Source organism: Micromonospora sp. R311, assembly GCF_056780015.1.
The window spans coordinates 1-57,671 of record NZ_JBSWCE010000020.1; the positions used below are offsets into that span (position 1 = coordinate 1).

Below are 57,671 nucleotides of genomic sequence, written 5' to 3' on the forward strand. Positions count from 1 at the left end.
GAGCTGACCGCGGTGATCGAGCGGATCCACGCGGAGAACTACGGCGTCTACGGGGCCCGCAAGATCTGGCACGAGCTGCACCGCCAGGATATCGAGGCGGCCCGGTGCACCGTCGAGCGGCTGATGCGCGAGTCCGGGCTACGCGGGCTGCTGCGCGACAAGTCGCCGCGCACGACTCGGCCAGCGGCCGAGACCAACCGGCCCGCTGACCTGGTGAAACGGGACTTCACCGCGGAACATCCGAACCAGCTGTGGGTCGCCGACCTGACCTACGTGCGCACGAGTGTGGGCTGGGTGTACGCCGCCTTCGTCCTCGACGTGTACTCCCGCATGATCGTCGGCTGGCAGGTGTCCACGAGTCTCTACACCGATCTGGCTCTCGACGCGCTGAAGATGGCGATCTGGCGTCGCGAAAATCAAGGCGCTGACCTGGGCGGACTGGTCCACCACTCCGACCGTGGAGTCCAATATCGAGCAATCCGCTACACCCAGCGGCTCGCCGAGGCCGGCGCCGTCGCCTCCGTCGGCTCCAAGGGCGACTCCTTCGACAACGCGATGGCCGAGGCGTTCAACTCCCTGTACAAGGCCGAACTCGTCCGGAACAAGGGCCCGTGGCGCGGGCTCGACGACCTGGAGATGGCCACCGTCGAGTACATCGACTGGTACAACAACCGCAGGCTGCACGGCGAACTCGGCCACGTCCCACCCGCCGAGTACGAGGCGCTACACGCGATGACCCACCCGGTCACCGCACCCCTGAAAACCAGCTAACCAACTCTCCATCAAACCCGGGGCTTGACAGCCCCGGCGCGTACGTCCGGCCTGGTCCTGCCGGGATCGCCCGCCCGGCTCACGCCCGAGGCGGCGGCCTTCGTGGATGCGACCTACCTGCCCGGGCTGGAGCAGGCGTGGGGTCGTGAGGCGCACGCCCTGCAGCGAGCACTCGGGCAGGAGCGGACGACGTTCGACCTGAGCCCGAACGGGCGGCGCGACGCGGTGGCGGCGGTGTTCAACACACCGCTCTCGACCGCCGAGATCGCCTTCTACCGGCACCACCTGGTCGAGGGCGGCCCACACGACCCGACCGGCGGCCGACAGCGTCGACTCGCCACTCTGATCGAGGCCCGGCCACCGGAGTCCAGCTGGCCTTCCCGGCCGTTCCTGACCCAGCTCGCCGAGGACGCCGGCGCGCGAGGCTGGGACGACATGGCCGACATGCTCTACCGCATCATCGCCTGCGAGTCGGCGCTCGCGCCGGCGTCGGCGCTCTTCGCCTGGCTGCTCGGACGCGACGGCGACCCTCTCGGCGACGTCGTGGCGGACCTGCGCGTCCGCTGGGGCGACCGGCTCGACTCGGTGCACCCGCAGGCGCCGTCCGTCCTGACCGACCCGGAGTGGCGGGAGATCGCCGGCACCCTTCGCGAGGGGGACTATCCACGGCTGGTCAGATCGTTGGCCCAGCGGAACGCGACCGTGATGCGGGAGCGCGGCGGCGCGCTCCCGTGGCTGGAGGTGACTGAGCAGGATCGGCTGCGGGTGCGGTTCCGGGACGAGCCCGTCGGTCTGCCTGACGCGGACGAGATCCGCGGCCTGTGGTGGTACCCGTACTTCCTTCCGTCCCTGGTGTCGGTGCTGTGGGCGGTCGGGGAGGGCGTGTCGTGAGCGAGCAGATTCCGAAGGCCGTCCTCACCGAGGCGCTGCGCCGACAAATCAACGGACGGCGGGTCCTGGCGGCGGTCTTCTGCACGTTCCGGTTCGAGCCCGGCTTCTTCGAGCAGGAGATCCTGCCAGTCCTGTTCGACCTGCAACTGCACCAGGACCCGACGATCCGGCGGCTGCAACTGGAAGACGGGCTGCGTTCGCTCGCCGGTAAGGTCGCTATCTACTACGACCCGCGTGCCCTCGCCGTCAGGGACGGCACGGTGGGGCTGGACGTTCGACGCATCCCCGTCCGGCCGCGCACCGGCTACTTCCACCCGAAGAACGCCCTCCTCCTCGTCCAGAACGACACGACGCTGGAGCGGGCGCTGGTGGTGCTCACCGCCTCGGCGAACCTCACCCAGGCGGGCTGGTGGGAGAACGTCGAGTGCTCGCATATCGAGGAGATCACTGAGGGTGACCGCTCACGGACCGCGCCGGACATGCGGCGATTCCTGCGCCACCTACGCACGCTGGCACAGACCTTCGGCCCGCAGGAGGCGTTGGAGGACGTCGACCAGTTCCTCAAGACGGTCCAGCCGATCGCTCACCGTACAGCCAACCACGTCCTGCACCCGCACTTCCTGTTCAACGGCCGCCGTGGCACCCGGTCCCTGGTCGACCATCTCGACGACATCGCCGGTGAGTGGCTGCGCGGCGCGAACCTCGAGGTGATCTCGCCGTACCTTGATGATGCGGACACGTCACCACCGCTCGCCGACCTGATCGACCGGTTCCAGCCGCGGCGTTGGCGAGTGCTGCTTCCCGAGGACCGCGGCGTGGCACGGTGTCGGAAGTCGCTCTACGACTGGGTACGCCAACGGAACGGCGAATGGGGCCGGTTGCCGAAGGCGGTCACCGCGCGCGGCGGACGGCAGGCGGCCGGAGCCTCGCCGTCCCAGCGGACCGTGCACGCAAAGGTCTACCGCTTCTTCACCAAGGACTGGGAACTCTCCCTCGTCGGGTCATTCAACCTGACCAAGCCCGCCCATCAGTCCGGTGGCAACGTGGAGTCCGGCGTGCTCGTGGAGACGACCGGCCAACACCAGCCCCGGTTCTGGCTGGACCTGGTCGAGGACCCGCCGCCATTCGCCCCGCCCGCCACCGAGCACGAAGACGTCGACCAGGACTACGTGGCGCTGCTGGTGCGCTACGACTGGGCCACCGGAGGTGCCGAGGTCCTGTGGGACGGCGCCGCCACCAGCCCTCGCCTGCAGGTGTACGCCCACGGTGTGCCGATCTTCACGACCGGCCCTCTCCCACCGGGCACCTGGACGATGGTGCCCGCCGATGACGCGGAGGCCCTACGAAAGCACCTACGCTCGACCGGCTTCCTGACCGTGGTCGACGGTGATCGACGCGGAATCGTCCTGGTTCACGAGACGGGTTTCGCTCATCGTCCGTCGGTGCTGCTCGATCTCACTCCGGCCGACATCCTGCGCTACTGGTCGATGCTCAATGCAGATCAGCGGGCCGCCTACCTGGCCCAGCGCGGAGAAGAGCTGCGTGGTCTCGAGGGTGTTGAGGCGCTGACCGCCACGGCCGCTGGCGGCACGACGGCGGAGACGATCTTCGACCGCTTCGCCGGAATGTTCCATGGCTTCGCGTCCCTGACCCGTACTGTGCGCGAGGCGCTGGAGGAGGATCGGGTAGAGGCGGCGCGTTTCCTGATGTTTGGGGCCAAGTACGACTCCGTGCCCGTACTCGTCGAGCGGGTCGTCAACGACACCGACGGTGACCCGGTGGACCGGTATCTCATGGTGCTCTGCGCCCAGCAACTCGCCGATCTGGTGCATCGAGAACACCCGGAATTCTGGGACAGCGATCCGGTCGGGGCCGTCCGACTGGAAGCGGCGCTCGCTGTCCGCCCCACCCTGCGGGCGGAGATCGCCGCCCGCAACGACGCGAATATGACGGATTTCCTCGACTGGTACGAGCCCCGGTTCCTGGGGACGGCGGCGGAGGTCCCCGCATGATGCTCACCGTTGAGACCGCTGCCCGGCTGCTGGACTTCGACCGGGTGATCGGCAACCCGCAGCGCGCCCACGATCAGCTGGAGGGCGCGGTCGGCGTCCACAACATCCTGCAGCGGTACGGGGTCGCCTACCTCGCGGACGAGGTCGGCATGGGCAAGACGTACGTAGCGCTCGGTGTGGTAGCCCTGCTGCGCCACTTCACGCCGGATCTGCGGGTGCTGGTGGTGGCGCCACGCGAGAACATCCAGCGCAAGTGGCAGCGGGAGCTGGGAGTCTTCACCGAGAACAACGTCCGGCTGGACGACCTGCGGGTACGCATGCCGGGAGGCCGGCCCGCCCGCCCACTCGTGCACTGCACGGACCTCATCGAGCTGTTGGAGGAGACGGCAGTCGGACCGGATCGCGACTTCTTCGTCCGCTTGCCGAGCTTCAGCCTGCCGATGCGGCAGGGCGATCAGCAGCGGAGCAGGTTCAGGGGCCGGCTCTGGGCGCAGGTCCCGTGGCTTCCGGCCGATCTGGTTGATCTACGGGCGAACGCAGACGTCATCAAGGACCGGCTCGCGCAGGCCATCAACGCCGCACTGCCGCACTTCGACCTGGTGATCGTGGACGAGGCGCACAACCTCAAGCACGGCTGTGGACCGCAGGCGTCGGCCCGCAACCGGGTGCTGGCGGCCGTCCTGGGCCGCGAACGCGAGGATGTCCAGCCGAGCTTGCGGAAGGCGTACCACCGTCGGGCCGGCAAGGTGCTCCTGCTCTCCGCGACGCCGGTCGACGACGACTACCGGCAACTCTGGAACCAACTCGACGTGTTCGGCATGGCCGCACCCTTCGACGTGTTGCGCGACCCGGACGTCAGCGAGGAGCAGAAGCGGGCGGCAGCCGGTCGATTCCTGATCCGTCGGGTGACCTCGTTGCAGGTCAGCGGTGAGCAGCTGACCAAGAACCTCTACCGACGGGAGTGGCGTCAGGGCGGCGTCGAGATCCACGACGAGCCGATCCGGATCACCGACGACCGGCAGCGCCTCACCGTGGCGCTGGTGCAGAAGAAGGTCAGCGAGCTGCTCGACCACGAGCGGTTCGGCAGCCGCTTCCAGGTCGGCATGCTTGCCTCCTTCGAGTCGTTCCTGCAGACCAGCGGGGTCAAGAAGGATATGCCAGAAGAGGTCACCGACGAGACGGTCGAGGCGAACTTCGACGGCGCCGAGCAGGCTACCGATACCGCCGAACGACAGGGCATCGACGTCCCGATGCTCGACGACCTGGCGCGTGAGCATGTCGAGCGGTTCGGCCGTGAGCTGCCGCATCCGAAGATGGACGCTTTGGTGCGTACCCTGGCGACCTCCTGGCGCGACGGCCGCAAGGGACTCGTCTTCGTCCGCCGCGTGGCCTCGGTTGCTGAGCTCAAGCGCAAGCTCGACGACGAATACAACGACTGGCTGGTGGGACGACTGCGTGAGCGGCTCGACGCCCGGCACCGGGAGCTGTTGGGCAGAGCAATCGCGGAGTTCACCGCTCAGCGGTCCCGGCACGGGGCGCCCTCGCCGCTGTCGGCCGAGCAGGTCAGGGAGGATGAGGACGCCGGCGGCGAGGACACCTTCTTCGCCTGGTTCTTCCGCGGCAAGGGACCCAGTGGCATCGTCAGTGGGGCCACCATCCAGGAGCGCTTCCGCAACCTGAGCAGCCCACTCGGTGTCTTCTTTGACGACAACCACGTCATGGCGCTGCTTGATACGACTCCTGGGCAGGTGATGGATGCGCTGTCGAACGTGCTGGGCGAGGAGCGGGACAAGGTCGATCGGCTGATCCGGGAGTATTCGCGCCACTACCTGACCGAGGCGAAGCAGACGACCCGCGGCGCCCGCTTCGACGCCGCCCAGGGTGCGGCCCTGGAACTGCTGACCGAGACCGCCGGGCCACTCCGGGATCATGCCGAGGTCATCTGGCGTGAGCTGTACCGCCCGGAGAAGCGGGGGGTTGCCGTCTCGGCGGAGGCCGAACCAGATCTACTGGAAACCCGCACCTTCTTCACCGAGCTTCGCCGCCGGCAGGGGCTCCGAGACGTCCTCTGGCCACGACGCGCCGGCGGCCTGGATGTTGTCCGGTCTTTCCGCGAGCAGTACGTCCGGGCGCAGCTGCTCTCGGCGGCGGCTCGGCTTGGGCATCCCTTCCTCGATCTGTACGCCGTGGTCACCGACCACCTGCCGTCGCTGAACCCCTCGGCGGCGATCGACCCCTCCGGTGACCTCATCACTGCGTACCTCGACGAACTCCAACGCCAAGCCGACGCCTCACCAGGCAGCCGCGGCTGGTCGGCGTACGACGAACTGGCGACCCTGGCGGAGCACTACGACCTCGTGCTCGACACGAACCTGCCCGAGGTGCGACGGGCCGAGTTGCGTGAGGTGCCTGCACGGGTCGGCCGGCTCTTCACCGCACAACAACCCATGGTCGGGATGGCCGGGCGGGTCAACCCCCGTCACGTGCAGCAGTTCCGCCTGCCCGGATATCCGCTGGTGCTGATCTGCACCGACCTGCTGCAGGAGGGCGAGGACCTGCACAGCTTCTGCTCGCGTGTCTACCACTACGGCCTCGCCTGGACGCCCTCCGCCATGGAGCAGCGGATCGGACGGATCGACCGCGTGCGGTCGGAGAGCGAACGCCGGTTGACGACGATCAGCGGCACCGCCAGAGGCGAAGACCTGCTCCAAGTCCACTATCCGCACCTGGCAGACACGGTGGAACGGCTACAGGTACGCCGGGTCGTACGAAGGATGGACGACTTCCTGCGGTTGATGCACGAGGGGTTGAGCGTGCCCCCTAATGGGGACGGCCACCTCGACGTCCGCCGGGAGGCGTTGGTCAACGAGGACATGCCGGTGGCGCCGGGCGAGCCGCTGCGTACCTCGTTTCCGGTACGTGAGGAACACCTGGTTGGCCAGAGCCGACCGCTGGCGGTGGACGAATCGCTCGCTCGGCAGCAGATCGACCGATTCAACGAACTGAAGGCGACTGGTCTCACCGGTGTCGCCATCGATTGGGAACGAAACCAGCCAGGCAACGGCACGCTTCTCGGCACCGCGGTGCTGACAAGCGGACGGCAACAGCCGTTCAGCCTGCAGCTTGATCGGGAGTCGGAACATCTAATCGTCCGCTGCGTCAGCCCGATTGGCCGGATAGACCGTGAGGAAAAGTGGAGCGAGTTCAAGGAGTGGACCGCCGGGAACCCGGTGCGGGTCGGGGTGGTTGAAACGCGGGGCGGTAGCTACGACGTCACCGTCGAAGAGGATGTCCTGCTCACCGATCCACAGCAGGACCAGACACGGGTCGGCGCCCTGGTCCGTCGGGTAACCGGTCTGGCCGACGACATCGAGCGGCTGCACCTGAAAGGCGACCGGCCGCTGAAGGAGTTCAGAGCGGAGTTGGAGCGGGATGTTCGGCACACGCGATGATTGGCAGCGCCTCTGCGAAGCTGCCGACATGCGTACCACGAGGCAACAGATTGTTGTCCGGTTCGCCAACGGTCGCTCGCACACTGTAGGAGTGAAGGATGAGGGGGACAGTTACCTCCTGACAGCGGTAGTCGCCGACGCCGATGTGGTCGGGCAGTGGGACGACATCGAGTTTGAGGCGTGGCAGAAGAACCGGCACAGCAGGTTGGTCGGCTTCCGCGTTGACGACGAAGGACGAATGCTCGCGCAGGGATGGACGCCGAAGGTGGGACTCGGCCCTGCGGCCTTCCAAGCTGTCGTTCGGTCCGTTGCTAGAGAGGCGGATCGCTACGAGTTCCACCTCACAGGGGCGGATAGGCAGTAAGCGCCGCCGACCCGGTGCGGCACTGCGGCGTCGAGCCTGCTGGGTCCGCACACACGCGCTGGCCGATCAACATCGGCGACCTGCTTATCGATGGGATCGCGGCCGGCAGCACCGCGGCCGAGCGGCAGTCGCGCGGACGATCATGGTGGTGGACCGCGGTCGACAAGCTCAGCCGAGGCAGGCAAGCCGGGCAGCTGAGCGCTGCGCTCATAATCACCCAGAACGGGAACAGCACGGACAGGCCGCTGTGCCTGGTCGCTGCCTACGACCTTCCCGTGCTGACCGCAGCCTTCGCCATCACCTGAGTCCTCCGGTTCCTTCGGACTCCAACGGCTGCGCCGCCGAACCAGCGACGCCGCCGGTGAAGGAGCAGACTGTCAGCCGAGCGGGCTGAAGCTGCGGCCGTCGAGCACGTTGATGAGTTCGTCGTCGCGGGTGACCTCGTAGCCGCGCTCGCGCAGCTCCGCCACCAGCTCGCCCTCGCGGTCGACCGGAATTTCCAGGTAGTCCCCGTTGAGCGCGGTGAACCGGCGCTCGCCGAACTGGTCCTGCAGGTCCTCGGGGAGCAGCTCGAAGGCCCGCTCCGTGACCATCGGAGGCCAGTCCCCCTCGGCGACCGAGTTCAGCTCGTTGATCTCGAAGGGCTCGTTGTCGGCGGGATCCTCGTCCGGGAAATCTTCATCCGCGGCGGCAGGATTCGACAAGTGGGTCATCCGGACCTGGCGGGCCTCTCCCCAGGTACGGGCGGCGACGAGCGCCTTGATCTCCTCAGCCTCCTCGGCAGCGGTGTTCGCGTCGGCGAAGGCGAGGCAGTCGTGCAGCTGCGCGTGGCCATAGACCAGGCGGCGGGTGGTCGGGTGGTGCGTCGTCATGGCGCACATCGTGCCGTGCAGGTACGACATCCAAGATCAGGTGTTGATGTGCAGACCGGAAGCGGGATTGGCCATTTCCTCAGACCGGACGGGCCAAAGTTGATCACGAAGGGCTGACGCTGACCTGCGGAAGGGGCAAGCGATCTTGTCGGTCGGGTTAGCCCGCTCGGCGTGGTGCCACCATCCGGCTGGCGCGGAACAGGCGCCAGTGGCTCCGCTACGACCCGGTGGTCTACCTCAGCGACCTGTCCGACGCGCAACGCGCAAACACGGCCACCATTACCGGCCGTCGGACGCTGCGCACCGCGTTGGCCGACGCCGGGGTGCTGCTAAGGGAAGGCGCCGAAGGACTCCTGCCGTCGACTTGGATGCCCGGGCCACGGACGAGAGGTTCCCGGCCGGCGGCAGCGCTGCCGGGCCGGCGGCGCTGCTGCTCGACACCGTCCTCGCCGCCCGCCGTGACCCGGTCGACGACGAGCAGCTCGTCGGGCAGCTCGCCACCCGGTTCGCGGCCGTGCCGCAGTGGGCGCGGAACTGTCGTACCTGGGTGGACTCGCCTGCGAAGGTGTCGAGCTCGCGGAGCTCCCGCACAGCGCACTGCCCGATGTACTCGGACCCGCCAGCGATGTGGTCACAGATCTCCGACCTCCTCGTCTGGGTGGGCAGCCTCGTTGAGTCGGGACTCGTACCTCCATCCTCGAGTTGATCCCGCCGCTGGGCTGCCGTCGGGTGACGACCTTGCATCCGCGGCATAGTCTCCAGCAGTGGACACACCAGGCCTGACACCCCGCGTGCTCGTGATCGGGCTCGATCCGTACCGGGTGCCCGGGCCTTGGGACCCCAAGCCGGTAGCCGACGGCATCGACGCCGGGCGGACCCGCTTCGCCGAACACGGCGTGAGGGCCGAGTTCTGCTTGTTCGGTCTCGACGGCAGCGACGACATAGCGGCGGTCGTCACCGCCGCTCTTTGCGCGCAGGCTTGGGAGTGCGTCGTCATTGGTGGCGGTGTCCGCAATCAGCTGGAGCTGTTCGAACGCGTGGTCAACCTGGTGCGTCGGCATGCTCCCGACGCGGCGATTGCCTTCAGCACCTCCCCGGCGGACACCTTCGAGGCAGCCGCCCGCTGGGTGGAGATTCCCGAATGACCGCCCTGCCGGCCGGGCGGCCGCCCTGAACCGCCGTCTTCGCTGACGCAGAAAGAAGGGGCGTGGCCGGTTTAGCCGGATGAGTCTCGCGGTGAAGTCGCGGACCTTGCCACGACCCGCAATCACGGCGCCGGTCGCGCCCTTTGACGTCGGGACGCGCGCGGAGCACCAGGAGCCACCGGTTGATCGCCACGGCGACAGGCCGGACCTCCTTGTATCCCTCGCAAGACGCGTGCCAGGTCAGAGCGGGCCGGGCGGCCATGCCCGCATCGCCTCGTCAACGACGTCGAGCAGCTGCGCGCGTGGGGCGCCGGCGTTCGACATGGCCGAGAGGCCGTGCCAGACGCACTGGACGTACGCGGTCAGGGCCGCGACGGACGTCGACCGGGGCAACTCGCCCGCCCGGACCGCCTGCTCGATCCGCTCGCGCAGCGCGTCGGCGTCGGCCTGTTGGAGCCTGGCGACCGTCTGGCGTACGTCGATGGTGTCCCGTCCGCCGATCATCGCGGCGCTGGTCGTCAGGCACCCGGCCGGTTCGTCTTCAGCGGTGAAGGCCTCGGCGGACCTGCGCAGAATTCGCTCCACCGCAGCCCGCGCGGTCTGCTCCTCGGCGATCGCCGAGAGGTAGATGTCGCGGTAGCGGCGCGCGTAGGTCATCACCGCCTCCTCGAACAGCTGCCGCTTGCTGCCGAAGGCGGCGTACAGGCTCGAGGGCGAGATCCGCATGGCCTCGGTGAGTTCCGTGAGGGAGGTCGCGTCGTAGCCCTGAGTCCAGAAGAGCCGGGTGGCCTCCTCCAGTGCGGTGTCGCGGTCGAACCCGCGCGGGCGGCCCAGGGGCGGAGTCACCCCCTCATTCTAGAGCGACCACTCCAGAACTGCTACAGTCCCCATTACTGGAACGCTCACTACAGAAAGGGTGACCGTCGTGACATGGAGCGTGGCGGTTGACGGCGGGCAGGTCGCGGTCCTCGGGGAGGCGTCACCGCACGGAACCCTGGTCGTCGTCCCGGGTGTCATGAGCGATGCACAGGACTGGAATGCCTTCGTACAGGCACTTTCTGGCCGCCCCGCGGTGGTGGTCAATCGCCGGGGGCGCGCACCGAGCACCCCGCAGGGCGAGAGATACACCGTCGAGGTGGAGGTCGCGGATCTTCACGCCGTGCTCGACGCGATCCCCGGCCCGAAGGACCTTCTCGGCTGGAGCTACGGCGGGCTCATCGCCTCGGAGGCCGCCACCCAACGCAAGGACGTGCGGTCGCTCGTGCTCTACGAGCCCGTCTCGGGCCCCTTCGCCGAGCACGTCAGCCCGGCTGTCCGCGATGCCGCGCAGGACGCCGACCTCGACCGGCTGGTCGAGATCGTCAACATCCAGATCGCCGGCTACGACCACGACCGTGTCCGTTCACTGCGCGAGTCCCCGGTCTGGGCCCACCTGCGGCTCCTGGCGCGGGCGCTGCCCGCCGAGCATGCCGCTCTGAACGCGTTCACGCCCCAATACGAGCGCTACCGGGCGCTGCGGATCCCCGTCGACATCCTCGCCGGCACACTCAGCGCGGCCGCCGGTGGTCCCTACGCCGAAGCCGTCGACCGGTTCGTCTCCGCCATGCCCCAGGCGCACCTGACCTGGATGGAGGGGCTCAGCCACCTCGCCCATGTCGAGGCACCCGCCGTTCTCGCGGCACACCTGCGCGAGATATACGAACGCGGCGGGCGGTGAACCCGGGCTCGATGGACTCGAAAGGATCCAGGCCGTACCAGGCAAGCATGAGGTACGCGGTCGCGCGCACCGCCGACGACACGCTCCTGCTCTCAGCAGGTGAGTGTCGCCGGCGATGCGTTCCGGCTCGCGCCAGGGCGCGCCTTCCCCTATGGAACTAATAGGGCCCCGTGAGCGGCGGTGACCGGACTGCTGATGTTCGTGCTGCCACAGCGGTCACGCGCCGGCGGTGCGGGCGGTGAGCCGTCGGGCGGCGTCGGTGAGGCGGTTCCGCCGGGGATCGGCGGCGAGCGCGGCTACGCCCGGCAGGTCGACCGGACGGTCGCCCGGTGCGGCGTCGGCAGCGAGGGTGACCAGGTCGGCCAGGCCCGGCCGAGCCCCGGCGGGCAGCAGCATCGGCAGCGCCGCCGACGTCACCTGCCAGACCGCCTCACGGGCACCGGCCCTGAGCACCTCGGTCAGCGGCTGGACGACCCGCTGCAGCACGATCCGACCGGCGGCGGCGAGGGCACCGATCTCCGCCCCGATCCCGGCGCTGTCCCAGTCCGGCCGGGCGGCGAGGGCGATGAGCGCGTCTCCGGCCGCCAGCCGTACGGGTTGCCGGTGGTTGGCGAGCGCGTACGCCATGGTCGACCACATCGCCGGGCCGGGCGGGCCGTCGGCGGCCGCGAGACCGGTGAGCAGCCCGGTGCCGATGGTGCCCCGCTCCACCGCCGCGGCCACGAACGGCTGGAGGTGCGCGGCCATGACCTCCCGGTGCGACGGCGCGATCATCGGCCACAGCGCCAGGCCCCCGGTCCACCGGCTGTAGTTGATCCGCTGGACCGCGTCGAGCGGCTCGGCGAGTTCCGGCGGCAGCCCGGCCGGGTCCAGCATCGCGATCCGCCGGCCGGACCGGTACGGCTGGTGGCCGACCTCCTCCACCCAGGTGCGCGGCTCGACCCGGGCGGTCAGCGCCGCGGCGAACCGGCGCCCGCCGGGGGAGAGGAGACGCCTCGCGCCGGCGTGGACGACCTCGTCCACCTCGCGCGGCAGCCGCAGGATGGCCTGCGTCAGGTCGGCGTGGCCCGGCTGCCAGCCGTCGTCTTCGGCCTTGCGCAGCAGGTTGAGCAACCGAGCGGGATCGACGTGCCCGGCGACGGTGGCCGGCGTGGCCAACAGCGCCGGCGGCGGCTCCTTGAGTAGCCGTTCGGCGAGTTCGGTGACCCGGCTTTCCAGGAATCGCGTCACCGGATGCGGCTGCGCCACCCGGTACGGCGTCTCAACCGACACGTAGCTGCCGGCGGCGGCGGCGACCACGGCCGGCCACGGTCCGGTCCACTGCGGGACCATCGGCTTCAGCACCCGCTCGGCGGCGGCGCGGTCGCCCCGCGCCACCCGCACCAGCCCGTCGAGCAGCAGCTCGTACCGGACGGGATCGTCGTTGCCCTTGCGGAACACGATCGCCAACTCGCCGGCGAGCCCGCCGAGATCCAACGGCGGTGGCATCGCCGCCGGCGGCTCCGCGACGCGTGCGGGAACGGCGACGGGTGCGGGCGGCGCGGCGCCGAGCAGCCCGGCCAGCCGGTGCGCGACCGCGCCGTCGAGCGCCGGCAGCTCGTCGCGCAGCCGGTTCCGGGAGTCCGCCGACAGCGCCGGCAGCCCTCGCTCGATCAGGTCGAGGGTGCCCTCGGCGAGTTCGGGCACAGGATGGAACAGCCCGACCACCAGCCCGTCCAGCAACTGCTCGACCGGAAGCGTCCGTAACCATTTCAAATGTGCCCGCACCAGCGTCTTCTCCTGGCGGGCCAGCATGCTCTGGGTGATCTCCAGGAGGGCGGCCGGATCCAGCGCGGACACCCGGTGCAGGCCGCGCAGCCCGGCGTACGCGAGGTTCGCGACCGTCGACATCGGTGCGGTCAGCAGGCCGATCAGCTCCTGCCGGTGCCCGGCCAACTCGTCGAGGGTCGGTGCCAGCTGCCTGAGCAGGTCGAGGTACGGCTGGAGCAGCCCCTTCCGCCCGCCGGCCCGCAACCGACGCAGGCACCCCGCGATGAGCACCCGCCGGTCGATCCGGCCGCTGGCGGCCAGCTCGAGCAGGGCCGGAGGCCAGTCCCGGCCGGCGACGCCGGTTACGAAGGCGGCGGCCACCCGGTTGTCGTCGAAGAGGTACGGCACCACGTGGTCGAGCCACGGATCGGCGGCCAGGACAGCGGCCAGGGAGGAGCTGCCACGCCACATCGCCACGTACTGCGCCACGGCCGCGGGCGGGTCCGGCGGCCCGGCACCCACGGCCCGCATGAGCGCCTCGGTGAACGGCCAGTGAGCGGCCGCTTGGATTCGCGAGCCGGACCGGCGCAGCAGGTGCCGGGCCAGGCTGGCACCCCAGTCGGCGCCGCGCACGCGGAGCAGGCCGGGCACCATCTCGGCTGACACCCGCAGCGACGGGCCCGCGGACCACGGCCGGTGCAACCGCTTCACGGCGTCAGCGACGGTGGGAGTGCACGCGAGCACGGCCATGGCGAGGACCGCGTGGCGGCGCTCGTTCAGCTCTCTGGCCTCGTGCGTGGCCCGCCACTCCAGTCGCTGCTTCTCGAAGCCGAGCTGGCGTTCCTGCCGCTGCGACCGCTGGCGCGCCATGAGCGCCCGGATCCCGGCGAGGTCGCGGGGAATCTCCTCCCCGGGAGCGGTCATGAACACGAAACCGAAGGAGCCCGACGTGGGCAACTCCGGCTCCGGCTCGGGCTCGGGCGGGGGCAGCACGACCGGCTTCGGCTCGGCACGGGTCGGCGTGTGCGCCTCCAGCGCCGGCAGCAGGGTGGCCCGCCCTCCGGCGTCCAGCCCCGCGAGCGTCTCCCCGAGCGCGTCGACGTCGGCCTCGTCGATCCGCGCGCACACCTCGGGCCATACGTCACGCACCGCGCGTCACCCCCTTCTCCTCGTTGAACATCGCTGCCACGACGTGCTTGCACGGCCCGCGCAAGCCCTGATGCTCGGCCCACCAGGTGCAGGTGCAGGCGTACCCGGCGCCGCGTCGGTGCACGAGATAGGTCGAACCGCCGGAGGTGACCTCCACGCCTGCGGCGGTCGGCACCACCCCGCCCGCCGCCCCCAGCGCCCGCGCCGCCGCCAGTCGCGGATGCAGCGCGGCCACCAGATCGGCCCGGTAGGGCAGCGGACGGTGGAACGACGACGCCGCCGCGATGTCGTAGCCTGGCCCGCCGTAGCGAGCGCGGCGAGGGCGGAGGTGGCCCGCGTACCGTCCCAGCCCATCCGTTCGGCGACCGACGACCGGTCGACGACCGGGTCGGTGACCAGCAGCGCGCTCAACGCGTCGGCGTCGGTGTCGGCGGACCCGGCTCCGAGATCGGCCAGCAGTTGACCGTCCCCGGCGAAGCCGTGCTGCACGGCGGTCGACAGCAGCAGCGTGAACCGGGCCGTGCCGAAGTCGAGCACCCAGCCGCTCACCTGGGCCGGCGCGCCGCTGACCGGCGGGGCGTAGAGGGTGACGGCGCGCGCGAGGGGAAGCAGCGGACGGAGCACCGACAGGCGGTATCCGTCCGCCACGCAGATCGCGCCGCGATCCGGCCGGCTCGTGGAGCGCCACCCGGTCGCGGCCGGCATCAACCAACGCGTCCGCCGGCCGGCACGCGCCGAAACCTCGGCCAGCAGCGCGACCGCGCGTCCCGGACGGAGCTCCAACCGCGGGTCCATCGGCAGCGCGTGCGCCGACACCTCGGCCAACCCGCGCAGCCACCGTTCCGGCAGGGGCACCCGCTTCTCGACGACGCGCCCGTCGAGCGTCGACACGGCGAGCTCGTCCTCGCCGACCGCCAGGCGCAACGGGTCCCCGGCCCCGACGCGGGTCAGGGCGGTGTACAGCTCGGGGTTGATGTCCACGTTGGTCACACCCTGACCCACCGGTGCGCCGTCCAGTTCGCCGGCGGCCAGGTCCAGGCGCCCGTACACTCCGCCGCAGGCCGACAGCGCCTCGAACCGCAGCCGTTCGCCGTCGCCGGTGACCACCGGATCTCGCCCTCCCGGACTACGCACCGGCCGGAAGTCGGCAGCCGCGATATCGGCCAGTGTCAGCAGCCCGCCAGCCACCACCCGGGGCGTACGCACGAAACCGGCGAAGAAGGTCTGCTCGTCGACCCGGTCCGGCGCCGACGTCGCAAGGGCGACGGTGTCACCGACCACGCCCGACGCGTGCCGGTAGATCCTGGTGTCCACCACGGACGGGTTCGCGTTCAATGCTCGGTCCTTCCTGGGATCCCGCTGCGCGGTGTCCGGGAATGGTGCCTGCGCCACGCAGGCTGCGCTGTCCTCGACGTCCATCCACAACGGATCGCCGGTGACCCTGGCTCCCGACGTGAGCGATACGCGGCAGCTAACCCGACCCGTACGACACTTCCTCGGCTTCCACGCCGCTCCGGTTCGATCCACCCGTCCGGGCTGGAGCGCGTTGGCGCGTCCGCTTCTGATGCTGGTCGCTGCCGACACAGCGTGCCCGGATCGGGTGAGGAAGGCGGGATCAGAGGTGGCGATCACCGCGAGACTTCGAAGTTAGGCGATTCGGCTCCTGTCGAGACCATGGCGGATGACCGAGACTGACGCGATGTCGGAAGATAGCGGAGAAGCGCCACGCACCCAGGTAGCAGTCGCCACTCTGCTCATCGTCGCCGGCACGCTCGTCCTCTTCGTTCCCGCCGGCCACGAGGGCCGAGTCCTCGTGGCGGTCAGCGAAGGCCACGGACTGTCCGCCGTGGACGGGGCCGGCGCGGCACTGTTGGCGTTGGGCGGCACCTGGCTGGAAGTGCTCGTGGTGCGTCTGATGCGCCACGCTCGATGGTGACCACAGCCACGGTCGCGATTGGACCGCAGATGGCCGATGCCGATGGGGTGGCCAGCTCGTTGGGTGGCGTATTAGCGACGAATTGGCCGCCCAGATGAGGCCCGATTCCGGTCGCTGGACCGGAACCGACGTCCCAGCTGCAGCGAAAACGAGGACTGCGGATGCGGCCGCCGGCAGGAGCCCGTGGTATCGGTCGGCGGACGGAGTGGGTTAACGATTTCCCGCTGGTACCACACCCCGGCAGCCGTGGAGGTGGGTGTTGCGGGCGTACCGCCAGCGCGATGCGGTGCTGCCCAGGGCTAGAAGATGCGTCTTCCGCCTGGACCGCTCCACTGCTTGACGGCCTCTCCTAGGGCGTTGGGGCGATGTGACGACGGGTTCGGGGCGGATGTCGGCGATGTCAGCGACGGCGGAGCAAGGCTTACGCGGATCGCTCTTGATTCGGAAATCGATTGCTGGAACAGTGGCGCCATGAAGGTTGCGGCCGTCCTCGGCGTCGATATCGGCACATCGAGCAGCAAGGGTGTCCTGGTCGACGCCGACGGCCGCGTCATCCGCTCGGCCGTCCGGGCACACGGGGTAAGCCGACCGCGGCCCGGTTGGGTCGAGATGGACGGTGACGTCTGGTGGCAGGAGTTCGTCTCCCTTAGCCGGGAATTGCTGGCGTCCGGCGACGTCGAGGTCACCGCCGTGGGGGTGAGCGGCATGGGTCCCTGCGTGCTGCTCACCGACGATGCGGGCACCCCGCTGCGTCCGGCCATCCTGTATGGCGTTGACACCCGCTCGACCCGCCAGATCGCCCGTCTCACCGAGCGATTCGGCGAGGACGAGATCCTGCGCCGGTGCGGCTCGGCCCTGTCCAGCCAGGCCGCTGGCGCGAAGGTGGCCTGGGTGGCCGACAACGAACCGGAACTCTTTCAACGGGCCCGCCGGCTGTTCATGCCCAGCTCGTGGCTGGCCTTCAAGCTCACCGACCGGTACGTGCTCGACCAGCACTCGGCGAGCCAGTGCACGCCGCTCTACGACACCGACACCCAGGACTGGTACCTGCCCTGGGCCGCCGAGATCGCGCCGGATCTGGTGCTGCCTCCACTGCGCTGGCCCGGTGACCTGGCCGGGCACGTCACCCCGGCGGCGGCCGCGGTCACCGGTCTGCCGCCGGGCACTCCGGTGATCACGGGAACCATCGACGCGTGGTCGGAGGCGGTCAGCGTCGGCGCCCAGGGCGTGGGCGATCTCATGCTGATGTACGGCACCACCATGTTCCTGGTCCACACGGTCTCGGCGCGCCTCACCAACCCGTCGCTGTGGGGGACGGTCGGTGCCCTGCCGGGCACCCGCAACCTCGCCGGTGGCCTGGCGACGTCCGGGGCGATCACGGCGTGGCTGCGCGAGCTGTTCGGCTCACCGGAGTATCCCGAGTTGCTCCGGCTGGCCGAGGCGGCCGGCCCCGGCGCCAGAGGGCTGCTCATGCTGCCGTACTTCGCCGGCGAGCGCACCCCCATCCTGGACCCGGAGGCCCGGGGCATCATCGCCGGCCTCACCGTCTCGCACACCCGCGGCGACCTGTACCGCGCCGCGCTTGAGGCGACCGGACTCGGGGTACGGCACAACCTCGAGGCCATCGAGGCGAGCGGCGGTGACATCCGGCGCGTCGTCGCGGTCGGCGGTGGCACGCAGGGCGGACTCTGGACGCAGATCGTCTCCGACATCACCGGGCGGGCCCAGGTGATCCCGTCGCAGGCCATCGGCGCCAGCTACGGCGCCGCCTTCCTGGCCGCGCAGACGGGGTGGAGCGTCTCGATCGACGTCTGGAATCCCGTCAAGGAGATCCGAGAGCCCCGCGTCGAGCTCGCCGCCGACTACGACGAGCTCTACGGGCTGTACCGCGAGCTGTACACGAGTTCCAAGCGGGTCGCTCACGCGCTCGCTGCACGTCAGGTCCGTTCCCTGGCCGCCACCCACCCGGCTGCCAGTGCAGAGCCACGTACCGAAGGAGTCGCCCCATGACCAGTTATGCGCTGCCCGTGCTGGCTGACCCGCCGTCGGCGGCACCCGGCACCGTCTACACGGTTGCCAGCGGCGATCTCCGTCTCAGCGCGAACGTCACCTGCTGGCCCACTCAGCAGCAGCTGGAGGTCGACCTCGCTACGGCGGTCAACGCGCTCGGCTGGAAGGTGGAGCGCGGTCACGCGCTCGACCCGGACAAGGGCCACGGCTTCATCGACAGCCAGCGAGCCGGCATCGAGGTCTTCAAGACGATCCCCCTGGACGCCCCGCTCATCGTGGTCGAGGCCGTCTGGCAGTACAGCCACCACGTACTGGCCGGGTTGCGCAGCCACCGCGGCCCGATCCTCATCGTGGCGAACTGGAGCGGCGAGTTCCCCGGCTTGGTTGGCCTGCTCAACCTCACCGCGAGCCTCACCAAGGCCGGCGTGAGGCACTCCGCGCTGTGGAGTAGGGACTTCACCGACGAGTGGGCCGTCAACGGGCTCAGGACATGGCTCGAGACGGGCGAACTGCGTCACGACACCAGCCACGTCCGCGACCTGCCCACCTTGCCGGACGACCCGGAGGTCGAACTCGGCCGGACGCTCGCCGCCCAACTCGCGTCGGAGAAGGCCATCATCGGCGTCTTCGACGAGGGTTGCATGGGCATGTACAACGCGATCTTCGACGACGAGCTGATCAACCCACTCGGAATCTACAAGGAGCGGCTGTCCCAGAGCGCTCTCGTCGCGGAGATGGCCCGGGTACCCGACGAGGAAGCCCATGCCGTCCGCCGCTGGCTGGACGACGCCGGCTTGACTTTCCACACCGGCACCGACGACGCCACCGAACTCACCGAGGCGCAACTGCTCAGCCAGTTCAAGATGTACATCGCCGCCCTGCGCATCGCCGACGACTACGGCCTGGACGCGGTCGGCATCCAGTACCAGCAGGGCCTCAAGGACACCGTTCCCGCCAGTGACCTCGCCGAGGGGCTGCTGAACAACGTCGAACGGCCACCGGTGCGCAGCCGCGACGGCAGCCGGGAACTGTACGCGGGAACGCCGCTGCCGCATTTCAATGAGGTCGACGAGGGGGTGGCGGTCGACTCGCTCGTCACCAACCGCATCTGGACCGCCATGGGCCTCGACCCCGCCACCACCCTGCACGACATCCGGTGGGGAGAACAGTACGGAGACGACTTCGTCTGGGTGTTCGAAATTTCCGGATCTGTGCCGGCGTCCCACAACGGCGGCTACGACAAGTCGTACAGCATGCGCCAACCGCCGATGTTCTTCCCGCTGGGTGGCGGCACCTTGAGCGGGGTGTCCAAGCCGGGGGAGATTGTCTGGTCACGGGTGTTCATCATGCAGGGCGGGCTGCACGTGGACCTGGGCCGCGCCACCGTCGTCGAGCTACCCGCCGAGGAAACCCAGCGCCGGTTGAACGCCACGAATCCGCAGTGGCCGATCATGCACGCCGTGCTGCACGGGGTCGACCGTAACCAGCTGATGGCGCGTCACAAGGCCAACCACGTGAACGTCGCCTACGCCCCGGATACCGCGACCGCCGACAGGGCGCTGCGGGTGAAGGCCGCGATGTTCGCCGAACTGGGCGTCCGGGTGCACCTCTGCGGAGAGGTCAACCTGTAGTCGCGCCGCGCCCCCGGCGCGGGACGACGTGCTCCCGGGGGGATGGCCGGGGAGCCCCGACAGGTGGCGGGCTCCCCGGCCGCCAACGGCCCCGGCCGCGGGCTACCTGACCGGGTGGCGGCGACCCCCGGACACCGCCCGGTTCAGGTAGGGCGGGTGGAGCTCTCGCGCACCTGGAGACCGGTGCTGAGCGTGACCGTCGACGGGGGCCTGGCCGGATTGGCGATCCGCTCCGTGAGCAGCACCGCGGCCGCCCGCCCCAGGTCGTACGTCGGTTGGGAGACGGTGCTCAGGGACGGCCTGACCAGGTGGGCCCAGGGAATGTCGTCGAACCCGACGACCCCGAACTCGACCGGCACCTTGATACCGCGGTCGACCAGGCACTCGACGGCGCCGACGGTCATCAGGTTGTTCGTGGCGAAGACGCTGTCCGGTGGGTTGTCGGAATCAAGCAGCGAGGCCATCGCCCGATAGCCACCCTCCTCGCGGAAGTCCGCGTAGCGCACCAGATTGTCCGTCGCCTCCCTCCCGTGCGCGCGCAACGCGCGCTGGTAGCCCCGTAGCCGCTGCGCGGCGGTCGAGATCCGGCGGGGGCCGGTGATGCAGGCAACCCGTCGGTAGCCGTTCTCTACCAGATGTGTGGTCGCCAGCTCGGCGCCGTGCACATTGTCGACCAGGACGGTGTCGAGGTTGACGCCCCGCAGTTGCCGGTCGATCGCCACGACCGGGATGCGGGCTTCGACGAGCCGGTTGATGACAGACGGTCGGCCGGACGTGGAGATGATGACGCCCGCCATCCGTTGGGCCAGTGCCGCGGCGATGTACCGTGATTCCTTTTCCGGGTCCTCGTCGCTGTTGCACAGGACGACCGAATAGCCGGCGCTTTGCGCGACGTCTTCGACTCCACGCACCATCGACGTGAAGAAGGGATTGCCGATATCGGAGATGATGACCGCCCAGAGACTGGTCTGGCTCAGGCGCAGGTTGCGGGCGACCGCGTTGGGCCGGTAATCGAGGTCCCGCATCGCCTGATGCACCCGCGCGGCCATGGCTGGATCGACCGTGGTCCGTCCGTTCAGCACCCGGGACACCGTCGCGGGCGAGACCTGAGCCTGCCGTGCCACGTCATAGATGGTCGCCATTCGCCTCCATCCGGTCGACTCCAACGATTATGTGCGTCCAGAACTGAGTGCCGGAACCGAGCCCGTATCGGTGTCGGGACCTCGGCATCCTACGGGCACGAAATGACGGAATGCTCACCGGCTATTCCCGGTCGATATCCGACTCGGAAACCCGTCAGAGACGAGCGCCGGCGCGGTCAGGCGTTGGCAGTGACACGGAGGGCATCACCCCGACCTACCAGGACTTCGGTGTCCAAGGTAATGAGAATACGCCCGTCCCGGTACGACCAGTCATGCACCGGCAGCGCCCGATCGCCAAGGCGCACCGTCACCCGGCCGGGGCGCTGCGTCGCTGCCAGCGCTACGCTGCTCACCCGGAGTCGGCCGTACCGCACCTCGATCGTGCCGGCGAGGTGCCGGCCGTGCCGGTCCTGCCGGAACAGGCCCCACCCCTCGGCGGCGGTGAACGCGGCGGCGAACTTCTCCGGGCCGATCCGGGGCGCGAAGCCGATGTGGCCGCGAGGCCCGTGGTACTCGAAGCCGCACGCCGCCAGGTAGACGCCGTGGCTGGCCATCGCGCGGGCGTAGTGGTCACCGCATTCGATCTCGTTGTACGGGTTGCGCTTGCCGGCCGCGTACCGCTCGTGCACCGCCCGGGTGAGCGTCAGCCCGTGCACGACCAGGCCCTCCTGGAGCATGTGCGCCGCGACCTGGTACTCCTGCCCGGTCCACACCTCGTTGAAGTACATCGCCGCCCAACTCGCCGGGTTCCCGGCCGCGGTGTCGGCGCCACCGTGCGGCCAGGTGGTCATCAGCATCCCGTACTCGTGGTCCATGGCGAACCAGCGGCCGCCGGCAATGGCGCTGCCCTCCCGGTAGGCGACCTGGTCGGGCGTGAAGTTGTACCGGTACAGGCTTCGCAAGGCGCTGACCGCCTGTTCCGTCGGCACCACCCGCGGCAGCCCGAGCTGACCGGCGAGGCTCTGGCCGAAGAGCTGGTCGATGTGGCAGCCGCGGTTGCTGTTGATCACGTCGGCGTGCGCCGGGTCGACCTTCTGGATGAAGTACTCGCCGTTGAACAACTCGTTGGACAGGTAGCGGCTGCCGGACTCTGCGAGGGCTCGGCACCGGCCGGCGAACTCGACCTGACCCATCTCGTCGGCCATCGCCGCACCGGCCCGCAACGCCGCGACGTACATCCCGGTGATCCAGGCGATCTCGCCATACCAGGTGGTGTCCAGCGTGTTCGGCTGCGGGCCCTCGAGCGTGCCGTCCGGGCCCGCGTCATGGTCCATGATCCATTCCAGGGCGCGCCGCAGGCGCGACCAGTTCGCCCGCAGGTAGGTGTCGTCCGGGGCGGTCAGGTGTTCCCGGTAGCAGCGCAGGATGGTGCCGCACTGCCCGTCGGTCGCCCAGCCCATGTCGGCCTCGGCGCGGTTGCCGATCTGGCCCGTGTCCGGGTGGAAGCCGATGCCAAGGTCCACCCGGCTGCGGGTGTCCCGCTCGAGGTGCGGGAAGAGCCGGGCGATCGATTGGGCGTAGTTCCACACGTGCTCGCAGGTGCCCGCGCAGCAGTACACGCCCTCCCACCCGTAGAAGCGTCCGTCGTCGAACAGGTAGCAGGTGCTGGTGGCGAGCGTGGAGGCGGGTGCCAGAGTGCGCTCCAGGAACCAGTGCGGCAGGGTTTCGTCGGTGTACCAGGTTTTCACCCAGCTACGGGTGTCCGCCTCCAGCCGGTCGAGGTGCCCGGTGACGTGTTCCACCACGGCACGGGCGTCGGCGAATCGGCTGGCGTAGTGGCGGCGCAGGGTGTCCGAGCCGCGCAGGAACCCGAGCGAGACCCGGTCCGGCACGCCGAAGTGCCAGCCGAGCACGAACCGTACGGTCCGGCTCTGGCCGGGGGACAGCCGGACCCGGACGGCCACCGACCCGGCCTGCCCGCCGAGGGAGCCGTCCACCTGTGCCGGGCCGTCCTCCGTCGCGAACACCTCGTCCACGCTGCTCCACCGGCCCAGCGACGGGCGTACCACCGCCTGCGGGTCCAGCGCGGCCAGCACCAGCGTGCCGTTGTCGGGCACCTGCTCCAGCGGCCGCGTGTCGGTCGGCACGTCGCTGAACACGATGCGGTCGACGTTGACGTGCCCCCAGCCACCGGTGTCGGCGTCCACGATCTCGATGACCGCCGTGCGGCCCTGGTGGGCGGAGACGTTCAGCGTCGCCATGCTCACCGGCTCGGCGTCGCGTCCGGCCACGCTCGCCACCACCGTTCCGTCGACCAGCAGGTTCACGCACGTCCGGCCGCGGTGGCTGCCCCCGCCCACGGCCACGTTGACGTACCGGCGCTCGACGGTGAACGGCCGGCTGGTCAGCGTGCCGGTCGCGGCGTCGGCCCGGCCCGCGTCCCCGCCGGCGGCGCGGAAGTGGTGCGACGTCACGAACCGTTGCCCGGACACCCCGAGATCCCCGAAGCGCTTCATGTAGTCCGGCACCTCGGAGGCCAGGACCGGGCCGGCGCCGAACGCGCTGCCCTCGACGGTCCAGCCGTCGTAGCTGTCCCGCTCCCAGTCCTCGAACACGATCTCCGGCCGGGGCGCGACGTCGGTGAACACGACCCGGTCGCAGTTGACGTGGCCCCAGGCCCCGGTGTGGGCGTCGATGATCTCGATGACCGCGGTCTTCCCCTCGTGCGCGGCCACGTCCAGGAACACCGTGTGCATCGACTCGGCGTCGCGGCCGGTCGCGGTGGCCACCACGGCTCCGTCGACCAGCACGTTCACGCAGGTCTGCCCCGGGTGGTCGCCGCCGCCGACGGACAGCCGGATCGACTTGCGCTCGATGGTGAACGGGGCGCTGGTGAGCTTGCCGGTCGGCCCGTCGGCCCGGCCGATGTCGCCGTTGGCGCCGCGGAAGTCGTGCGAGGTGACGAGCCGTTGTCCGGTCGCGTTGAGCGGCCCACCGCGCTTCATGTAGTCCGGGATCTCGGAGACCGGGACCGGGCCGGCGCCGAACGCGGTGCCCTCGACGGTCCAGCCGTCGTAGCTGTCCCGCTCCCAGTCCTCGAACACGATGTCGGGGCGTTCACCCGCCTCCACCTGCTCGGTGGCCGAGAACTGGACGCCGCGCAGTGACGGGTCGCCGAACGCCGTCGACCGCAGCGTGATCTCGCGCTGCGTCCGGGTGTCCAGGCAGGCCGGGTTCTCCACGTAACCGAGCAGGGTGGCGTCCACCGTACGGTCCGAGGTGTTGCGCAGTGTGTAGACCAGGACGGTGGCCGGCAGGGTCGAGTCCGCCACCGACAGCGGCACGAAGGGGGAGAACGCCTCCAGGGTCACCTCGACCGGCGCGTCTCCGCTGCGGTACCGGACCCGGCCTATCGGGTACTGCCCGGTGAAGCGCACCTGGTCGAAGCCGGTGGCGTCCAGCGCCCGGGTCTCCACCCGTCCGGCCGACCGGGTGCGCAGCGCGAAACCGCTCCGGATCGGCGAGGTGGGCTGCCGCGGGTTCGCGTATCCGGCGTCGGTGGTGCCGGCCGCGGGCCGGTTGAAGATGTCCCAGTACCAGAGCCGCCCGTCACCGCCGAGGTACAGCTGGCCGGCGGCTCCGCCGCCGACCGGCATGCCGAGCCAGCGAAGGTCCGCGCCCTCGTAGCTGGTGGGCTCACCCCGTCGGTACAGCTCGGCGGACCAGTCCGGCGGCAACGCCTTGTCGACGGGCACACCGATCAGCCGTTCCTCGGGTACGCCGAGGGCGGCGGCGGCTTCGGCCCGGGAGCCGGGCAGCACGGTGCCGGCGGCGACCCCGACGGAGAGGGCGAGGAACTGTCGGCGGTTCGGGGCGCAGGCGTTGCCGGGGCAGCACTCTTCGGACGACTGGTCAGCCATGGGTTGCTCCTGTCGTGGTCATGCCGGGGCGGCGGGGAGACGGTGGACCGGCCGGGGATAAGCCGGGGCGAAGGCCCCGGCCGGGCCGGGTCGGGCGGCGGCGCCGGCGGCCAGGTCGGCGTCGTAGGCGGCGGCCCGGACCAGCGACTCGAGGTCTCTCGGTGGGCAGGTGGCGCGGACGTTGACCAGCACGGTGGCGCGGGGCACCGGGGGGTCCCCGGGCCCGGCGGGTTCGTGGCGCGGGGATTCACCCGCGGCCACGACGCTCATGCGGATGAGCCCGGCGGGCGACTGGACGGCGAGCTTGGCGTGGCCGATGACGTGGCCCTGCCGGGCGCACGCGGCGGAGAGGGAGTCGAGCGCGACGTGCGCCCACCGTCGCGCCGGGAACCCGCCGTCCGCGCTGACCTGCCAAACCTGGTTGAGCCAGGTCAGCTGCGCCTCCGCGGCGGCGTACCGGTCGTAGTCCACGTCCAGGTCGACGTCGCGGCTGCGCTGCCACGCGGCGGTCCACCGCGCGACGAGATCGTCGAGGTTCTCGCTCAGGGTCGCGCTGTAGGCGAGCACGCCGGCGTCGGGGTGGCGGAGCCGGAGTTGGTCGAGCAGGGTGTCGAGGTCGGCGCGGGGCATGGTGTCGGTCTTGTTGACCGCGATGACGTCCGCCTCGGCGAGCTGACGGTCGAACAGGTAGCCGAGGTCGCCGTCGAGCGCGCCGACGCGCGCCGGATCGACGACGGTGGTCAGGGGAGCGACGGCGAGGCGGTCGCGGTAGCGGGCGCGCAGCGGTCGGATGACCGTCGCCTGCAGGTCGGTGCAGCTGCCGACGGCCTCGGCCAGGATGGTGTCCGCTCGCCCGTTGTCGATCAGCTGCGTCACCAGGTCGGCGAGATCCTCGAAGCGGCAGCAGAAGCATCCGCCGGTGACCTCGCTGACGTCGGTTAGCGCCTCTCGGGCCAGTCTGGTGTCGACCAGGTCGTTGCCCTGGTCGTTGGTGATGACCGCGACGCGGTGGCCGCGTCGGGTGAGCAGCCGCCCGGCCGCCAGCATGGTCGTGGTCTTGCCGGCGCCGAGGAATCCGGTGAGGACGACGAGTCGGGGCACGGGGGCCTCCCAGCGCGCCGCAACGGTCGCGGCGTGTTCTCGCGAATGGAGAAATCGTTTGCTCGGTTCTGATCGAGGACCATAAGAGCGCTGTGGAGGGCTGTCAACAGTGTGGCTCGGGCGTCCGACTCTTCGACAGTCGAGGATTGACCGTCGCGCGGAGGCTGCCTACCCTGATCGCTATTGCAGCGAGAAATCGATTCCTTACCACTGCATCGCTCACGACCCGCCCCACCCACCGAAGTGGAAGGCGACTGATGACACCCACCACCCGTGCACCACGTACGTCCGCCCGCAAGCTGCTGCGCGCCACGATCGCCGCGACGACACTCCTCGCCGGTATCACCCTCGTCGCTCCGCCCGGACCTGCCTCGGCCAGCCCAACCCTCAACGGTCCCACCGGATGGGACGTCTACCGCAGGCTCGACCGGCTCCCCGAACTGCCCGACGGACCCCGGGCGCACCAGTTCTCCAGTTTCGACCGCAGCGGCGGCAACGACGACGGCTTTTCCGGCCAGTACTCGTGCCCGCGCACCACCGCCGAAGGCTGCGTCATCGCCGAGGCCACCGGCGCCGGCGAGATCGATTCCATCTGGTTCACCCGAGACGGCGGCAACGTCTCCGCCACGGGAACCATCAAGATCGTCCTCGACGGCACGACCGTGCTCGACGCCAAGCTCCAGGACGTCGTGGACGGCAAGCTCGGTGCCCCATTCGTCTATCCGGTCGTCGCCAACGCCGCTCAGAGCTCCGGGGGCGTCTACATCAAGGCCCCCATGACCTACCGCAGCTCCATGCGGGTGACCACCGAGAAGAACCCGCTCTTCTACCACGTCACCTACCGGAAGTTCCCCACTGCCGCCGGGGTGCGCACGTTCGACCCGTCCGACCAGGCGCTGGACGTCATCGAGCAGCTCAAGGCCGCCGGTACCCGAGACCCGAAGCGTGCCGAACCCGGCGCGACGACCACCGACCGGGACTTCGCCGTACCCGCCGGCGGCCGGGTGACCCTCGCCAGCGGGACAGGCCCCGGCGCGATCACCTCGCTGCGGCTGCGGATCCCGCAGCTCGTCGGAGCGCCAGAGCCGATCGCCGACGACGGCCGCGCCTTCGGGGCGGGCGGCAGCAGCGAGTTCACGGTCGCGGTCGACCCGGCCAACACCGGCGTACGGCTGACCCGCCGGCTGGACCCGCACATCGGACACCAGAAGGCGCAGGTCCTGGTGGACGGCGCGCCGGTCGCCGAGTGGCCGGCCAACGACCCGGTGCCGTTCGGCACCTGGCTGGACCAGACCATCGACCTGCCCGCGGCCGCCACCGCCGGCAAGACGAAACTGACCATCAGGAACCAGTTCGTCTCCTCCGACCTGGACATCAACGAGTTCACCTACTGGGTCGACAGCGTCGTCTCCGGCACCGCCCGGCGCACCGACACCCTCGACCTCGGCCCGGCCCATCTCGACGCCGAAGCCGCGCACGGATACCGGATCACCGCACAGACCTGGCAGGGCAGCAACACCCTGTCCTACCCGGCGGACGCCGACCGCAAGGCGGCCGTCGCCGCCTCCGACGCCGTGCTCCGCGACACCCGGCTGCGCATCTCGTTCGACGGCAGGACCACCGTGGACACCCCGCTCGGTGAGTTCTTCGGCACCGGCCTCGGGCTGCACCCGGTACGGTCCCTGATGTTCGGCGTCGACACCGCGACCGCCACGCTGTCGGCCTGGTGGCCGATGCCCTACCGGTCCCGGTACACCGTCGAGCTGCGCAACGCATCCACCGTGCCGATCACGTCGTCCGTGGCCACGGTGACCACCGCGAACTCCGCCCGCTGGACGGCGGCGCTGCGGCCCACCGGCGACGCCGGCTACTTCCGGGCGACCGCGACGAGCGCGGACACCACCCCCGGCGCCGACCACCTGTTCCTCGACGTCGCCGGTCGCGGCAAGTTCGTCGGCGTCACGCACACCATGGAGGGCCACATCCCCTCCGGTAACCAGCGCAACTACCTCGAGGGCGACGAGCGGGTCTACGTGGACGGCGCGCAGACCCCGAGCATCCACGGCACCGGGACGGAGGACTTCTACCAGAGCGGCTGGTACTTCAACCACGGCACGTTCTCCGCGCCCACGAACGGCAACCCGGCCCACGAGAACAGCGACTACGGCTGCCGGTACGACTGCACCGGCGCATACCGGCTCATGCTCGCCGAGGCGGTCTCATTCGCGACCGACCTGCGGTTCGGCATCGAGCACGGCCCCGGTGACCAGGACCCGGCCCGGTACGGGTCGACCGCGTACTGGTACGGGCAGGACACCGTCGCCCAGCGCTGGACCGACACCGTCGACGTCGGCGACCTCGCCAGCGAGTCGGCCCACGGCTACACCTCGGGCGGCGAACGTGAGGTGCTCACCGCGACCTACGAGGGCGACGACGGCGCGCCCCGACCGGTCACCGACGACGCCCGTGCCTCCACCACGCCGATCCAGTTCCGGGTCAGCCTTGCCCCGGACAACACCGGTGCCGTGCTGCGCCGGGTCGGCGACCAGTCCGCCGGATACCAGTCGGTGGCGGTCCAGGTCGACGGCCGCGGCGCCGGCACCTGGTCACAGCCGCTGGCCAACCGGTCGCACCGCTGGCTCGAGGACGAGTACCGACTGCCGGCAGAGCTGACCGCCGGCAAGGAGTCGGTGACGGTCACCCTGACCCCCGACGCCGGCGCCCCGGCCTGGTCGGCGGCCCGGTACGCAGCACTGAGCCTGGTCACCCCCTTCGGCGACCGGTCCAGGCCGAGTCCGGTCGCCGGGCTCACCGCCAGCAGCGGCACCACCAACGCTGTCGCGCTGACCTGGCAGCCGGCCCGCGACGACGTGTACGCGCCCGGGTACGAGGTGTTCGCCTCCCGCCAGGCCGGATTCACGCCCGGCCCGGACAACCGAGTGGGCACCACGACGAGGCCCAGCTTCGAGCACACCGGGCTGGGCCTGGGCGAGCTCTGGTACTACCGGGTGCGCGCGGTGGACGACGCCGGCAACAGCGGCCCGTACTCCGCGCCGGCCTCCGCCACCACCGGCAACACGCTGCGGATCGAAGGCGAATCGCTGCTGCCCGCGGTCACCGCCGACGCACCCGCAGAGGTGCAGGGCGACTGCTGCGGCGTCCACTGGTCGCAGAGCGCGCAGCTGTGGTTCCGGCCGACCGGGCCGAACCAGAGCGTCACCGTCGCCTTCACCGTGCCCACCACCGGCACCTACGCCCTGCGCCTGGTACAGACACTGGCCCGGGACTACGGCATCAACACGGTGGCGATCGACGGAACCCGGATCGGAGACGCGTTCGACGCCTACCACTCGCCAGAGGTGACTATCAGCGATCCACTGGACTACGGCCAGCGGGAACTGACGGCGGGCCAGCACGCCCTCACCCTCACCGTGACCGGCAAGGCCGCCGCGTCGAGCGGATACCTGGCCGGCCTCGACTATCTCGAGGCGCGCCTCACCTCGTGACCGGACCGGAGCCGGAGGCCCGCCCGACGGGCCTCCGGCTCCGGCCAACCCGCAGATCCCGCAGACAAGCCCCGAGGTGCCGCATGACAGATCGGCCGCTGGTCCGGATGACCGGCATCGGCAAGCGGTTCGGCGGCGTGCACGCCTGCCGCGACATCGACCTCACCGTCACCGCCGGTGAGGTGCACGCGCTGCTCGGCGAGAACGGCGCCGGCAAGTCCACACTGATCAACGTGCTCTCCGGGGTGATCACCGAGTACGACGGCGCCATCGAGGTCGACGGTCAACCGGTGAGCTTCGCCGGCCCAGCCGACGCCCAGCGCGCCGGGATCGCCACCATCCACCAGGAACTCGACCTGGTGGCCGGCCTGTCCATCGCGGAGAACATGTTCCTCGGGCGTGAACCGCGTACCCGCCTGGGCACCGTCGACATCCGGGCGATGCGCCAGCAGGCCGCAGCACACCTCCGCACGCTCGGCGCCGACCTGGACCCACGTCGACTGGTGGGGTCGCTGCGCGTCGGCGAGCAGCAACTCGTCGAGATCGGCCGGGCGCTCTCCCTGCGGGCCCGAGTCCTGATCATGGACGAACCGACCGCCGCCCTGGCTGACGCCGAGGTCGAGCGCCTGTTCACGACGATCACCGAGCTGCGCCGGGCCGGCGTCGGCATCGTCTACATCTCCCACCGCATGGCCGAAATCGAGGTCATCGCGGACCGGGTCACCGTGCTGCGCAACGGAAGCGTCGCCGGCACCGTCGACCCGAAGATCGCCTCCCGCGACGACATCATCCAGCTCATGGTCGGCCGGTCCGTCGACGCGCTGTTCGGCGAGGCCCGCAACGAGCCCGGCGATGTGCTGCTCGACATACGCGGACTCGCCGTGACGCCCCGCCGGCCGACCCCCGGGCGAACCGAACCGGCCGGCGTGGACCTCACCGTGCGCTCCGGCGAGATCGTCGGCCTCGCCGGATTGATGGGCGCCGGACGCACCGAACTGCTCGAAACGCTGTTCGGCGCCGGTGGCCCCGGCCGCCACAGCGGCCAGGTGACCCTCGACGACCGCCCGTACCGCCCGCGCGGCCCGCGATCCGCCCTCGCGCACGGAGTGGCGTTCGTCCCCGAGGACCGACGCGGCGCCGGGCTCATGCTGGAGCACTCGGTGACCGACAACATCGTGCTCTCCGCGCTGTCGTCACTCACCACGCTCGGGCTGGTCCGCCGCCCCCTGGTGCGCCAGACGGTGGCCGAGCAGCTCGCCGCCCTCGCGGTGAAGGCGGCCTCACCGGCGGTCGCCGCCGCCACCCTCTCTGGCGGGAACCAGCAGAAGGTCGTGTTCGCCAAGCAGCTGCTGATGCGCCCGCGGCTGCTCCTGCTCGACGAGCCGACCCGGGGCGTGGACATCGGGGCCAAGGCCGAGATCTACCGGCTGCTGCACCGGCTCGCCGACACCGGCATGGCGATCCTGCTCGCCTCGTCGGAGCTGCCGGAGCTGGTAAGCCTCTGCGACCGGGTGGTGGTCCTGCACCGCGGGCGCACCGTGGCCGTACTGCCCCGTGCCTCCGCCACCCAACAAGCCATTCTCGCCGCGGCCAACGGGGACAACGTCAAGGAGCCACGATGAACGCGCCCAATCCCACCACCCTCGCGGAATCACCCCCGGCCACCCCGCCCGGCCGCCGGCCGCTCCGGCTGCCCACCGACCGGCACACGATCGTCGAGACCTTCTTCCGGTTCCAGAGCCTCTTCGGGCTGGTCGCCGTCTTCCTGATCGCGATCATCGTGTCGCCCACCCGCAACGGCGAGAATGTCTTCCTCAGCTCCGGAAACCTGGCCAACATCGTCCGGGCCGTCTCGGAGATCGGCATCATCGCGGTCGGGATGACCTTCGTCATCCTGATCGGCGGCATCGACCTTTCCGTCGGGGCGGTGCTCGGGCTCGCCGCGGTCGGCTCGGCCACGCTGATGGTCGACAGCGGCCTGGGCATCCTGCCCACCGTTCTGATCGTGCTCTTCATCGGCACCGCCTTCGGCGCCACACAGGGTCTCATCGTCGCCCGGCTCGGCATCCAGTCGTTCATCGTCACCCTCGCCGGCCTGCAGGTGGCCCGCGGCATCGCCCGGATGTGGTCCGGCGGACTCGGCATTCCCATCGCCTACGGCGACGGACCGCAGGAGGCACCCGAGGCATTCTCGCTGCTGAGTGGCTCGATCAACGGCGTGCTGCCGGTGCCGGCCCTGCTGTTCCTCGCCATCGGCATTGGCGCGCTTCTGGTACTGCGCAACACCGCCTTCGCCCGGCACGTCTACGCCATCGGCGGCAACGAGAAGGCCGCCCGGCTCTCCGGCGTGCCGGTACGCCGGGTCCGGGTCACCGTCTTCGCCATAGCCGGCCTGCTCGCCGCGCTGGCCGGCATCATCCACGCCGGCCAGCTCAACCAGGGCAGCCCCAACGACGGCGCCGGCTACGAACTCGACGCGATCGCGGCCGTGGTCATCGGCGGCACGAGCCTCGCCGGTGGCAGCGGATCCATGGGCGGCACCATCGCCGGCGCACTGCTGCTCGGGATCCTGAACAACATCCTCGCCCTCAACAACATCGACGCGAACGTGCAGCTGGTCGTCAAGGGACTGGTCATCGTGGCTGCCGCCGCGTTGCAGAAGCTCCGCCCTCGCATCGCCTGACCCCCACCACCAACCGGAGGACACCATGCGTCACACCCGAAGAGCCGTTGCCATCCTGGCGCTGACCGTGCTCGCCACCACCTCGGCGTGCAGCATCGAGAAGGACGGCGCCGGCGGCGGCAGCACCGACGCCTCGGCCACGTGTGGCAGCGGCAAAGACTTCCTGATCGGCATGTCCCAGGCCAACAACGCCGAGCCGTACCGCCAGGTCATGAACGACGACGTGACGAACGCGGCCAAGGCCGTGCCCGGGTTCAAGGTGGTCGTCTCCGACGCCGCCCAGGACAACAGCAAGCAGGTCGCCGACGTGGAGAACTTCCTCTCCCAGGGCATCAACCTGCTGGTCATTTCCCCGAACGAGGCGAAGCCGCTCACCGCGGTGGTCCAGAAGGCGTACGACCAGAAGATCCCGGTGATCGTGCTGGACCGCAAGGTCGAGGGTGACGCCTACACCGCCTTCATCGGCGGCGACAACGTGGCGATCGGTAAGGCGGCGGGGGAGTACTACGCGAAGACGCTGCTGCCGGAGGGTGGCAAGGTCGTCGAGATCTCCGGTCTGCCCGGCTCCACCCCGGCCGCCGAACGCGCCCAGGGCTTCCGGGAGGGCATCGCGAGCAACCCGAAGATCCAGATCGTGGCCACCCAGACCGCCGAGTGGCTGCGGGAGAAGGGGCAGAGCGTCATGGACGCCATGCTCAAGGCCCACCCGGACATCAACGCCGTGTACGCGCACAACGACCCGATGGCAGAGGGCGCCTACCTGGCGGCGAAGGCCGCCGGCAAGGAGACCACGATCAAGTTCACCGGCATCGACGCCCTGCCGGTCCCGTCCGGCGGCATCAAGGCCGTTGAACAGGGCCGCCTGCAGGCCACCTTCCAGTACCCGACCGGTGGGCGCGAGGCGATCGACCTGGCCAAGAAGATCCTCATCGACTGCGCGACGGACGTACCGAAGACGACCACCCTCGGCACCATGCAGATCACCAAGGAGAACGCCGCCCAGGCCTACACCACGCTCGGCGGCAAGCAGTAGCAGCCGGAGCGGTCCGCCGCCGTAACCCGGCGGCGGACCCGCACCGCCAAGCGAACCGCCGGGAACACCACCGCCATCCCGCCCGAAGCCCTGGAGGAACGCGATGCCCCGCCCACCTTCCCGCGCCGGTCTGCTCTCCGCGCTGCTCGCCCTCGCCGTGAGTCTGGTCGCGGCCCCGGCACCGGCCCAGGCCGGTGCCGCCGAACTGGACAACCAGCCGTACGAGAGCCGCTCGATCCAGGTCAGCGCCGGCGAGTTCGCGAACGTCTACGACCCCGGCGTCGGCGAGAACGAGCGCTGGTACTACAACGACCACACCCTGGTGCGTAACCGCGAGACGGGGCAGTGGCACGTCTTCGCGATCACCCACGCCGAGCCGGCCCAGCCGCTGGACGAGCGGTTCTTCGGTCACGCCACCGCGCCCTCACCCCGCGGCCCCTGGACGAAGCAGCCGTTCGCGTTGGAAGCCGATCCGAGCGCCGGTGAAAGCCACATCTGGGCGCCGCACGTCATGTTCCACGCCGGCACCTACTACATGTTCTATGCCGGCGGGACCGCGGACCACGAGGCGTACCGCATGCACCTCGCCACGTCGAAGGACCTCGTGACCTGGACCCGGCATCCGGGCAACCCGCTGTTCACGGACGGCTTCGACGGCCGGGACCCCATGGTGACCCGCATCGGGGACCAGTGGGTGATGTACTACACGGCCACCAGCAGCCCGGCCGGCGGCCACCACATCGTCGCTTACCGAACCAGCCGAGACCTCGTGCACTGGAGCGACCGACAGACGGCCTTCGAGCACCCGGCCTCCGGCACCTTCGGCGGACCGACCGAATCGCCGTTCGTCGTACGCCATGACGGCTTCTGGTACCTCTTTGTCTGTTGTGAGAGCGGATACCAGGACACCCGCGTGTACCGCAGCGCCGACCCCTTCCACTTCACAGTCGACCAGCTAGCCGGACAGATCAACGCGCACGCCGCCGAGGTGGTCAAGGACGACTCCGGCGACGGCCAGTGGTACGTCACCGGCGCCGGCTGGGGTCAGGGCGGGCTCTGGCTGGCCCCGTTGCACTGGCGTACGCCGGTGGTGACTGCGGGCCGCATCGTCACCACCCCCTACTACCAGGCGGTCGTGCAGACAACACCCCAGGCGCGGCTGGTCTCCTACACCGCCGATCCCGCCGGACGCGGCGAGTACACACCCGTCACGGATTCGTCCTTCCGCTCCACGGCGCCCTACCTGGCAGTCGGAGCCTTCGGACCGACGGACGTGGCGGGTGCCGCCAGCAACGTCAGCGTCTCCGCCGATGGCACCGACATGAGCCTCACCGGCATCCCCCTCGGCGACGAGCCCGTGACCGTCGACTGGCGGTTCCGGTTCGATACAACCACCACGGACCTCAGCTTCGTCTGGCACGTGGCCGGCCCGACCAACGCGCCGGTGTGGGAAGCCGCCTGGAACTTGGACTCCGCCCTGCCGCGGCTCGGTGACCCCCACCAGCAGGGCCGTGACGGTGACGCCGCAGGCTTCTCCCGCTGGACGCTCGCCACCGACGACACGACCACGTTGGTGACCGCCTACCGCGCCGGCTCGGCCTGGAGCGAGGACAACCGGTGGTTCCACCGTGCCAGCGGGTCCATCGGATGGCAGCCGCTCTGGCAGCCCGGCGGACGGTCGTTGCCGGTCGGCGACCTTCCCGGGGGAACCTGGCGGCTCGGGGTGAGCGGGACCGCCGTGGACACGGCATACGCCGAGGCGCTGGCAGCCGCCCTCAACGGATCGAGGTAGCAGTCCTCTCGTCCTGCCCGATCGTGAGCCGGCGTTCGTGAACCAGGCCGGGGGCATCCCTGTGGGGTTCGTCATGCGGCGATCGGTGTCGCGCGGCGGGGCAGGTGAGGAATCCTGCCCAGAGCGTGGAGGGCGTCGCAGCGTGTCGGGCGAAGCGTGGATCGGTTCAGGCGAGGCAGGCCCGCGGGAAGAAGGCCCAGGCGATCCCGGCGACGAATCTGTTTCCGTGCCACTTCGCCATCACGAACTGTCGGTCCTTCGTGACGTACCGGACATCGACCTGCTGACCCGGCGGCACCGTGCCGAGCGGATGACGGGGGACCGGCGCTCCGGCGCCGTAGGCCGCCGCTGCCCCGACGTTGCCGAAGACCTGGCACGCCGTGACGCTGGTGGTCACCTTCAGCCCGCCGCCCTTGTTCTCACTCCAAACCCCGTAGGGGCTGCACAGGTGGTCGATGCTGGTGGCCTGGCAGAAGACCCGTTCGGAGTGCCACCAGCGCAATGAGTCCGGTGAACCGTCGGGCTTACTCGAGCCGACAACCGTAGGCCCTCCAGCGCAGGACCCCGACATGTAACCGGACCGCTCGATGGCGAACTTGCTGGTGCCGTAGGCGTACGCGCACCCGTCGAAGCTGCCTGCCGCGTACCCCCACGGCCACCGGGTAATGCCCTCGGTGTTGCCGGCCGTCCCGTCGCCGGTGCCCCGGATGTCCATGTGGTCGAAGCTCGACTTCACGGTGCCGTCCGCGAAGGCCACATCGCGGCTGAACAGGTAGCCCACCATTGGGCCGTTGGCCTTGTAGCTCAGCAGCACCCAGCCCGGCCCCATGCCCACCTGCGCGTGGCCGTCCTCAGCTGCGGTCTGGACCCGGTTGACCCCGTAGCTCCACGCGCCCGCTGGCGTGGCGGACGCGGGGAGCAGCAGGCCGAGGGCGCCGAACACAACCGCAAGGGATCGATACCAGCCTCGTGGGCGGGGTGCTCGGGCGCGCCTGCTCGGACGGGCGGCGGTGGGGACGCGTCGCGATTCCAGGGAGACCCGACGGGCGGCGAGGCGGACCATTGCTGACCTCCCTGTCTTCGATACCTCATTAGGCCACAGATGTAGCCGAGTTACCAACGGTCGCGCCGGCCTAAAGGAAAGCTTCACCAAAGACGTCTCGTGAGTTTGGCGGCGGAACGCTCTCTACGGAGCGTTCTCGGAGCGGTGGTGGCCCGACGGCATGGTTCGTCATGCACCACCGTCGGCGTCGGCCAGGTTCCGCCGCAGCCGCAGCTCGGGCTCGCCGTACGCCTCCTCGACCCGGGTGCCGCCGTCGGGCGTCCAGCCCTGGGCAGCGTAGAACGCGCGGGCAGAGTCGTTCCGGGCGAAGACCCACAACGCCGCCGTGGCGAAACCGGCGGCCCGCAGCTTCCCGGTCGCCGCGTGCAGCAGGGTTGCGCCCAACCCGAGGCCCTGGGCGTCCGGGTGTACGTACAGGCTGAACACGTGTCCGTGTCGCGCGTCGTCCGGGTCCGGGCCGTAGCGTACGACACCGCGGACCCCGTGCCCCGTCACGTCGGCGACGAGCACGCCGTCGGGCGCGGCCGCGAGGACGCGCCGCCACAGCGCCACCGCGCTCGTCCCGTCGTAGCGGGCCCGCACCCGGGGCGGCAGCAGGTCGGCGTACGAGCGCTGCCAGCAGGCCAGGAAAACGGCGCCGGCGGCGTCCGCGTCGACGGCCGTTGCCCGGCGGATCCGCACCGGCGCGGTCACGAGCCGGACGGTGCGAGCTGCGTTGAGCGGTCGGTCACCTGCGCGGTGGCCACGTGGCAGGCCACCTGGTGGCCGGAGCCCAGCGGAAGTGGCAGCAGCGCCGGGTCGAGCCGCCGGCAGTCGTCCTGCGCCAGCGGGCAGCGCGGGTGGAACGGGCAGCCGGACGGCGGGGCGGCCGGGTTGGGCACCTCACCGGAGACGGTGGCCTCGATCGGCTGGGAGAGCTCCGGGTTGGGCGCCGGTACGGCGGCGCACAGGGCAGCCGTGTAGGGGTGCGCCGGATTGTCCAGCACCGACTTCCAGTCGCCGATCTCGACGACGCGACCGAGGTACATCACGGCGACCCGGTCGCTGATGTGCCGCACCATCGCCACGTCGTGGCTGATGAACACGTAGCTGAGGCCCAGTTCGCGGCGCAGGTTGACCAGCAGGTTCATGATCTCGGCCCGGACCGAGACGTCGAGCGCCGACACCGGCTCGTCGAGCAGCAGCACCTTCGGCTCCACCGCGAGGGCCCGGGCGATGCCGACCCGCTGCCGCTGCCCGCCGGACAGCTCGTGCGGGTAACGCGCGGCGAACGCCGCGCCCAGCCCGACCATCTCCAGCAGTTCGCCCACCCGCCGCTCGCGCTGCCGGCCGTCGGCGAGCCGGTGCACGGCCAGCACCTCGCCGAGAGCCTGGCCGACGCGCAGCCGCGGGTTGAGTGAGGAGTACGGGTCCTGGAACAGCATCTGGATGTGCCGGCGCTGCCGGCGCAGCGCCGGGCCCCGCAGCTCGGTCAGGTCCACCCCGTCCAACTCCACCCGGCCGGAGGTCGGGTCCTCCAGCCGCACCAGCAGTTTGGCCAGCGTCGACTTGCCGCAGCCGGATTCGCCGACGATGCCGAGGGTCTCGCCGTCCCCGACGGTCAGCGAGACCCCGGCGAGGGCGTGCACGACGCCGTCGCCGCCGCGCACGGGGTACTGCTTGACCAGGTCGGTCGCCGTGAGCATCAGTTTCTCCACTCGTGCGGGGGCACCCAGCACGCGGCCCTGCCCTGCATCCGCGTCTGCAGGGCAGGGCGGGTCGTGCACGCGTCGACCGACTGCGCGCATCGTGGCCGGAACGGGCATCCGTCGATCGGTTCGGTGGCGGCCGGTGGCCGTCCGGGGATCTGGGCCAGCGGCGGCCGGTCGTCGTCGTTCGGGTCGGGCAGGGCGGCCAGCAGCGCCTTCGTGTACGGGTGCTGGGGGGCGCCGAACACCTGCCGCACGGGCGCGTCCTCGACCACGTGGCCGGCGTACATCACCACGACCCGGTCGACCAGGCGCGCCACCACCCCGAGGTCGTGGGTGACCCAGATGGTGGTCATGCCGAGTTCCCGGCGCAGCTCGTCGATCAGCGCCAGGATCTGCTGCTGGATGGTCACGTCCAGTGCGGTGGTGGGCTCGTCGGCGATGAGCAGCCGGGGGCGCATCGCCAGCGCGCAGGCGATCATCACCCGCTGACGCATTCCGCCGGAGAACTCGTGCGGATAGGCCCGCGCTGTGCGTTCCGGATCGGGAATGCCCACGCGGGCCAGCAGGTCGAGCATCCGCCGGCTCGCCTCGGCCTTCGGTACGCCGTGCGCGGTCATCGCCTCGACGACCTGGTCCCCGATGCGCATCAGCGGGTTGAGCGACGTCATGGGGTCCTGATAGATCATCGCCGCGTCGTTCCCGCGGATCGCGCGCAACTCCCGCTCGGGCAGCGCGGTCAGGTCGCGGTCCCCGAGCCGAACGGTCCCACCGGTGACGCGCAGCGGGTCGGCGAGCAGGCCCATCACGGCCAGCATGGTCAGGGACTTGCCGGAGCCGCTCTCGCCGACGACGGCGACGGTCTGCCCGGCCTCGACGGTCAGGTCGACCCCGTGCACGATCTCCCGGCTGCTCCCGCCGGACCGCGCGGACACGCGCAGGTCCGCAAGCTCGAGAAGGGCGTTCATCAGCTGGCTCCGCTCAGGCGCAGCACGGTGGGGGCGGTGGCCAGTGGCTCGGGTAGGCGCAGCGGGACGGCACCGGGCACGATGGCGCCGAGCACCCGGGCGCCGGTGGCGCCGGTGCAGGACGGGACGGTAGCGGGCAGCCCGTGCGCGGTGAGCCAGCCGATCAGCGCGAAGGCGACGGCCTCCTTGGTGTCGCTCGGCGCGCCGAACTCGGCGGTGGTCGTGACCCGCACCCCGGCCAGGCGTTCCCGCAGCATCGCCATCAGCGTGGGATTGGCGCATCCTCCGCCGGAGGCGACGAGGGTGTCGATCCGGTGCCGGCGTACCTGGTCGGCGACGGTCTGCGCGGTCAGCGCGGTCAGGGTCGCGGCGAGGTCCGCGTCCGTCAGACCGGGGTGCCGCGTCAGCGCCTTCTCCAGATAGTCGGCGTGGAACAGTTCCTTGCCGGTGCTCTTCGGCGGGTCGAGCCGGTAGTACGGCTCGGCGAGCAGGTCGGTGAGCAGGCCGTCGTCCACCCTGCCGCCGGCGGCGAGACGGCCGTCCTCGTCGTAGCGCAGCCGTCCGTGGCTGGCCCGCACGACGGCGGCGTCGACCAGCGCATTCGCCGGCCCGGTGTCGTAGGCCACCGGGCCGCCGCCACCGAGCGGCCGCAGCACCGTCATGTTGGCGATGCCGCCCAGGTTGAGGCCGGCCGGCCGGCCAGGCAGGCCGGACAGCAGCATGACGTCCATCATGGACACCAGCGGTGCGCCCTGGCCGCCCGCGACCACGTCCCGCATCCGGACGTCGGCGACGACCGGAACACCGGTGCGCTCGGCGATCCAGGCCGGCTGTCCGATCTGCAGGCTGCCGCGCACCTGCCGCCCCTGCACCCAGTGGTAGACGGTCTGTCCGTGTGAGCAGATCAGGTCGACCCCGCCGGCCCGCTCGGCCGCGTCGGCGGCCACCTCGGCGAACGCCTGACCGATCAGGGTGTCCAGTTCGCAGGCCTCGGCGAAGGTCAGCGCCGACGGGGGCAGGGCGCGCATCAGCCTGACGCGCAGGTCCTCCGGGTAGGGCGAAGTGCCCGCATGGTCGACCGTGCCGTGCAGTATCCCGTCGCGCAGGGTGAAGTCGACGGCCGCCACGTCGATGCCGTCGTGGGACGTGCCGGAGATCATGCCGAGGACCTTCACGCGTTCGCCTCCAGCGCGTCACGCAGCCGGCCGCCGCTCGCGGTCAGCCGCTGGTGGGAGTCCGCCGCGTCGGACGTTCGGTGGAGCATGAGGATCGCGGTCTTGACATCCAGGTCGGCGCGGTCGAGCGCAGCCTCCGCGTCGGGGCGGGGGACACCCGCGACCCGCGTGATGATGCGGACCGCCCGGTCGCGCAGTTTGGCGTTGGTCACCCGCAGGTCGACCATGAGATTGCCGTACGTCTTGCCCAACCTGATCATCGAGATCGTCGAGATCATGTTGAGCACCAGCTTCTGCGCCGTGCCCGCCTTCAGTCGCGTCGAGCCGGCCAGCACCTCGGGTCCGACGAGCACCTCGATCGCCCGGTCGGCGGCGGCGCTCAGCGGCGTGCCGGCGTTGCACGACAGCCCGACCGTCAGTGCGCCCCGGGCGTGGGCGGCCCGTACGGCCGCCAGGACGTACGGAGTACGGCCGCTCGCCGAGATACCGACGACCGCGTCGGCGGCGGTGATCGCGCATTCGGCGATCACCGCCTCGCCGGCCGCCTCGTCGTCCTCCACGCCCTCCTTGGCCCCGAGCACCGCCTCGGCGCCGCTGGCGATGACGGCTCGCACCAGCTCCGGCGGGGTGCTGAACGTCGGTGGGCATTCGGACGCGTCGAGTACTCCCATTCGTCCGGCGGTGCCCGCCCCGACGTAGAGCAGCCGGCCGCCGGCGGCCAGTCGCTCGGCGACGCCCTCGATGGCCGCCACGATCTGCGGCAGCGCCGCACGCACGGCGCCGGGCACGGTGGCGTCCGCGTCGTTCATGACCGCCGCCAACTGCGCGACCGACGCGGTGTCGAGGCCGGCGTACCGGTCGTCGACCTGTTCGGTCAGCAGGTCACCCAGGCGATCCGTCATGCGTTGCGTCCATTTCTCGGGTCGAGGGCGTCGCGCAGGCCGTCGCCGAGCAGGTTGAGCCCGACCACGAAGACGACGATGACGGCACCGGGTGCCGCCAGGTTCCACCAGGCCATGCCGGCCAGCACCTTGGCGTCGAACACCATCGATCCCAGCGACGGCGCGGGTGGCGGGCTGCCCAGCCCGAGGAAGCTCAGCGCGGCCTCGGTGAGCACCGCCCAGGACAGCGACAGGGTCACCTGCACGATGACGATGGCGGCGAGGTTCGGCAGCAGGTGGCGCACCAGGATCCGCCAGGTGGGGATGCCGAGCACCCGGGCCGCCTTGATGAAGTCGGTCTCGCGCAGCGACAGCACCGGTCCGCGGCTGACCCGTACGAAGATCGGCACGTAGACGATGGCGATGGCGATCGCGATGGTCAGCCAGTTGCGGGTGAACGTGGCGGCGAGGGTCAGCGCGAGCAGCAGCGGCGGGAAGGCGAAGAGGACGTTCGTCACGGCCAGCACCGGTCCGCGCACCTTCCCGCCGTAGAAGCCGGCGCAGATCCCGGCGACGGTGCCGACGAGGGCGGAGAGGAAGACCGCGACCAGGGCGACGCGCAGGGAGTTGCCCACGCCGGCCAGGCAACGCGAGAAGACGTCGCGGCCGAACTGGTCGGTGCCGAACCAGTAGTGCGCCGACGGCGGTTGCAGGCGCGCCTGCGGGTGCTGGGCGATGGGGTCGTACGGGGTCAATCCGAGCAGGGCGGTGCCGGCGGCGGCGGCGACGAGCGCGACGAGGACCGCGCCGACCAGGCCGGCGGGGCTGCGCAGCAGCCGCCGCCACGCGGCCGTGCGGGCCGGTGGTGCGGCGACCGGCACCTGCTGCCCGGGGATCGCGGCGGTCATGCCGGCCCTCCGCTGCGCCTCGCGCCGCCACGCTTTCCGGTCGCGTTGCGCCTGCTCATGCGGCCCGCACCCGGGGGTCGATGACCCGGTAGAGCAGGTCGGTGAGGAGGTTGACCACGACGAACGTGGTCGCGATCACCAGTACGGTGCTCTGCACCACGGCGTACTCCTTCTGTTGGATCCCGGCGAGCACCTGCCGTCCGAGGCCCGGCACGGAGAAGATCTGCTCGACCACGACGGCGCCGCCGAGCAGGTAGCCGAACTGGATTCCGGTCATGGTGACGATCGGGTTCAGCGCGTTGTGCAGGATGTGGCGCACCCGTAGCCGCCACGGTGCGACGCCCTTCCCGCGGGCGGTGCGGACGAAGTCCTGGGTCTGCACCTCCAGCAGCGCCGACCGTGCCGTGCGCATGATCGGGGCCGCCAGGCCGAAGCCGAGAACCAGCGCCGGAAAGAGCATCTGCTGCAGGTTCAACAACGGGTCCTGGGTGAAGGGGGCGAAACCCTGCGCGTTGGGGTTGTAGTGCGCGTACTTGGAGACCACGGTGAGCAGCGCGGCGCCGAGGAGGAAGTTCGGTACGGACAGCGCCGCCAGGCCGACGAGCTGGCCGAACCCGTCGCGGATGCCGTTGGGGCGCGACGCGGAGAGCATGGCCAGCGGGACCCCGATCAGCAGGCCGATGATGGTGGCCAGGACCGCGAGTTCCATCGTGACCGGCAGGGCGTTCGCGGTCATCTCGAGCACCGGGGCGCCGGCGCGGCGGGAGAAGCCGAGGTTGCCGGTGAGCACGTTGCCCAGCCAGGAGAAGAACTGCAGGATCAGCGGCTGGTCGAGGCCGTAGTACGCGCGCAGGGATTCCTGCTGCTCGGCGCTGAGCCCGGCGGCCTCGGTGCCGAGGGTGGCGGTGATCTCGTCACCGGGGATCGCCCGCAGGGTGGTGAAGACCAGCACCGCCACCCCGAAGAGGGTGAGCACCGTCTCCACGAGTCTGCGGAGCAGCGGGTGACGTGCGATGGACCGCACCGGCACCTCCTTGGGTGAGGGTCCTGCCGGGCGGTGCGTGGACCGCCCGGCAGGTCGTGCGGTTACTGCAGCGAGATCTCGCGCAGGTTCTGCAGGGATCCGTTCGCCAGCGGGGTGAAGCCGGAGACGCCCTGCGTGGTCGCGGTGTAGTTGTAGCTGGAGAACAGCCACACCCAGGCCGCGTTGTCCTCCAGGTGCCGGGAGATCTGGGTGTAGATCTCCTTGCGCTTGGCGGCGTCGGTGGTCGCCTTGCCCTCGGCGAAGAGCTTGTCGAGCTCGGGCGAGGAGTAGCCGGCGACCTTGTTGAGGTTGCCGGTGCTGGTGAAGTAGCGCCCGTACATGCCGTCGGGGTCCGGGCGACCGCCGTTGAGAGCCACCGCCGCGCTGAAGTCGGCGGCGACCCACTTGTCCACGAACGCGCCGGACTCCAGCGTCTGCAGGGTGAGGTTGATGCCAGCCTCCTTGAGCTGGGCCTGCAGGTTCTGCGCCTCGTTGACCGAGGTGGCGTACTCGCCCTGGGAGACGATCGCGGGGATGGTCACGCCGCCGGCGAAGCCGGCGCCGGCCAGCAACTGCTTGGCCTTTGCCACGTCCCGGTTCGGGCACGGGCGCGCGGCGGGGTCGGACTTGTAGGCCGGGGAGGTGATCGGTCCGGTCACCTCGCCCTCACCGAGCGCGGCCGTGTCCAGCACCTGCTTGCGGTCGATGGCGCAGGAGATGGCGAGCCGCACGTCCAGCTTGTCCAGCGGCGCCTTGCGGGCGTTGAGCTGCAACACGTGGTACGAGAGGTTCGGCGTCTTGGTCACCGTGAGCCCGCTGCCCTCGGCCGACTTGGCCACCAGCGGATCGTCGAGCGAGGCGAACTGGACGTTGCCGGACTGCAGGGCCGCCACGACCGACGTCTGGTCCGGGATGATCCGGAACTCGAGGCCGCTCAGCTTCGGCTTGCCGCCCCAGTAGTCGCCGTTGGCGGTCAGCTTCACCGACTGGCCGGCGGTACGGCTGTCGAACCTGAACGCGCCGGTGCCGTTGGGCTTCTGGCCGACCGTTTCCGGGGTGTCGTCCTTGGACAGCATCGCCAGGTTGGTGGTGGCGAGGCCGGCGAGCAGACCGGCGTCCGGCGTCGACAGGCGCAGCACGGCGGTCTGCGGATCGGGCGTCTCGACCGACTGGATCGACGCGAGCGTGGCCGCGGCCACCGCCGCGGTCTCCGGCTTCTTGATGCGCTCGATCGACGACTTGACGTCGGCGGAGGTGAACGGCTTACCGTCGTGGAACGTCACGCCCTGACGCAGTGTCAGGGTCAGGGTCTTGTTGTCGTCGGAGTACTGCCACTTCTCGGCCAGACCCGGCCTGACGTTGAGGTCGTCGTCGAGTTCGGTGAGCGGGCTGTACACCTGCTCGAGCAGACGCACCGCCTGGAACTGCGTGGCCTTCCACGGTTCGAGAGTGTTGGGGTCGGCGGTGTAGCCGACGACCAGCGTGCCGCCGCCGGTCTGCCCTTCCTTGCCGGGTGTGCCGCTGGAGCAGCCCGTCGCGACGAGGGCGGCGGCGGTGACGGCCACCAGGCACCTGGTCGCTGGTGAGCTCAGCGCGCTGGGGAGCTTCACGTTCCTTCCCTCCGGTATGCCACGGCCGCATCGCCGCGGTGCCACGGGCGCCGCGCTCTCTGCCGTCGTCGACGGCCGTGCGCCCCGGCGACCGAGTATCAAGAGGTTACGGAGCGCTGTCAATAGTTTCCGACGTGCGGGCGCGCAGTGAAAGAAGTTGCCACCTGCGGTATGGTCATCTTCGTGTCCAGACTGAGAACATTGCTGGTCAACGGCCTCGAAGGCGATCATCGCCCGCTCTACAGCGCAGCCGTCGCACTGATTCAGCGCCACGGACACCCCACTGACGTGGCTACGGTTGGTCACCTTTGCCGGTACGCCGACGCGGACGGCAAACTGCTCGCACCGGAGATCCTCCAGCCCGCCGTGGAGTCCACGATCTTCGACCTCGCCTCGGTGACGAAGCTGTTCACCACGACCGTTCTGCTGACCCTGGTCGACGAGGGCGCGGTGAGCCTCGACGAGCCGATCGCGGAATGGCTGCCGGCCTTCGGCGACGGCGAACGACGGCGCATCACCCTGCGCCACCTGCTCACCCACACCTCCGGACTGCCGGCGCTGCTGCGCCTGTGGACCGACTGGCCGGACCACGAATCCCGGGTCCAGGCGGTGCTGGACGCCCCACTGGTCGCCCGACCCGGCGCCAGCTTCGAATACTCCTGCGTAGGCTTCATGGTTGCCGGACTGCTGGCCGAGCGGATCACCGGCCACCGGCTGCCCGACCTGGTGCACGACCGGATCTGCCGACCCCTGGGGCTGACCGACACCGGCTACCTGCCCGACCCCGCACGCGCCGCCCGAGCCGCCGCCACCGAATACCAACCCGACATCGGCCGGGGCATGCTGCGCGGCAGCGTTCACGACGAGAACTCGTGGTCACTGGGCGCGACGGCGGGCAACGCGGGGTTGTTCGGCACAGCCGCCGACGTCGCCCGCTTCGGCGAGATGCTGCGGCAGGGCGGCGTCCTCGACGGGGTCCGCGTCCTGCGTCCGGACACCGTGGACGAGATGACCCGCGATCACCTGCCGCCGGCCATCGACCCGGGCTTCCGCCACGGCCTCGGAGTCCGCATCGGCGACGAGCACTGGATGGGCACCCTGGCGGCCGCCGGGGCCTTCGGCCACACCGGCTTCACCGGGACGTCCCTCCTGGTCGACCCCGGCCGGGACCTCGTGGTCGTCCTCCTGACGAACCGCGTGCATCCCAGCCGCGAGTGGTCGGACATCGCGGAGATCCGACGGGCCGTGGCCGAGTCGGCCGCGGGTACCTGACCGGTTCGTCGAGCCGCCGGGCAAGGCCGTCATCGGCGGCCGCATCCGCCGCGACCCCCAACGCAAGATCGTGTACGCCCACGAAGACCTCGCCCTGTGTCGGTGAGCATGGCGGTCGGTATCCGCATGTCGCCGCCGGCCTGCTCGGCCGGCGCTACGGCGGTGAGCGCCTCGGCGCCGTGGTTGCGCAGCGGGTGGTGACCCGGCGGGCCGGCAAGGGACTCGCGGCACGTCTGGTGGACGGGTGGCGCTCTCGGTGAGCGCCGATGTCGAGCATCGAACTATCCGCTGCTCACCATGCAGAGCATTCAGGCTGTTCATGCTGGCTGATCCCGGATAGGGTCCCGCCAGTCGCCCAGCCAGGAGGTTTACCGTGCTCAGGAAGCGTGTACTCCACGTCGTCATCGGTCTGGTCACACTGTCGGTCGCGGCAACGGGTTGTGGCCGGTCGACGAGCGGGCAGACGCCGCAGCCCGGCGGCGCGGCCTCGGTCGCCGCCGACGCCAAGGCCGCCGATCTGGTGCCCGCCGCCCTCAAGGAGAAGGGTGTCCTGCGAGTGGCCACCGCCGAGGGCTACCCGCCGATGGAGATGTACCGGCAAGGTACCCAGGAGCTGATCGGCGTCGACCCGGAGCTGGCCGCGGCGATCGCCGGGCGGCTCGGCCTGAGGCTGGAGATGACCAACGCCAGCTTCCCCGGCCTCATCCCCGGTCTGCAGGCCGACCGCTGGGACCTGGCGATGTCCTCGATGAGCGACACCGAGGAGCGGCGCAAGGCCGTCGACTTCGTCGACTACTTCCAGGCCGGTGGCGCGATCATGGTGGCGAAGGGCAATCCCGCCGGCGTCAAGGACCTCGCCGACCTGTGCGGCCGGGCCGTCGTGCTCGCCAAGGGCAGCTCCAACCTCGCCATCGGCGAGGGGCAGAACGCCAAGTGCGCGAAGAAGATGACGATCTCGCAGAGCGAGGACGCCCCGACCGGCCTGCTGCAGATCGACGCCGGGCGCGCCGTCGCCACCATCGTCGACTACCCGGTGGCCAAGATGCTCGCCCAGGAGAGCGGCAAGTACGAGGTGCTGGAGGCGCAGTACGAGGCCGGCCCGTGGGGCATCGCGATCGACAAGAAGGACAGCCAGCTGCGCGACGCGGTGCAGCGGGCGCTCCAGGAGCTGATCGACAGCGGCGAGTACACCAAGATCCTGGAGAAGTGGGGCGTGACGGGCAGCGCCATCCAGGCGGCCACCGTCAACAACCAGAAGTGAGTGCGCCGGTGGACCCTACCGTCGAGGAGCAGGAAACCGCCGCCGCGGGCCCGGCGCCGGACGGCCCCGACCCGGAGCCGAACCGGATCAGCCACCCCCTGCGGCCGGGGCGGTGGCTGGCCGCCGGCGTGACCACCCTGGTCCTGGTCTGGCTGGGCTGGACCATCGCCGTCAACCCCAACCTGCACTGGGACATCGTCGTCGCCTACCAGTTCGACCGGGTCATCCTGGAAGGGCTCTGGGTCACCATCCAGCTCACGGTCGCGTCGATGCTGATCGGCGTGGTGCTCGGCGTGGTGGTCGCGCTGATGCAGGTCTCCAGCAGCCGGATCCTGCGCACCGGCGCGATGGCCTACGTCTGGTTCTTCCGCGGCACCCCGCTGCTGGTGCAGCTGATCTTCTGGTTCAACATCGCGCTGATCTTCCCGGAGATCGGTCTCGGCGTGCCGTTCGGCGGCCCGAAACTGGTGACCTGGGAAACGAACGCCCTCGTCACCGGCTTCGTCGCGGCGCTGCTCGGGCTCAGCATCAACGAGGGCGCCTACATGAGCGAGATCGTCCGGGCCGGACTGCGGGCCGTCGATCCCGGCCAGCAGGAGGCCGCCGCGGCGCTGGGCATGTCCCGCCCGAAGATCATGAAGCGGGTGGTGCTGCCCCAGGCGATGCGGATCATCGTCCCGCCGACCGGCAACCAGTTCATCTCCATGCTCAAGACCACCTCGCTGGTCTCGGTGATCGCCGGCGCCGACCTGCTCACCGTCGCCCAGCGGCTCTACCTGACCAACTTCGAGGTGATCGCCCTGCTCATCGTCGCGTCCATCTGGTACCTGCTGCTCACCACCGTCGCCAGCGTCGGCCAGTACTACCTGGAACGCCGGTTCAGCCGCGGCTTCGGCACCACCGTCCCGGTCACGCTGCGCGGGCGGATCGGCCGCAACCTGCGGTTCACCGGGAGCGCACGATGACCGCCCCGATGGTGCGGTGCCGGCAGCTGCGCAAGAGCTTCGGCCGCATCGAGGTGCTGCGCGGCATCGACCTGGTCATCGAGCGCGGCCAGGTGGTCTGCGTGGTCGGCCCCTCCGGCTCCGGCAAGTCCACCCTGCTGCGCTGCCTCAACCATCTCGAGGAGCCCCAGGCGGGTCGGGTCTACGTCGACGGCGAACTGATCGGATACGAGGAGCGCGGCGGGCGGCTGCGACCGTTGCCGGACGCCCGGCTGCGCCGCCAACGCGAGTCGATCGGCATGGTGTTCCAGCGGTTCCACCTCTTCCCGCACCGCACCGCGCTGGAGAACGTGATGGAGGGCCTGGTCGCGGTCAAGGGCGTCGGGACGGCCGACGCCCGCCGGCACGCCGGTGACCTGCTCGACCGGGTCGGGCTCGCCGACCGGGCCCACCACTACCCGGCGCAGCTCTCCGGCGGGCAACAGCAGCGAGTGGCCATCGCGCGGTCCCTGGCGATGTCGCCGAAGCTGATGCTCTTCGACGAGCCGACCTCGGCGCTCGACCCCGAACTGGTCGGCGAGGTGCTGGAGGTGATGAAGGACCTCGCCGCCAGCGGCATGACGATGGTGGTCGTGACCCACGAGATGGGGTTCGCCCGCGAGGTCGGCGACCACCTCGTCTTCATGGACGACGGGCTGATCATCGAGCAGGGCCCGCCGCGGGAGATCCTCGCCGCCCCACGGCACGACCGGACCCGCGCGTTCCTGTCCAAGGTCCTCTGATGGCCCAGCTGGACCTGCTGATCACCGGCGGGACCGTCGTCGACGGCACCGGCTCGCCCGCCCGTACCGCCGACGTGGGGGTGCGCGACGGCCGGTTGCTGCTGCTGCCCCCCGGAAGCCGCGGCCCCGCCGCCGAGGTGGTGGACGCGGGCGGCCTGGTCGTCACCCCGGGCTTCATCGACGTGCACACCCACTCCGACCTGCTCGCCGGCGACGACGAGCAGCGGGAGATCCTGCGCCTCGCGCCGCTGCGGCAGGGCGTCACCACCGAGATCTGCGGCAACTGCGGGATCAGTCCCTTTCCGGTCCCGGCCCGGCGCGCGGAGGCGGTACGGGACCTGGTCGCCGCGACGTTCGGCCCGCCCGCCGCGACGTACCCGTCCTTCGCGGAGTTCGCCGCCGCGCAGGACGTGGCCCGGCGCAACCACCTCGCCGCCCTGGTGGGCCACGGCACGCTCCGCGCCGCCGTCGTCGGCTACGCGCAGCGGCGCGCCACCCCCGACGAGGTCCAGCGGATGTGCGACCTGCTCGACGAGGCGCTCGCCGCCGGCGCGGCCGGGCTGTCCACCGGGCTGATCTACTCGCCGGGAGTCAACGCGGGCACCGACGAGGTCATCGCGCTCGCGCGGGTGGCCGCGGCGCACGGGAAGCCGTACGTGACCCACCTGCGCGACGAGATGTCGCAGGTGGAGTCGGCGCTGGAGGAGGCGATCGACATCGCCACCGCGGCCGGCGCGGCGCTGCAGGTCTCGCACCACAAGACGGCCGGGCGGCGCTCCTGGGGCGCCACGGTCCGCACCCTGGCCCGACTCGAGCGGGCGCGGGCCGACGGCCTGGACGTCCGCTGCGACGTCTACCCGTACACCGCCGGCAGCACGGCCCTGCACGCCATGCTGCCACCCTGGGTCATCGCCGACGGCGTGCCCGCGATGCTCGCCGCCCTCGCCGAGACGGCCGTCCGCGACCGCATCCGCGCCGACCTGTCCGCCGGGCTGCCCGGCTGGGAGAACACCGTCGGCAACGGCGGCTGGGACCTGATCCGGGTCGCGTCCGCCCCCACCACACCTGACGTCGAGGGGCACACCGTCGCCGATCTCGCCGCCACCCGCGGCGTCGACCCGATCGACTACGTCTGCGACCTGCTCGCCGCCGAGGCAGGCAACGTGACCATCCTCAGCCACTCGATGCGGGAGGACGACGTCCGGCGGGTGCTGGCCAGCCCACTGGCGATGATCTGCTCCGACGGCGTGCCCAAGCCCGGCCGGCCCCACCCCCGCTGGGCGGGCAGCTTCGCCCGGGTCCTCGGTCACTACGTCCGCGAGGTGGGGTTGCTGAGCCTGACCGAGGCCGTGCACAAGATGACCGGGATGCCCGCCCGGCGTTTCGGCCTGCGCGAGCGGGGCCTGCTCGCCGACGGGTACGCGGCGGACCTGGTGATCCTCGACCCCGCGCAAGCCGCCGACGGCGCGACCTACGACGACCCGCTGGCTCCGCCGCGCGGGATCCGCGCCGTGGTGGTCGACGGCCAGGTCGTCGTCGACGGCGACCGGGTCACCGACGCCCGACCGGGGCGGGTGCTGGCCGTACCGGACCGCGAGCGGCTCCTGCGGGGGCAGCCGTGACCGGCGGCGGCCCGGCCGCCCCCGTGCGGATCGGGGCGATGGTGCGGCGGCTGGACGACGGGCGCACCCTCTCCCACGACGAGGACCTGGTCCTGCCGCTGGCCAGCGTCGGCAAGGTGCTGCTGCTCGGCGAGGTCGCCCGCCGCATCGCCGCCGGCACCCTCGCCCCCGACCAGCGGGTCGACCTGCTCGACGACGACCGGGCACTCGGCGGCACCGGCCTGCTCGGCCTGCTCTCGCCGCGCCCCTGGACCGTCGCCGACCTCACCACCGCGGTGGCCGCGGTCAGCGACAACGCCGCCACGAACGCGCTGCTCCGGCTGGTGACACTGGAAGCCGTACGGCACCTGGCCCGCACCAGCGGCCTGCGCGCCACCGCCGTGCACGACCGGATCCGGGCCACCCGTGGCCCGGGCGTACCGCCGAGCTTCGCGACCGGCACCGCCCACGACCTCTGCACCTTCCTCGCCGACGTGGCTACCGGGAACTGGCAGAGCCGGCGGGCGTCGGAGCTGCTGCGCGGGTGGCTCGCCCGCAACACCGATCGGACGCTCGTCGCCGACACCATCCGGCACGACCCGTGGTCGACCGGGGGAGTCCGGGTGGCGAACAAGACCGGCACCGACACCGGTGTCCGCGCCGACGCCGGCATCGTCGCCGGCCCGCACACCGTCGTCTACGCCGTGGTCGCGGCGTTCCCGCCCGGGGCGGAGCGGGCCGCGGTGGCGGAGCTGCGGCGGTGGGGTACGGCGGTCGACCGGCTCGCCGGCGCCGACGGCCACCGCTCGGCCAACTCCTGACTGAGCCCCGCGGCGGCGTCGGTCAGCCGGTCGACGAAACTGCCGACCACCGGATTCGGGTTGCCGGGACGCAGGGCCACCCCGATCTCGCGGTGCAGGTTGGCGTGGGTGAGCGGCCGGACCGCCACCCCGCCGGGGTTCCGCAGGCCCAGCGACGGCATCAACGCGACGCCGACGCCGGCCCGGACCAGGCCCAACACCACCTCGTAGTGGTCGCTGCGGCAGCGGATCCGGGGCTGGAACCCCTCGGCCCGCGCCGCCAGTTCCAGCACCGACACCTCCCCCTGCACGCCGAGCGTGGTGATCCACGGCTCGTCGGCCAGGTCGGTGAGCCGCAGCCGCCGTCGTCCGGCGAGCGGGTGGTGTGCCGGCAACACCACCAGCTGCGGGTCGACCATCAGCGGGGACACCGTCGCGAAGGGCGCCTCCCGGGTCGGACTCAGCGGATGGTTGAACACCACCACGAGGTCCAGTTCCCCCTGGTTGAGGCGGGGGAGCAGCTCTGATGGCTGCCCCAGGATCAGGGCCAACTCGACCTGGGGATGCTCGGCGGTGAAGCTCGACAGGGCGCGCGGCAGCAGCTCCGTGCCGGCGGTGGCGAAGAAACCGATCCGCAGCAGGCCGCGCCGGCCTTCCCCGTGGGCGGACAGATCGTCGCGGGCGGCCGACATCAGATCGGCGATCTGCTGGGCGTAGTCGGCCAGCCGCTGACCCGCCACCGTGAGCCGCAGGCTGCGCGGCCCCCGGTCCACCAGCGCCACGCCGGCTTCCTGCTCCAGGGTGGCGAGCTGGTGGGAGACCGCGGACGGGCTGAGCCGGAGCTGCTCGGCCGCGGCGACGATGGTCCCGTGCCGGGCGATCTCCAGCACGACCTGCAGGCGCGCCGTGTTGAACATGCGTGGACCGCCTTTCCCTGCTCCCCGGCGGCGCGGACGGCCCCGCCGCCGCCGGACAACCCCGCGCGGCTCACTCGGGGCGCGGCGCCGGGTCGGAGGCGGGTCGGGTCAGCGTCCCGACGGCCTGTTGAGGATACGCACGATCAGCGGAAGCGGGGTTGCGGGTCGGCAGCGACGCCGGCCGCGCCTGTCCGGCGCGACCGGCGTCGCTGTCGCGTCAGGGGCAGGGCCCGCCCGCGCAGACGTCGATGATCTTGCCGGTGAGCAGGAACGTCGCCTTCTGCTCCTGCGCCCCGGGCTGGGCGCGCGGGAACTCGTGCGAATCGTCGCCGTACTCCGGTCCGGCCGGGGCGAGGTTCGTCGGTGGCGGCGCGTACGCCGCACCGCTGTTCCAGATCACGACCGCCGAGCCGGTGTACGGATACGCCCGGATCGGTGTGATGCCCCAGTACGGCCGCACGTCGAGTGACCAGCCGTCGGCGAGGGCAGGGGTGTGCAGGCGGGCGCCGATGGTGCGCGCCTGGACCTCCGCCGCGGCGGGGGAGACCTGCTGGTCACCGAAGGCCACGTGCATCAGCACCTGATGCGCCGGAGTGCCCGGCAACGGGTTGCCGGTCATGTGCTGGGCGTACCCGTTCGCCTCGGACCGGTCCCAGAGCATCTGCAGCAGCGCGAAGATCAGCTGCTGGTCGACCTTGTCCGGGTAGTACCCGTCCATGATCGATTGGAAGGGGGTGAAGTCCACGCTGCGCTGCAGCAGCGTGGAGTAGTTCATCGCCGGCACGCCGAGCACCGACCGGGTCCAGTCCTGGGCGATGGCGGTGAGCGCTCCGCCGTTGATGCCACCCTGGCTGTTCCCGTCGTAGTGCAGCCCGCCCACCACGTCGATCAGCGGTTGCCCGCCGGCGTCCTGGAACGCCGGGTCGGCGGCGAACCCGCCCGGGTGGATCATCGCCCGGCCCAGGAAGAGGAAGTTCAGGAAGCTCTGCTGCAACCGGTCGGCCACCGCGGGGAAGGCGCTGAGGTCGGTGAAGGCGCCGGCCACGTACGGGACGTCGGCGGCGGCCATGCCGATCCAACTGGTCGCGCAGAAGGTGAAGTCGTACGTGTTCGACATGGTCTTGACGTTGCCGGCGTTGATCTCGGTCGGTCTGCCCAGCAGGCCGTGACCGTAGAGCGAGAGGTGCGCCGGATCGGCGCCGGACGCGCTGCGCGGGATGTTGCAGACGAAGTCGGCGTGCAGCGTCGCGCCGGACGGCGTCGGCCGGGCGTACGCCGTGGGTGGGCTTCCGTCGCCGCCGGCCGGTCCGTAGTGCAGCCGCGAACCGGGTCCGCCGCTGCCGGTCAGATAGGACGGTACGGCGATGGTGCCGGTCACCTGCCGGGCGATCCGCGCATCCTGCTGGGGCGGGTAGTCGGTCACGGTGGTGACGGTGAACGACGGGGCCGCCGCGCCCAGCGTGGCGAAGGCGTTGTCGCGGATCGCCAGCATCCGTCCGGTCAGGCCCTGCCGGCTGGCCACGGTGAAGTCCCAGGCCAGGTAGAGGCTGTGCCGCTTGACGCCGACCCGGGTCAGGTCGGCGAGGATCCGCTTGATCTGCGGGCCGCGGCGGTCCCGGGGGCCCAGGCCGCCGCCGGTGACGTACGTCCCGAACGCGGCCGGCGCCGGGATCAGCTCCCCGTTCCGGTCGCGCATGCCGCGCAGGCCCACGACGTACCGGGTGCCCTCGGCCAGCGCCACCGCCGGCCGGATGATGAGCACCTGCCGGTCGGGCCGGCCGGCGGCGTGCGCGTCCAGCTCCGCCCAGTACGGCGTGCGCTTGCCGGTGGCCGTGTTGAGCAGCACGATCGGCGCGTCCGGCGCCAGCGAGCGGCCGATGTCGGTGACCGGGGCGATCCTGGTGGCCGCGGCGTCCAGGCCGGGCACGCGCACCAGGATCGGCGAGCCGGGGCTGAACCCGTCCTGCCGGTTCCATTCGGCCGGGTCGATCGGGGTGCCGTGCACGTTGGCGGGCATCGCGGCGGCCGCGAACCGCACCCGCTTTCCGGTGGGGCTGGCGGGATCGGGCACCGTGAAGTGGTCGTTCGGGAACGGCAGCAGGCACGCGGTCGGGTCGATCGGGTCGCAGTCGCCGTGCGCGGCCGGTTGCCGCGCGGGGGGTTCGGCGGCTGCGGGGGTGCCGAGCAGGACCGCACCGACGGTCACCAGCACGGACACGGTGAGACGGAGCCGTCTGGGGGTGGTCACACGCATCTCCTTCGACGGTGGACGGAGTGGACGGATCCACGGAGCCGACGCTGGTGGGAGGAGCCGGGGGTGGGGCGTGGTGTTCTTCCTACGCCCGCCGACGAATCTCGGCAAGGGCCTGACCACCACCGCCCGGGCCTTGGAGGACACCGGGGCGCGATGCTCCCTGCCGACCTGCCGACCTGCCGACCTGCCGGCCTGCCGGCCTGCCGGGCCGGCCGCACGGACGGGGGCAGGCCGTCGGCGGGGGTGCAGGGTCGGCCTGCCGACGGACCCTGACTCGTCGGTCCAGGGCCCGTGTCACGGCCGGCTGTGACACATCACACATGACGAATGACGAATTAGCAATTCCGTCATTCGTCAGCCTACTGTTGTCCTCGGTCGCAGGCTGACCGAGGACAACGAGGAGAGGAAGCAAGAGGATGGAGAAGCGCACGCTCGGCACACACGGACCGCAGGTTTCGAAGCTGGCGCTCGGAGCGATGGGCATGTCGGACCTGTACGGGCCCGCGGACGATGCGGAGAGCATCGCCACGATCCACGCGGCGCTCGACGCCGGGATCACCTTGATCGACACCGGGGACTTCTACGGTTCTGGCCACAACGAGCTGCTGATCCGGGATGCGCTCCAGCAGCGCAACCGCGACGAGGTGGTCATCAGTGTCAAGTTCGGCAGCCGGCGCAGCCCGGACGGTGGGTTCCAGCCGGTCCCGGCGGACACCGACCCGGTTGCGGTCAAGGACCGGCTCTCGTACACCCTGCGCCGGCTCGGGACCGACCACGTCGACATCTACCGGCCGACGCGGCTCAACCCGAACGTGCCGATCGAGGACACCGTCGGCGCCATCGCCGAGCTCGTCCAGGCCGGTTACGTGCGCTACATCGGGCTCTCTGAGGTCAGCGCGGCAACGCTAGGCAGGGCCGCCGCAGTCCACCCCATCAGCGACCTGCAGATCGAGTACTCGCTCCTCTCCCGCGGCATCGAGGCCTCCATCCTGCCCACCGCCCGCGAGCTGGGCACCGGGATCACGGCCTACGGGGTCCTCTCCCGGGGACTGCTGTCGGGACACTGGACGCCGGATCGCGAGCTGGCGGCGAACGACTTCCGCGGGCACTCGCCGCGCTTCCAGGGCGAGAACCTCCGGGCGAACCTCGACCTCGTCGACGCGCTCGACCGGGTCGCCCGATCGATCGGCGCCACTGTGGCGCAGGTCGCGATCGCCTGGGTCGCGTCACGCGGCTCGGACATCGTGCCGCTGGTGGGCGCTCGGCGGCGGGATCGCCTCCAGGAATCCCTTGCGGCCGCCGAGCTGGTCCTGAGCCAGGACGACCTCGCCGCGATCGAAGCAGCCGTGCCGGCGGGCGCGGCCGCCGGTCACCGCTACCCCGCCCAGCACATGGCAAGCCTGGACAGCGAGCGCTGAGCGGCACCGCATCAGCACTACCGCACAGGGAAGGAAGGGAAGACCGCCATGTCCAAAGTCGTCGTGATCACCGGGGCAGGTACCGGGATTGGCCGGCTCGCCGCCCGGTCCCTCGCCCTGGCCGGCCACACCGTCTACGCCAGCATGCGGGGCATCGACTCGCGCAACGCGGACAAGTCCGCCGAGGCCCGCGCGTTCGCCGACGAGCACAAGGTCAACCTCAGGGTTCTGGAACTCGACATCCTGTCGGCCGGATCGGCGCAGGCCGCCGCCGACACCGTCCGAGCCGAACAGGGCCGCGTCGACGTGCTGGTGCACAACGCGGCACACCTCTATTTCGGTATCACTGAGGCGTTCACCCCCGAGCAGGTACTGGAGGGGTTGAACACCAACGTGGTCGGGGCGCTGCGGGTCAATCGCGCCTTCCTGCCGATGATGCGCCAACAGCGGTCCGGCCTGCTGCTCTGGGTGGGCAGCGGAGCGACAAGGGTCGTTCCGCCATTCCTCGGCCCGTACACAGCGGCGAAGGCCGCATTCGACTCCTTCGCCGAGTCGATCAGCTACGAGACGATCAAGTTCGGCATCGACACCACCATCGTCATGCCCGGCATCTTCGTCGACGGCACCGCCCACTTCCCCAACGCCGAGCACCCCGCCGAGACCGAGGTCCAGCAGCAGTACCTCGAGATCTACCAGCCGTACCTCGAGCGAAACGAGACGGCCTCGCGGGGAATGACGCTGCCTGGGCTGACCCCGGACGTGCAGGGCGTCGCCGACGAGATCGTCCGAGTCGTCGACCTCCCAGCCGGCACCCGCCCGTTCCGGACCACGGTCGACTACACCGGCGTCGGCGATATCTCCGTCAACGAAGCCGCCGCCCTCAGCCGGCGCCAGTTCCTGGCGCGGATGGGCTTCGACGACCTGCTGCCGACCGGGCCCGCCGTCGTCGACGGGCGCGAGATCGCTGGCACTGTCGCTGGCTAAGCTCCATCCGGCGCAGCGAACACCCCCACCGGGGAGGCAGGGGCGGGACCAGCCACCGAACCGGTCCCGCCCCCGGGCGTTCGCCGACCGCCGCACGAACCCATACGTCAGGAGACCACGTGGCCGACACCGTTCTCTCGCGGCAGCAGATCCTCGCCACGACGGAGGACGTGCTGCGGCGGTACGGCCCCGCCAAGGCGACGGTCGCGGACGTCGCTCGTGCGCTCGGGGTCAGCCCCGGCAGCATCTACCGTCATTTCCCGAGCAAGATGGCCCTGCGGGAAGCGGTCACCCACGAGTGGCTTGACCGCGTGCACAGCGGCCTCGACGAGATCTCCACCAGCCGGACACCCGCGCCCGAACGCCTACGGCACTGGCTGGCCAGCCTGTTCGAGGCCAAGAAGAAGCACGCCCGAGACGATCCGGAGCTCTTCGACACCTTCACCGCGCTGGTCGCCGAGCACCGTGAAGTCGCCGTCGCGCACACGCGCGACCTCGTCCGCCAACTCCGGACCATCATCAAGGCAGGTGTCGAACGGGGAGAGTTTGCCGAGATCGACTCCGACACGGCAGCGATAGGCGTCTTCACGGCCACGACGAGCTTCCACAACCCCCTGCTCCGGCGGGAGTGGAGCGAACCCGGCATCGACGCCGTATTCCAGACCGTGACGAACCTCGTCGTCGAAGGACTGATCCGCCACTGACGCCGGGCAGCCGCCCCAAGAGACGAGTAGTCGGGAGGCAATCCCCTCCCGACTGTTGATCCGGTTGATCTTCTTCGGTATCTCGATATGGGTCAGCGGAGCCCTGCGTGCGTCGCCACCGACGGGCTCACCGCTGATCCTCTTGAGGGCACGTTCGTTGCTCGCGGCCAGGAACGCGCCCCTACAGTCCCCCAGAGCTGAACTCGGGTAACTCCGCAGGGGTGGTCCTCGGGTGAGGTTCTGCTTGATGTTGTCGGTGGTGTCGCGCCTGCTCGCCCGGGTCGCGGCCGGTCGAAACGGGCCAGCCACCCCCCGATCCCGGCCATTTTTGCCGCATGTCGGTTCAATAAGGGCAGAACGGACTATGTTGGGGCCGTCGGTTGGCTGGACGTTGTCGGGGGTTGGTCGAGGATGGAAGTCGACGTCACCGTCCGGGTGGACGGAATCCTGCATCGGCTGACCGTCGATGTGCGAACAACCCTGCTTGACGCCATGCGGGAGCGGCTGGGTGTCGGCAGCGTGAAGAAGGGGTGTGACCACGGGCAGTGCGGCGCGTGCACGGTGCTGCTCGATGGCCGGCGGGTCAACAGTTGCCTCGCGC

42 protein-coding genes and 1 pseudogene (1 of these 43 running past the window's edge) are annotated in these 57,671 nt (G+C 70.7%); 25 read left to right on the forward strand and 18 right to left on the reverse strand.

Annotated elements, in window-relative coordinates; genetic code table 11:
- The 5 genes from AC1WTP_RS18120 to AC1WTP_RS18140 all read left to right on the forward strand — a co-directional run.
- Positions 1-771, forward strand: a 771-nt coding sequence (locus AC1WTP_RS18120) for an IS3 family transposase (RefSeq protein WP_481650443.1), incomplete at its 5' end; no start/stop codon positions are given.
- Between the two features lie 24 nt (positions 772-795).
- The gene (locus AC1WTP_RS18125) at positions 796-1,662 is read left to right on the forward strand and encodes a hypothetical protein (protein WP_481650444.1); all 867 of its coding nucleotides are present in this window, start codon (positions 796-798) and stop codon (positions 1,660-1,662) included.
- Positions 1,635-3,674: a hypothetical protein gene (locus AC1WTP_RS18130; protein WP_481650445.1), complete on the forward strand. Its 2,040-nt coding sequence runs from the start codon at positions 1,635-1,637 to the stop codon at positions 3,672-3,674. The genes AC1WTP_RS18125 and AC1WTP_RS18130 overlap by 28 nt, the downstream gene beginning before the upstream one ends.
- Positions 3,675-3,718: 44 nt before the next feature.
- Entirely contained in the window at positions 3,719-7,126 is a 3,408-nt protein-coding gene (locus tag AC1WTP_RS18135) for a DEAD/DEAH box helicase family protein (protein WP_481650446.1), read from the forward strand.
- Positions 7,127-7,217: 91 nt separating this feature from the next.
- Positions 7,218-7,490, forward strand: a complete 273-nt coding sequence (locus AC1WTP_RS18140) for a hypothetical protein (RefSeq protein WP_481650447.1) — start codon at positions 7,218-7,220, stop codon at positions 7,488-7,490.
- A gap of 377 nt (positions 7,491-7,867) precedes the next feature.
- Here the strand turns inward: AC1WTP_RS18140 and AC1WTP_RS18145 are convergent, their stop codons facing one another.
- On the reverse strand, positions 7,868-8,362 hold the full coding sequence (locus AC1WTP_RS18145) for a hypothetical protein (RefSeq protein WP_481650448.1): 495 nt from the start codon (positions 8,360-8,362) through the stop codon (positions 7,868-7,870).
- Between the two features lie 764 nt (positions 8,363-9,126).
- On the opposite strand from AC1WTP_RS18145, the gene AC1WTP_RS18150 reads away from it, so the two are divergent.
- On the forward strand, positions 9,127-9,507 hold the full coding sequence (locus AC1WTP_RS18150) for a hypothetical protein (protein ID WP_481650449.1): 381 nt from the start codon (positions 9,127-9,129) through the stop codon (positions 9,505-9,507).
- Positions 9,508-9,747: 240 nt separating this feature from the next.
- Here AC1WTP_RS18150 and AC1WTP_RS18155 read toward each other — a convergent pair whose 3' ends face one another.
- Positions 9,748-10,353 carry a TetR/AcrR family transcriptional regulator gene (locus AC1WTP_RS18155; RefSeq protein WP_481650450.1) on the reverse strand — a complete coding sequence of 202 codons (606 nt, stop codon included), beginning with the start codon at positions 10,351-10,353 and terminating at the stop codon, positions 9,748-9,750.
- Between the two features lie 79 nt (positions 10,354-10,432).
- On the opposite strand from AC1WTP_RS18155, the gene AC1WTP_RS18160 reads away from it, so the two are divergent.
- Entirely contained in the window at positions 10,433-11,224 is a 792-nt protein-coding gene (locus AC1WTP_RS18160; RefSeq protein ID WP_481650451.1) for an alpha/beta fold hydrolase, read from the forward strand.
- A gap of 216 nt (positions 11,225-11,440) precedes the next feature.
- Here the strand turns inward: AC1WTP_RS18160 and AC1WTP_RS18165 are convergent, their stop codons facing one another.
- Together AC1WTP_RS18165 and AC1WTP_RS18170 are read right to left on the reverse strand one after the other, a co-directional pair.
- On the reverse strand, positions 11,441-14,122 hold the full coding sequence (locus tag AC1WTP_RS18165) for a DUF6493 family protein (protein ID WP_481650452.1): 2,682 nt from the start codon (positions 14,120-14,122) through the stop codon (positions 11,441-11,443).
- A gap of 6 nt (positions 14,123-14,128) precedes the next feature.
- On the reverse strand, positions 14,129-15,457 hold the full coding sequence (locus AC1WTP_RS18170; RefSeq protein ID WP_481650453.1) for an SWIM zinc finger family protein: 1,329 nt from the start codon (positions 15,455-15,457) through the stop codon (positions 14,129-14,131).
- A 346-nt stretch (positions 15,458-15,803) separates the two neighbouring features.
- Between AC1WTP_RS18170 and AC1WTP_RS18175 the strand changes: the two genes are divergently transcribed.
- From AC1WTP_RS18175 to AC1WTP_RS18185, 3 genes are all read left to right on the forward strand, one after another.
- Positions 15,804-16,058, forward strand: coding sequence for a hypothetical protein (locus AC1WTP_RS18175; RefSeq protein WP_481650454.1), 255 nt, complete (start codon positions 15,804-15,806; stop codon positions 16,056-16,058).
- A 471-nt stretch (positions 16,059-16,529) separates the two neighbouring features.
- Positions 16,530-18,068: an FGGY-family carbohydrate kinase gene (locus AC1WTP_RS18180; RefSeq protein ID WP_481650455.1), complete on the forward strand. Its 1,539-nt coding sequence runs from the start codon at positions 16,530-16,532 to the stop codon at positions 18,066-18,068.
- Positions 18,065-19,699: a fucose isomerase gene (locus tag AC1WTP_RS18185; RefSeq protein WP_481650456.1), complete on the forward strand. Its 1,635-nt coding sequence runs from the start codon at positions 18,065-18,067 to the stop codon at positions 19,697-19,699. The genes AC1WTP_RS18180 and AC1WTP_RS18185 overlap by 4 nt, the downstream gene beginning before the upstream one ends.
- Positions 19,700-19,842: 143 nt before the next feature.
- Here the strand turns inward: AC1WTP_RS18185 and AC1WTP_RS18190 are convergent, their stop codons facing one another.
- The 3 genes from AC1WTP_RS18190 to AC1WTP_RS18200 form a co-directional block, all read right to left on the reverse strand.
- Positions 19,843-20,841 (reverse strand): LacI family DNA-binding transcriptional regulator, encoded by a 999-nt coding sequence (locus AC1WTP_RS18190; RefSeq protein WP_481650457.1) that lies wholly within the window; start codon positions 20,839-20,841, stop codon positions 19,843-19,845.
- Between the two features lie 176 nt (positions 20,842-21,017).
- A complete protein-coding gene (locus AC1WTP_RS18195; protein WP_481650458.1) occupies positions 21,018-24,701 on the reverse strand; it encodes a GH116 family glycosyl hydrolase in 3,684 nt (1,227 codons plus the stop codon).
- Positions 24,702-24,719: 18 nt separating this feature from the next.
- Positions 24,720-25,802: a GTP-binding protein gene (locus AC1WTP_RS18200; protein WP_481650459.1), complete on the reverse strand. Its 1,083-nt coding sequence runs from the start codon at positions 25,800-25,802 to the stop codon at positions 24,720-24,722.
- A gap of 257 nt (positions 25,803-26,059) precedes the next feature.
- Between AC1WTP_RS18200 and AC1WTP_RS18205 the strand changes: the two genes are divergently transcribed.
- From AC1WTP_RS18205 to AC1WTP_RS18225, 5 genes are all read left to right on the forward strand, one after another.
- Positions 26,060-29,308: a DUF2961 domain-containing protein gene (locus tag AC1WTP_RS18205; RefSeq protein ID WP_481650460.1), complete on the forward strand. Its 3,249-nt coding sequence runs from the start codon at positions 26,060-26,062 to the stop codon at positions 29,306-29,308.
- 83 nt (positions 29,309-29,391) lie between these two features.
- Positions 29,392-30,930, forward strand: a complete 1,539-nt coding sequence (locus tag AC1WTP_RS18210; protein WP_481650461.1) for a sugar ABC transporter ATP-binding protein — start codon at positions 29,392-29,394, stop codon at positions 30,928-30,930.
- Complete coding sequence (locus AC1WTP_RS18215; RefSeq protein WP_481650462.1) at positions 30,927-31,991, forward strand: ABC transporter permease; 1,065 nt, start codon at positions 30,927-30,929, stop codon at positions 31,989-31,991. Before AC1WTP_RS18210 ends, AC1WTP_RS18215 begins: the two co-directional genes overlap by 4 nt.
- A gap of 25 nt (positions 31,992-32,016) precedes the next feature.
- Positions 32,017-33,024, forward strand: coding sequence for a substrate-binding domain-containing protein (locus tag AC1WTP_RS18220; protein ID WP_481650463.1), 1,008 nt, complete (start codon positions 32,017-32,019; stop codon positions 33,022-33,024).
- Positions 33,025-33,127: 103 nt separating this feature from the next.
- Positions 33,128-34,816, forward strand: coding sequence for a family 43 glycosylhydrolase (locus tag AC1WTP_RS18225; protein WP_481650464.1), 1,689 nt, complete (start codon positions 33,128-33,130; stop codon positions 34,814-34,816).
- A 166-nt stretch (positions 34,817-34,982) separates the two neighbouring features.
- On the opposite strand, the gene AC1WTP_RS18230 is transcribed toward AC1WTP_RS18225, so the two are convergent.
- From AC1WTP_RS18230 to AC1WTP_RS18270, 9 genes are all read right to left on the reverse strand, one after another.
- Positions 34,983-35,759, reverse strand: a complete 777-nt coding sequence (locus AC1WTP_RS18230; protein WP_481650465.1) for a hypothetical protein — start codon at positions 35,757-35,759, stop codon at positions 34,983-34,985.
- Positions 35,760-36,047: 288 nt separating this feature from the next.
- Positions 36,048-36,572, reverse strand: a complete 525-nt coding sequence (locus AC1WTP_RS18235) for a GNAT family N-acetyltransferase (protein WP_481650466.1) — start codon at positions 36,570-36,572, stop codon at positions 36,048-36,050.
- A complete protein-coding gene (locus tag AC1WTP_RS18240) occupies positions 36,569-37,576 on the reverse strand; it encodes an ABC transporter ATP-binding protein (protein ID WP_481650467.1) in 1,008 nt (335 codons plus the stop codon). Before AC1WTP_RS18240 ends, AC1WTP_RS18235 begins: the two co-directional genes overlap by 4 nt.
- A complete protein-coding gene (locus AC1WTP_RS18245; RefSeq protein ID WP_481650468.1) occupies positions 37,564-38,535 on the reverse strand; it encodes an ABC transporter ATP-binding protein in 972 nt (323 codons plus the stop codon). Before AC1WTP_RS18245 ends, AC1WTP_RS18240 begins: the two co-directional genes overlap by 13 nt.
- On the reverse strand, positions 38,535-39,710 hold the full coding sequence (locus tag AC1WTP_RS18250; protein WP_481650469.1) for an anhydro-N-acetylmuramic acid kinase: 1,176 nt from the start codon (positions 39,708-39,710) through the stop codon (positions 38,535-38,537). Before AC1WTP_RS18250 ends, AC1WTP_RS18245 begins: the two co-directional genes overlap by 1 nt.
- The gene (gene murQ, locus AC1WTP_RS18255) at positions 39,707-40,612 is read right to left on the reverse strand and encodes an N-acetylmuramic acid 6-phosphate etherase (RefSeq protein WP_481650470.1); all 906 of its coding nucleotides are present in this window, start codon (positions 40,610-40,612) and stop codon (positions 39,707-39,709) included. Before murQ ends, AC1WTP_RS18250 begins: the two co-directional genes overlap by 4 nt.
- Entirely contained in the window at positions 40,609-41,499 is an 891-nt protein-coding gene (locus tag AC1WTP_RS18260) for an ABC transporter permease (RefSeq protein WP_481650471.1), read from the reverse strand. The genes murQ and AC1WTP_RS18260 overlap by 4 nt, the downstream gene beginning before the upstream one ends.
- Positions 41,500-41,554: 55 nt before the next feature.
- Positions 41,555-42,523, reverse strand: a complete 969-nt coding sequence (locus AC1WTP_RS18265; protein ID WP_481650472.1) for an ABC transporter permease — start codon at positions 42,521-42,523, stop codon at positions 41,555-41,557.
- 62 nt (positions 42,524-42,585) lie between these two features.
- A complete protein-coding gene (locus AC1WTP_RS18270) occupies positions 42,586-44,133 on the reverse strand; it encodes an ABC transporter substrate-binding protein (protein WP_481650473.1) in 1,548 nt (515 codons plus the stop codon).
- Between the two features lie 288 nt (positions 44,134-44,421).
- On the opposite strand from AC1WTP_RS18270, the gene AC1WTP_RS18275 reads away from it, so the two are divergent.
- From AC1WTP_RS18275 to AC1WTP_RS18300, 6 genes and pseudogenes are all read left to right on the forward strand, one after another.
- The gene (locus AC1WTP_RS18275; RefSeq protein ID WP_481650474.1) at positions 44,422-45,405 is read left to right on the forward strand and encodes a serine hydrolase domain-containing protein; all 984 of its coding nucleotides are present in this window, start codon (positions 44,422-44,424) and stop codon (positions 45,403-45,405) included.
- A gap of 373 nt (positions 45,406-45,778) precedes the next feature.
- Positions 45,779-46,666 carry an ABC transporter substrate-binding protein gene (locus tag AC1WTP_RS18280; protein WP_481650475.1) on the forward strand — a complete coding sequence of 296 codons (888 nt, stop codon included), beginning with the start codon at positions 45,779-45,781 and terminating at the stop codon, positions 46,664-46,666.
- Between the two features lie 8 nt (positions 46,667-46,674).
- Positions 46,675-47,631, forward strand: coding sequence for an amino acid ABC transporter permease (locus AC1WTP_RS18285; RefSeq protein WP_481650476.1), 957 nt, complete (start codon positions 46,675-46,677; stop codon positions 47,629-47,631).
- Positions 47,628-48,392 carry an amino acid ABC transporter ATP-binding protein gene (locus AC1WTP_RS18290; RefSeq protein WP_481650477.1) on the forward strand — a complete coding sequence of 255 codons (765 nt, stop codon included), beginning with the start codon at positions 47,628-47,630 and terminating at the stop codon, positions 48,390-48,392. The genes AC1WTP_RS18285 and AC1WTP_RS18290 overlap by 4 nt, the downstream gene beginning before the upstream one ends.
- Complete coding sequence (locus AC1WTP_RS18295; protein ID WP_481650478.1) at positions 48,392-50,014, forward strand: N-acyl-D-amino-acid deacylase family protein; 1,623 nt, start codon at positions 48,392-48,394, stop codon at positions 50,012-50,014. Before AC1WTP_RS18290 ends, AC1WTP_RS18295 begins: the two co-directional genes overlap by 1 nt.
- A gap of 38 nt (positions 50,015-50,052) precedes the next feature.
- A pseudogene (locus AC1WTP_RS18300) lies at positions 50,053-50,640 on the forward strand (serine hydrolase); the annotation flags it as partial.
- 50 nt (positions 50,641-50,690) lie between these two features.
- Here the strand turns inward: AC1WTP_RS18300 and AC1WTP_RS18305 are convergent.
- Both AC1WTP_RS18305 and AC1WTP_RS18310 read right to left on the reverse strand, forming a co-directional pair.
- On the reverse strand, positions 50,691-51,710 hold the full coding sequence (locus AC1WTP_RS18305) for a LysR family transcriptional regulator (protein WP_481650479.1): 1,020 nt from the start codon (positions 51,708-51,710) through the stop codon (positions 50,691-50,693).
- A 217-nt stretch (positions 51,711-51,927) separates the two neighbouring features.
- A complete protein-coding gene (locus AC1WTP_RS18310; RefSeq protein WP_481650480.1) occupies positions 51,928-53,958 on the reverse strand; it encodes a hypothetical protein in 2,031 nt (676 codons plus the stop codon).
- Positions 53,959-54,380: 422 nt separating this feature from the next.
- Here AC1WTP_RS18310 and AC1WTP_RS18315 point away from each other — a divergent pair, with 422 nt between their 5' ends.
- The 4 genes from AC1WTP_RS18315 to AC1WTP_RS18330 form a co-directional block, all read left to right on the forward strand.
- Positions 54,381-55,382 carry an aldo/keto reductase gene (locus tag AC1WTP_RS18315; RefSeq protein WP_481650481.1) on the forward strand — a complete coding sequence of 334 codons (1,002 nt, stop codon included), beginning with the start codon at positions 54,381-54,383 and terminating at the stop codon, positions 55,380-55,382.
- Between the two features lie 48 nt (positions 55,383-55,430).
- On the forward strand, positions 55,431-56,366 hold the full coding sequence (locus tag AC1WTP_RS18320; RefSeq protein WP_481650482.1) for an SDR family oxidoreductase: 936 nt from the start codon (positions 55,431-55,433) through the stop codon (positions 56,364-56,366).
- 119 nt (positions 56,367-56,485) lie between these two features.
- Positions 56,486-57,070 (forward strand): TetR/AcrR family transcriptional regulator, encoded by a 585-nt coding sequence (locus AC1WTP_RS18325; RefSeq protein ID WP_481650483.1) that lies wholly within the window; start codon positions 56,486-56,488, stop codon positions 57,068-57,070.
- Positions 57,071-57,481: 411 nt separating this feature from the next.
- A protein-coding gene (locus tag AC1WTP_RS18330; protein WP_481650484.1) for a 2Fe-2S iron-sulfur cluster-binding protein crosses the window boundary here: on the forward strand, positions 57,482-57,671 show its 5' end (the start). The gene runs 338 nt beyond the window's last position; only the first 190 of its 528 coding nucleotides appear in the window; the start codon lies at positions 57,482-57,484; its stop codon lies off the right edge, out of view.

Coding starts and splice junctions, on each gene's coding strand:
- AC1WTP_RS18290 (WP_481650477.1), top strand. CDS start 47,628: ATGACCGCCCCGATGGTGCGGTGCCGGCAGCTGCGCAAGAGCTTCGGC.
- AC1WTP_RS18180 (WP_481650455.1), top strand. CDS start 16,530: ATGAAGGTTGCGGCCGTCCTCGGCGTCGATATCGGCACATCGAGCAGC.
- murQ (WP_481650470.1), bottom strand. CDS start 40,612: ATGACGGATCGCCTGGGTGACCTGCTGACCGAACAGGTCGACGACCGG.
- AC1WTP_RS18195 (WP_481650458.1), bottom strand. CDS start 24,701: ATGGCTGACCAGTCGTCCGAAGAGTGCTGCCCCGGCAACGCCTGCGCC.
- AC1WTP_RS18145 (WP_481650448.1), bottom strand. CDS start 8,362: ATGACGACGCACCACCCGACCACCCGCCGCCTGGTCTATGGCCACGCG.
- AC1WTP_RS18315 (WP_481650481.1), top strand. CDS start 54,381: ATGGAGAAGCGCACGCTCGGCACACACGGACCGCAGGTTTCGAAGCTG.
- AC1WTP_RS18210 (WP_481650461.1), top strand. CDS start 29,392: ATGACAGATCGGCCGCTGGTCCGGATGACCGGCATCGGCAAGCGGTTC.
- AC1WTP_RS18260 (WP_481650471.1), bottom strand. CDS start 41,499: ATGACCGCCGCGATCCCCGGGCAGCAGGTGCCGGTCGCCGCACCACCG.
- AC1WTP_RS18295 (WP_481650478.1), top strand. CDS start 48,392: ATGGCCCAGCTGGACCTGCTGATCACCGGCGGGACCGTCGTCGACGGC.
- AC1WTP_RS18245 (WP_481650468.1), bottom strand. CDS start 38,535: ATGAACGCCCTTCTCGAGCTTGCGGACCTGCGCGTGTCCGCGCGGTCC.
- AC1WTP_RS18320 (WP_481650482.1), top strand. CDS start 55,431: ATGTCCAAAGTCGTCGTGATCACCGGGGCAGGTACCGGGATTGGCCGG.
- AC1WTP_RS18190 (WP_481650457.1), bottom strand. CDS start 20,841: ATGGCGACCATCTATGACGTGGCACGGCAGGCTCAGGTCTCGCCCGCG.
- AC1WTP_RS18185 (WP_481650456.1), top strand. CDS start 18,065: ATGACCAGTTATGCGCTGCCCGTGCTGGCTGACCCGCCGTCGGCGGCA.
- AC1WTP_RS18215 (WP_481650462.1), top strand. CDS start 30,927: ATGAACGCGCCCAATCCCACCACCCTCGCGGAATCACCCCCGGCCACC.
- AC1WTP_RS18205 (WP_481650460.1), top strand. CDS start 26,060: ATGACACCCACCACCCGTGCACCACGTACGTCCGCCCGCAAGCTGCTG.
- AC1WTP_RS18220 (WP_481650463.1), top strand. CDS start 32,017: ATGCGTCACACCCGAAGAGCCGTTGCCATCCTGGCGCTGACCGTGCTC.
- AC1WTP_RS18175 (WP_481650454.1), top strand. CDS start 15,804: ATGACCGAGACTGACGCGATGTCGGAAGATAGCGGAGAAGCGCCACGC.
- AC1WTP_RS18305 (WP_481650479.1), bottom strand. CDS start 51,710: ATGTTCAACACGGCGCGCCTGCAGGTCGTGCTGGAGATCGCCCGGCAC.
- AC1WTP_RS18225 (WP_481650464.1), top strand. CDS start 33,128: ATGCCCCGCCCACCTTCCCGCGCCGGTCTGCTCTCCGCGCTGCTCGCC.